Here is a 57,671-nt window from a genome sequence, read left to right on the forward strand (position 1 = left end):
GAACCGCCGTGTACGGACCCGTACGCACGGTGGTGTGGGAGGGGTCGGGTCGCGAGGCCTGCCCCTATCCCGATCCCGCGATTTTCGACCGCGGTGTTCACCCGCGGTGTTCGCCCGCGAATCGCAGCGTGTTCCCGTACCCCGCCAACCCCCCGCGTAAACCCGCCGACGCCTGAAAATTCTTGCGTACAATAATATGGAATACCATAATACCTTCAAGGCGCTGTCGCATGAGGCCATGGCGCATTTGCCTACGGAGAAAGTCTTATGAAGCTCGAGATTCGCAAGCTGGTCACCTATGTGGAAGACACCTTCATCGAGGGTGGTAAAGCGGCCTCGAAGCCGCTGAAGCTCTTCGCCGCTGCCGCCGTGCTGCGCAATCCCTGGGCGGGACGCGGTTTCGTCGAAGATCTGAAGCCGGAGATCCACGGGCTCGCGCCGCAACTGGGCGAAATCCTGACAGCCGAAATCCTGCGCATTGCCGGCTCCGGCGCGGCTGTCGAGGGCTACGGGAAAGCGGCGATCGTCGGCACCTCGGGCGAGGTCGAGCATGCGTCGGCGCTGATCCATACGCTGCGTTTCGGCAACAAATTCCGCGAGGCGGTTGGCGCGAAGAGCTATCTGAGCTTTACGAATCTGCGCGGCGGCCCGAATTGCCCGGTCACGATCCCGCTGATGCACAAGGGCGACGAAGGCATGCGCTCGCATTACCTGACCATCCAGTTCTCGATCGTCGATGCGCCCGCGCCCGACGAACTCGTGATCGCGCTGGGCGCGTCGATCGGCGGCCGGCCGCATCATCGCATTGGCGACCGTTATCAGGATCTGAAGGAGCTGGGATCCAATGAAGCCTGAGACCGTCATCGAGCGTGCGTCGACCAGCGGTACGTTCGACGGCACGGCATACAACGTGACAGGCGAGGGCGCGGCACTCGTGCTGATCCACGGCGTGGGGATGAACCGCAGCGTGTGGGCGCCGCAAGTGGCCGAGTTGCAGGCGCACTTTCAGGTGGTGTCTTACGACATGCTGGGACACGGAGCGAGCCGTCTGCCGGCGGCCGAGCCGACCCTCGCCGAATACGCCGCGCAACTGGCCGCGCTGCTCGACCATTTGCAGATCGGGTCAGCGCATGTGGTCGGTCATTCGATGGGGTCGCTGATCGCGCTGGAATTCGCGTTGCGTTATCCGGAGCGGGTGGCGAGTGTCGTCGCGCTCAATGCGGTCTATGACCGCACGCCGACGCAGCGGGCTGCGGTCATGCAGCGTGCGGCATCGCTTGAAACTGGCGGCATCGAACAGCCGAGCATCGACGCGACGATCGCGCGCTGGTTCGACGATCCGGTGCCTGGGCATCTCGCCGAAGTGGCGGAGCTGGTGCGTTCGTTGCTGGAGTCGGTCAATCCGGAGGGCTATGCGCGGACCTACCGGCTCTTTGCCAGTTCCGATCGGGCGCACGTCGGCCGTTTGCCGCAACTCGGCATGCCGGCGCTTTTCATGACTGGCGAATGCGATCCGAACTCGAGCCCGGCGATGTCGCAATCGATGGCGGCCGCCGCGCCCAACGCGCGCGCCGAGATCGTCGCGAATGAACGGCACATGATGAACGTGACGGCACCGGCGGTGGTGAATCAGCGGCTTCTGCGTTTTTTCAGCGAAGTCAAATGAAGCGAAGCGAGAAATGAAGTAAGTGATCCGGGCCCGGACCGGAGCTGTCTATCTTGAGGAGCAAGACCATGGGCGAATCCGTTTTCGATGTTGCTGAGTTCCGCCGGGCGCTGGGCGCCTTCGTGACCGGTGTGACCGTGGTGACGACCATTCAGCCGGACGGCTCGCCGCGCGGCTTTACTGCGAACTCGTTCACGTCGGTTTCGCTCGACCCTGCGTTGATCCTCGTGTGCATTGCCAGGACCGCGTCGAGCCATCCGGTGTTTTCGCAAACGCAGCGTTTCGCGGTGAGCGTGCTGGCCGAAGATCAGCGGCCTGTCTCGGGCGTGTTCGCGTCGAAGAGCGCGGACAAGTTCGCGCAGGTTGCCTGGCACGCGCGTCAGACTGGAAGCCCGTTGATAGACGGTGCGGCGGCGAGTTTCGATTGCGAGACCCATCAGGTGGTGGATGCGGGCGATCACATCATTCTGATTGGCCGCGTGGTGGAGTTTACGAATACGAGCGCGACGCCGCTGGGGTATTGCCGCGGGGCTTATGTCGATTTCAGGCTGTCGCAGGAGGCGCTTGCCGCGACTGCTCAGCGCGCCCAGGTTGGCGCGATTCTCGAGCATCCACGCGGACTCGTGCTGGTCGAAACAACGGCGGGGCTGCAGTTGCCGACCGGGACGCGGCTCGAGCCTGCCGCCGATAGTGGGAGTCTGCGCGGCGTGCTTGGCGGCTATCGCTTGAATGCGAATCTGGACTTCCTGTTCGCGGTCTTCGAGGCGAAAGGCGTCACGCATATCTATTATCGCGGCCGTATTGTCGATGAGGCGCCGGCTGTCGAGCTTGTCCGCTATGTTCCGCTCAACGAGATACCCTGGGGCGAGATCCGGGATCCAGCTGTGCAGTCGATGCTGCGGCGATATGTGAAGGAGCGCACGGAAGACGCGTTTGGGATCTACGTGGGGGATGTCGAGTCGGGGACTGTGAGGTCGCTTGTGGCGAGTGTGTAGGCAACTCGAGACCGGGATGCGGTGGCTTCCAGAACGAGGCCACCGCATGGAAGTCGATGAGGCTGATGAGCTCGACGAGCTTGACTAGCCCGACAGACGAAGTGTCATCGCCTCGCGCTTTCCGCGCCGACATGCGCTTCGATCTCGCCCACCGCCTCGAACAGATCGCCCACGAGCCCGATGTCCGCGACAGAAAAAATCGGCGCGTCCGGATCTTTGTTGATCGCGACGATGGTCTTCGAGTCCTTCATTCCGGCCAGATGCTGAATCGCGCCGGAGATGCCGAACGCAAGGTAGACCTCGGGCGCGACCATCTTGCCGGTTTGCCCGACCTGCGCGGTATTCGGCGCATAGCCGGCATCCACCGCGGCTCGCGATGCACCGAGCGCCGCGCCCATCTTGTCCGCCAGTTCGCCGAGCCGCTCCATATTCTCCTTCGACGCCAGTCCGCGCCCGCCCGCGACGACGATCCGCGCATCCGGCAACTCGCGGCCGGTCTGTGCCGAGGCCTGGCGTTCGACGAGCCTCGTCCTGCTGAAGCCCGCGACCGGTTCGAGCGTCACGCGCAGGCCGTTGCCGCCGCTGTCGGCAGCGGGCGCGAATGACGAGGCCCGAATCGTCGCGAACGTCACGGCGCTGGCCGTGTTCAAGTTGGCGACGACGCTGCCCGCGTAGAGGCTGCGGACATAAGAGCCTTCACCTTCTACAGCGATCACGTCCGGAATGAACGCGCCACCCACCAGCGCCGCCGCGCGCGGCAGGGCGCTGCGGCCGAGCGTCCGATGACTCGCGGCGATCAGCGAATACGGTTCATGAAGCGCGTGCAGTTGCGCGGCGAGCGTTTCAGGTACGACGTACTCGCTCGCAGCGCCTGCCATCACGAGAACGCGCTCAATCCCGGCGATCTTTTCGACCGTGGATGCCAGCGCGGCATCCGGCAAGAATACGTCGACCGGCAGGCCGCGCTGCCTGACCGCGGTGATGACGCGAAGCGTCGCGTCGGCCACTCGGCCGTTTTCGCTTTCAGCTACGACAAGGCTTCTCATGCTGGCACTCCCGCTTGATCGAACACGTGCCGATCCGCGAGCGCTGCAATGAGCGCGGCGCTATCGGCGACCTTGATGCCGGGCTGGCGAACCGGCGGATCGCTGAGCTTGACGATCTGGCTCCGGGGCGTCAGGTCGATTGCCAGCGTGGCGGCGTCGACGATTGCGAGCGGCTTCTGCTTCGCCTTGACGATGCTCGGCAAGGTCACACGGCGCGGGTCGGCGAGACGCAGATCGGCGCTGATGACAGCCGGACCTTCGAGCAGCCACGTCGCCGTGCCGGTGTCGTCGCCGCACGTGACGGACCAGCCTGTGCCATCCGCAGAGAGTGCGCCGGCGTTCAACGCCTGCGGCCAGTCGAGCAGGGCGGCGAGCATCGCGGCGACACCGCCGATGTCGCCGTCGATCGCCTGCTTGCCGCACAGCACGAGGCCGTATTCCCGACTCGCCATGTGAGCGTCCAGCAAACGCGCCACCGCCAGCGAATCGAGCGTGGAAGTCGCCATTGCGGTATCGATCAGCACGGCATCGTCCGCGCCCATTGCCAGCGCCGTGCGCAAGACGTCCTGGCTGGCTTGCGTGCCGCAGGTGATCACCGTCACTTTCGATGCGGCGCCGGCTTCCCTGAGTTGCAATGCCTTTTCGACCGCACACTCGTCGAACGGATTGAGCGACATCTTGAGGCCGGTGGTGTCGATCGAACCGTTCGCGGCGACCCGCACGCGCACGTTGGCGTCCACCACGCGTTTGACTGGAACCAGAATGTTGATTGTCATAACTGGAGCATCCATCGATCAGAAATCAGGAAACCGCGCCGGAACCGTATTTGCCCACCAGCAGCGCGCCGCTGGCGAACCGGTCGAGCGCATAGGGCGCGAGAGACACGTCGGTGGGCTGACCGAGCGCGTGCTGGGCGAGAATCTTGCCGATGCCCGGCGAGAGCTTGAAGCCGTGCCCCGAGAAGCCGAAGCCGACCACGAGTCCCTCGATATCGGCGACCTTGCCCAACACCGGATTCCAGTCGGGCGTCACGTCATAGACGCCGGTCCACGACGAAGCGAGCCCCGCGGCTTCATAAGCGGGGAAGCGTTCGGCGACCTGGGCGCCGACTTCGGCGACATAGTCGAGCGAGATCTCGCCCTGTTCCGTTTCCGGCGAGTTCAGCGTTTCGCCGACCACGCCCTCGGACACGAGCATCTGGCTGCCGCCGTAGCTGCGGTAATAGAGCATGCCGGCCGAGCCCAGGTCCTTGAACGCCGGCATCTTGAACGAGTATGCGGCGCCTTCGCATTCGAGTGCGAGCACGGTGTGACGCTCCGGCTTGACCGGCAGCGGCACACCGATCCAGCCGGCGAGTTCCGGCGTCCAGATGTTCTGCGTGCTGATGAGGGTGCCGCAGCCGAAGTTGCCGGCGCTCGTCTCGACGCCGGTGATCCGGCGTCCTTCGCGGATGAGGCCCGTCACCGTGACGCCTTCCATGATCTTGACGCCGCGCCGGCGCGCCGAACGGGCAAAGCCGGTGGCGACCAGATAGGCGTCGGCAAAACCCGCTTCCGGTTCGAAGCCGATCAGTGCGGCGTCGTCGAAGCTTGCGATCGGCAGGCGCTCGTGCGCCTCGCCCTGATCGAGCAACTGCACTTCGATGCCCATGTCCTGCTGCGCGGCGAGCGAAGCGCGCAGCGGCTCCAGCTTGTCGCCCTCGGGCGAACAGATCAGATAGCCGCATTTGACGAGGCCGCAGGACGCTTCTTCATCGCCGACGTATTCAGCGAAGTTATTGAACGCCCACCACGACGAGCGCGCGAGCTCCACATTCTGGCGTACCGAATAATGCGTGCGCAGCAGGCCGGACGACTGCGAGGTGGTGCCCGCGCCGATCGTGCCCTGCTCGATGACCAGCACGCTCTGCGCGCCTTGTGCGGCGAGATGATGGGCGACCGACGCGCCGATGACGCCAGCGCCGATCACGATGAAATCGTAGTGGCTCATGTGGACCTCTGTGGGGGCAATGAGGCGAATTCTAGGAAAACGCCGGGCGCGCCAATTTTGTATTAGGCAAACTTATGGCGACCCAATGCAATTCCTCATCCTGAACACCGGTCCTGCAAACCTCGGCACCATGCTTTCGTGCCGCACAGGATGACCGGCAAGTCACCAACGCGAGCGGAGCATGCCATGAGACGAACCCCGACCCCGATCGATCTGCGCGCGCTGCAGGCTTTCGTCGCCGTCTGCGACAGCGGCTCGATGACGGGTGCGGCGAAGCAGCTGGGCGTGAGCCAGAGCGCCGTCAGCCAGTCGATTGCCGCGTTGGAGCGCGACCAGGGCCTGACGCTGTTCGACCGCGAGAGCCGCCCGCCGCGGCCGAATGTGGCGGGGCGCGCGCTGCTCGAACTGGCGGGCCCGCTGATCGAGCATGCGCAGATGGTCAGCGCCCGCATCGGCGATGCGTCGCATACGGGCAAGATGCCGGTGCGGCTGGGTTGTGTCGATTCGTTCGCGGCGACCGTCGGCCCCGAACTGATTCGCGCGGTGTCGAATTCGGAGCGGCAGATTTCGATGTGGTCCGGCCTGACGCCGGGCCTGAGCAAGCAGTTGCACGACCGCGAACTGGATATGGCGATCTGCACGCAGACCACGCTGAACGACGCGCGGATCGTCGAAGTGCCGCTGTTTTCCGAAGCGTTCGTCGTGGTGGTTGCGCGCAGCCATATGAGCGGACGCCGCAATATCGACTGGCACACGCTCGCACTGGAAATGCCGCTGATCCGCTACACGGCGCGCTCGGTGATCGGCCAGCAGATCGAGCGTTTCGCGCGGCACCTGGGCATCAACAGTCCGCGGCGTTACGAGTTCGACGCGACCGATCCGCTGCTGAGTCTGGTGGCGGCGCGCGTGGGTTTTGCGATTTCGACGCCCTTGTGTTTGTGGCAGGCCCGTCACTACCTGGACGATATCGCGGTGATGCCGTTGCCGCCGAGCCGCCTCGGGCGGCGCGATTTCTTCCTGCTGCACCGGCAGGGCGAATGGGATCAGTTCGCCGGCGACATCGTCATGCTGACGCGCGGCGTGCTGGACAACGCGATCCAGCCGTCGCTGGCGCGCGCGCTGCCCGATCTGCCGGACGACGCGTTGCGCTGAAGTGGGGACGCTGCTTAACCGCGCACCTCGTTCTTGTGCAAAGTCGCACCAGCCGCAACGAAGATGTGCACCGCAGTCGAGCCAGCGAGCGCTTCAGCCTGAATGCCGACGAAGCCTTATTGCGCGCCAAGCGTTTATTGGTGGGAATTTTTGATTCACCTGGATAAACATGGCACAAACGTTGCATTGGTTTACGTATCGGTCGTGACCGGACGCAGCGAGCGATCAGTCAGCACTCGATTGCGGGTACACGAAGATCGACAGGAATTGAATGGGCGTCTTGATCAGGCGTTCAGGACCGTGCGGTATTTCACCCTGGAAGGTGAGGGTGTCGCCGGGATGCAGGATGTAGGTTTGCTGTCCGTGGCGGTATTCGATCACGCCCTTGAGCATGTGGATGAATTCGGTGCCCGGATGCTCGAACACGGGAAAGCGTTCGGCTTCGTCCTCCATCGTGATCAGGAAGGGTTCGAAGAGCTTGCGCGGACCCTGGTCGTAAGCGAGCAGATGATAGGTGTGACCGCTTTTGGTGCCTTTGCGGACCACCTCCATGCCGGCGCCCTTTTTGACGAGCTGTGCACCGCCTTGCGGCACGTCGAAATTGCGGAACAGCGTGGAGAGCGAAACGCCGAGCGCCTGGGCGATGCGGTTGAGCACCTCGAGGCCTGCGGAGGTCTGCGCGTTTTCGATCTTCGAGAGCATGCCGCGGCTGATGCCGGCCTGCGCGGAGACCTGGGCGATCGTCAGGCCGTGGCGCTGGCGTAGCTCGCGAATGGTGATACCGAGGTAGCGTTCGAGCGGCGTTTTGTTGTCTTCACCGGTTTGCATGTAGGCCTCACGGAAATGGGAAGCGTAGCAGATTGCAGCGCCAGGTCGCGCGCGAAGAGTTTCACTATGGGAATCTTAGTTGCTCGCCAATAAAGTTCCCGTCTGATTGAAGACAGGCTTGAAATGCGTCGCAACCGGCGTTCGAAAGCGTGTTGCATAGCCTGGTCACATGCGTTGCGTGTGGCTTTTCCAACCCACGAACAATGTTGTTGCAAGGAGTGGCGATGAACCTGAACGATGCGAGCAAGCTGCCGGTCAACGAACTCGGATGCGTGCCCCGCTTCGGCTCGGCGGAAGAGGCGCAAGCTTATCTGACGCAGCAGGGCGTGAAGTACGTGCTGGCGCAGTTTGTCGATATTCACGGCGTGGCCAAGGCGAAATCGGTGCCGGTCAGTCATCTGAATAGCGTGTTGAAAGCGGGCGCCGGTTTCGCGGGGTTTGCGATCTGGGGTGTCGGCATCGAGCCGAACGGTCCCGACTACATGGCCGTCGGCGATCTGGCGACGCTCACGCCGGTGCCGTGGCAGCCGGGTCTGGCACGGATCGTCTGCGACGGTCACGTGGATGGTGAGGCGTGGCAATACGATTCGCGTGTGACGCTGAAGAAGCAGGTTGCGCGCATGACCGAACGCGACTGGATCCTCTTCACGGGTCTGGAGCCGGAATTTTCGCTGCTGCGCCGTTCGGCGTCCGGCACGCTGGAGCCGTGCGATCCGAGCGATACGCTCGCCAAGCCGTGCTACGACTACAAGGGTCTCTCGCGTACGCGCGTCTTCCTGGAAAAGCTCACCGAATCGATGCGCGCGGTCGGCATCGACGTCTATCAGATCGATCACGAAGACGCCAACGGGCAGTTCGAAATCAACTACACGTACACCGATTGCCTGACCTCATGCGATCACTACGTGTTCTTCAAGATGGCGGCCTCCGAGATCGCCAATGAACTCGGCATGATCTGCTCGTTCATGCCGAAGCCGTTCGCGAACCGTCCGGGCAACGGCATGCATATGCATATGTCGATCGGCGACGGCGAACGCAATCTGTTCGCCGATCCGACGGACAAGCTCGGCATGGGGCTTTCGTCGCTCGGCTACCAGTTCACGGCCGGCCTGCTCGCGCACGCACCGGCGCTGACCGCGCTGTGCAATCCGACGGTGAACTCGTACAAGCGCCTCGTTGTTGGCCGCTCGCTGACAGGCGCAACGTGGGCGCCGGCCTACATCAGCTACGGCGACAACAACCGTTCGACGATGGTGCGCATGCCAGGCGAGCGTATCGAACTGAGGCTGCCGGATGGTGCCTGCAATCCCTATCTCGCGACGGCGGCGGTGATCGCTGCGGGACTCGACGGCATCGACCGCGGCATGTCGCCGGGCGAGCCGGCTAACGAAAACCTGTACGAGTGGTCGCCCGCGCAGCTCTCGGAACATGGCATCGGCGTGCTGCCGCAAAACCTCGAACAGGCGCTCGACGCGCTCGAAAGCGACCGCGTGATCTGCGACGCGCTCGGCCCGGTTGCCGACGAATTCCTCAAGCTCAAACGGATGGAGTGGCTCGAATACATGCGCCACGTGTCGGACTGGGAACTGAAGACCTACCTCGAATTTTTCTAAGGAGAACCACAATGTGCGGAATTGTAGGCTTGCTGGTGAAGACGCCGGCACTGCGCGAGCGGCTCGGCGAACTGATGGTGCCGATGCTGATCGGCATGACCGAGCGCGGACCGGACTCGGCGGGCCTCGCGGTGTTCGGCAAACCGGTCGAGGCGAGCCAGCGCAAGCTGAGCATCTATGCGGGCTTCACCGAAGAAGGCGCGGATTTCGCGTGGCAAGCGCTGCTGGATGCATTGAACGCGGCGATGGACGTGACCGCCCGCGTAGATGCGAAGGGCAATCATGCGGTGCTGACGGTGCAAGGCAACGTCGAGCGCGTGAAGACTTGGCTGCGCGAACGTTATCCGAAGCTGTATCTGCTCTCGAGCGGGCGCTCGATCGATCTGTACAAGGATATCGGCTCGCCGGCGCAAGTCGCCGGGCGTTATGACTTCGCGAATCTGAAGGGCTCGCATCTGGTAGGCCACACGCGCATGGCGACGGAATCGGCAGTGACGCCCGATCGCGCCCATCCGTTCACGGCCGGCGACGACTTCTGCCTCGTCCACAACGGTTCGCTGTCGAACGCGCATGGCGTGCGCCGCAAGCTCGAACCGCAAGGCATTCACTTCGATACCGACAACGACACCGAAGCCGCCTGCCGCTTTCTCGAATGGCGGCTGCGTGAAGGCGACACGCTGCCGGTCGCATTGCAGAAGGGTTTCGAAGAACTCGACGGCTTCTACACGTTCCTGATGGGCACCTCGACCGAACTCGCACTGATTCGCGACCCGTTCGCGTGCAAGCCGGCGGTGGTCGCGGAAAACGACGACTACGTCGCGATTGCTTCCGAGTTCCGTTCGCTCGCGCATCTGCCCGATATCAAGAACGCCAGGGTCTTCGAACCCGCACCTGAGGAGATGTATGTATGGAAAGCCTGACTTTCGATCTGGAGCGCACGACGGTCCGCGAGCTGAACCAGTTCTTGCACAAACCAGCGAGCGAACTGGAAGGCCAGGCGGTGACGGTCGTCGCGCCGAACGGAGCGCATAACCTCGCAGTCGGTGTGGATGCGCCGGTGCGGGTGACGATCGCCGGTCACGCCGGCTACTACGCGGGCGGCATGAACCAGCACGCGACGATCGAGATCGACGGCAGCGCGGGCACCGGCGTCGCGGAAAACATGATGAGCGGCAAGGTGCACGTGAAGGGTTTCGCGTCGAACGGCGCGGGCGCTTCGGCGCACGGCGGCCTGCTGGTGATCGACGGCGATGCGGGCCTGCGCTGCGGTATTTCGCTGAAGGGCGGCGATATCGTGGTGGGCGGTTCGGTCGGCAGCTTCTCGGCGTTCATGGCTCAGGCCGGGCGCATGGTGATCTGCGGCGACGCGGGCGACGCGCTCGGCGACTCGCTTTACGAAGCGGTGCTGTACGTGCGCGGCGAAGTGAAATCGCTCGGCGCGGACGCGCAATACGAACCGATGACACAAGCCGATCTCGACGCCGTACGCGCACTGCTCGCCGCCGCCGGCATGGACCACGACCCGGCGTCGTTCAAACGGATTGCCTCCGCTCGCACGCTCTATCACTGGAACGCCGACGCGAACCAGGAATACTGAACACACGCTCTCGAAGAAGGTCCCCATGGAAGCCAAACCCGTTCACTTCGCCCGCTTGCAGCAGGAAGAGTCGCAAGGCTACGACCGCAAGACGATCGACTATATCCACTCCGCCGCGCAGCGCGGCCTCTATGAAATCCGCGGTCTGGGCGCGAAACGCCGCGTGCCGCATTTCGACGATCTGCTGTTTCTCGGCGCCTCGCTGTCGCGCTATCCGCTCGAAGGGTATCGCGAGAAATGCGCGACGCAGACCGTGCTCGGCACGCGCTTCGCCAAACAGCCGGTAGTGCTCGACATTCCGATCACGATTGCCGGCATGAGCTTCGGCGCGCTGTCCGCGAACGTGAAAGAAGCGCTCGGCCAGGCCGCGACCGCGATGGGCACCTCGACCACCACCGGCGACGGCGGCATGACGCAGGAAGAACGCCGCTCGTCGAAGACGCTGGTCTATCAGTGCCTGCCGTCGCGCTATGGCTTCAACCCGGACGACGTGCGCCGCGCCGACGCGATCGAAATCGTGATCGGCCAGGGCGCGAAACCGGGCGGCGGCGGCATGCTGCTCGGGCAGAAGGTCAATCCGCGCGTCGCCTCGATGCGCACGTTGCCGGCCGGCGTCGATCAGCGCTCGGCGAGCCGTCATCCGGACTGGACCGGGCCGGACGATCTGGCGATCAAGATTCAGGAACTGCGCGAAATCACCGATTGGGAAAAACCGATCTATGTGAAGGTCGGCGCAACCCGCACGTTCAACGACGTCAAGCTCGCGGTGCATGCGGGCGCGGACGTGGTGGTGATCGACGGGATGCAGGGCGGCACGGCGGCGACGCAGACCTGCTTCATCGAGAACGTCGGCATTCCGACGCTGGCCGCGGTTCGCCAGGCGGTGGACGCGCTCGAAGACCTGAATATGAAAGGCCAGGTGCAGCTGATCGTCTCGGGCGGCATCCGCACCGGCGCTGACGTGGCGAAGGCATTGGCGCTCGGCGCGGACGCGGTGGCGATCGGGCAGGGCATGCTGATGGCGCTTGGCTGTAACAGCGATACGTACTTCCAGAACGGCGCGCTGCATTCGGCGGCGGCGGACTACGCGGCGCTGAACACGTCGCCGGGATTCTGCCATCACTGCCACACGGGCAAGTGCCCGGTCGGCGTGACCACGCAGGACACGGTGCTCGAACAACGTGTGCAGCCGGACGAAGGCTCGCGCCGCGTGCGCAACTACCTGAAGACGCTGAACATGGAACTGACGACGATCGCGCGTGCGTGCGGCAAGCAGAACGTGCATCACCTGGAGCCCGAGGATCTCGTCGCCCTGACCGTGGAAGCCGCGGCGATGGCGCGCATTCCGCTCGCGGGTACTTCGTGGATTCCCGGATGGACCAGATGAATTAAGTTGTTTCGAGATTTTTGGCTGTGGAAAAGTTGAGTGCATTCAGCTTTGATTCACCAATCTATCAGGAGCCCAACATGAGCACTCCGCAAAGCAGCACGCAAGCAGCGCCGGCAGCGCCGACATCATCCGGCGGCCTGCGTGCCGGGACTTTAGGTTTTGCCGAGGTGATCGGCCAATCCATCGCGAACCTTTCGCCGACCTTTACGCCGTCGATCAACGTGACCGCGATCGCGGCGCTGGCCGGCGCGGGGACCTGGTTGATTTATGGTCTTTCGACGCTCGGGCTGCTGCTGGTGAGCATGAGCATCATCGCGCTCTCGAGCCGGATCGCGACGGCGGGTTCGTTCTTCATCTATATCTCGCGCGCGCTTGGGCCAATGGCGGGCGGCATTGCCGGCTGGGGCCTGATCGCGGCTTACGTGGGCACGGCGATGGGGGTTGGCGCCGCGGGCGTGGTGTTCGTGCAGAACGCTTTTTCGGCCTGGGGCATCAATATCCCGTCGTGGGCGGTCTACACGATCTTTGTCGGCCTGGCCTGGTTCTTCTCGGCACGTGACGTGAAGCTCTCCTCGCGCCTGTCGCTGGCGATCGAAGCCGCTTCGGTGGTGATCGTGGGCGGTGTGCTGATCTATGTGCTCGCACTGCATCCGGACCATATCATCGACCATACGCAGCTGGGGCTGCAGGGCGTGAGCGGCAAGGGCATGGCGCAGGGCATGGTGCTCGGCATCTTCTCGTACGTGGGTTTCGAAAGCGCGGCCTCGCTCGGCCAGGAAACCAGGAACCCGCTGCGCGTGATTCCGCGCGCGGTGATCTGGAGCGTGATCCTGTCGGGCCTGTTCTTTATGTTTGTAGCCTATTCGATGACGATCGCCTACCACGGCGACACCGCCAAGCTCGGCGGCGATTCGGCCGTGCTCAGCACCTTGCTCACGAGCGTCGGCGCCTCGCCGCTCGGCCCGGTGTTTTATCTGATCGCCTCGGTCAGCGCGTTCTCGTGCGTGCTTGCGTGCATCAACTCGTCCAGCCGCCTGCTGTATTCGATGGGCCGCTACCAGTTCGTGCACCGCTCGATGGGGATGGTGCACCGCACGCACCAGACACCGTACCTGGCCGTTGCGTTTTCCTCGATCGTGACCTTCGTGGTGTGCATTGCGATGCTCGGCACGGGTCCGCTCAACACCTTCGGCTATACCAGTACGTTTGCGACCTTTGGCTTCCTGGTCGTGTATTTCCTGGTCGCAATCGCGGCGCCGGTTTATCTGAAGAAGCAGGGCGAGCTCAAGACGAGCAACGTCGTGTGGGGCGTGCTCGGCGCACTGGCGATGGTCGGCGCGGTGATCGGCAGCGTGTATCCGGTGCCCGATTATCCGTATAACATCCTGCCCTATCTGTTCGTTGCGTATATGCTGGTCGGCGCAATCTGGTTGATGATGCTCAAGAAGCGCGCGCCGCAGGTGCTCGAGAAGATCGAGCACGATCTGGAAACAAGCGACGTGATGACCCACGGCAAAAAGTAAATGAGTGAACCCTTCTCTCCGGATAGCTTGCCCGCACCGAACCCGGGCCGGATGCCAGACGATCCAGAGGGAAGGCCCGCCAGCCGTCGCGCAATGGGCGGCCAGGAAATCGACTTGCAGTTGCGGCCGGAGCGCGGCGAGTGCGCCGCCCTCGAGATCGGTTGTGTCTCCAGCCCAGCCCGCGGGCAGGATCACATCAACGAAGACTACGTCGGCGTGATGCTCGGCGATCTGGCGGCGCGCGCCGCGCGTGGCAGCGTGATCGCTCTCGCCGATGGCATGAGCGGCAGCAAGGGCGGGCGGGTCGCGGCCGAACTCTCGGTGCGGACCTTTATCGACGCCTATTACGGGCTTCCCGACACCTTGCAGCCCGGCGTGGCCGCTGCGCGCGCGCTCGAGGCAATACACGGCTGGCTGCATCAGATCGGCCGCGTCGATCCCGCACTGAAGCAGATGGCCGCGTCCTTTGCGGCGCTGATCGTGCGCCGCGCTACCGCGTATCTGGTGGCGGCCGGCGATGTGCGGCTCTATCTGCTGCGCGCTGGCCAACTGACCCAGCTCGGCGACGACGACGTGGTGCCGGTCGCCTTCGGTTCTTATGTGGCGCACGCGGTCGGCATGCACCCGGCGCTGGTGACGCGGATCGAAACCCTTGAGCTGCGTGAGGGCGACCGTCTGCTGATGTGCTCCGACGGGCTCTATCGCCGCGTGCCGATGCGCGAGCTGCAGACGGTGCTGGCGGCGCGCAACGGTGCGCTCGACACGGCGCGCCGGCTCGGCGCACTGGCGGTGACGCGCGGCTCGCAGGACGACGTGACGAGCGCGGTGCTCGATGTGGGCAGCCTGCCTTTGCTCGATGTCGGTTACCTGGAGCGGGTGGTCGGCGCCTTGCCGATTCCGGCCGTGCCGGACGCCGGCCATGTGGTCGATGGATATCTGCTCAAGAGCGTGTTGAGCGACGGCTTTTATTCGCGGATTTTCGCCGGCTACGATCTGGCTGATCCGAACACGCCGCTGGCGCTCAAGTTTCCCAAGCCGCGTGTCGAGCAGGACGAGAACGTGCGCCAGTCGATCGTGCGCGAGCGCTGGCTGGCAGGCAAGATCGGCGACGATGGCGTGCTCGCGCCGATGCCGGTCGATGCCGACCGGCAAACCCGGCTCTACGTGGTGATGCCGCTCGGCGCAGGCGTCACGCTCGAAAAACTGCTGGCGGCGCCTCAGCCCATGGCGCTGCCGCGTGCGTTCGAGATCGCGCGGCAGCTGGGCCGTTCGATCGACGCGCTGAATCGCCGCAATATCTTCCATCGCGATATCAAACCCGAGAACGTGCTGGTGATGCAGGGCGATAGCACGCGCCTGCTCGATCTCGGTTTCGGCTATATGCCGGGCATGCAGGTGCCGGGCCCCGACACCGCACCGGGCTCGCCCGCTTATATGGCGCCTGAGTTGATGAAGGGCGCACAGGGCGATGCGCGCTCCGAGGTGTTCGCGTATGGCGTGACCCTGTACCGGCTGTTCAGCGGCGGCAAGCTGCCCTATGGCTTTAATGGCCGCGTGCCGCTCTATCAGTACCGGCCCGACGCGCCGCAATGGCTCGACCTGGTGCTGGAGAAAGCCCTGCAGCCCGATCCGGCGCGCAGGTATCAGGACGTGCTCGAAGTCTGCGCTGATCTCGAACGTTTTTCGAGCAGCCGAGACGCGATGGCGCCGGTTCGACGCAAGCCCTTGCTCGAGAGCGATCCGGTGCTGTTCTGGCGATGGGTCGCGGTGCTGTTACTGGCGCTGCTGTTGTGGTCCTTGATGCGGCATTGAGCGGGGTGGGTGGCGCAGCTGCGCCGCACCACTCAGGGCCGTGAGCGAGGCCTCATCGCGTTCATCCCGGCAAACCTGCTAGCGCCGCGACAGATGAATTCCCGCGAGCATGCAACGCACGGACCCGCCAGCCTGTTCGATCGTGCCGACGCGCAACGGCAGCAGCCGCGCGGAGCGTTCGATGAGGGCGCGCTGCTGTCCCGTCAGGCATGCAAGCGCCCGTTCGGACAGCGCAAGAACGCGGCCGTCCTTGCCCGACAGTTCAAGTGCATTGCCCGCGAAGTTATCGATCTGCGAACGGTCCAGCGCGATGACGGCGCGGCCGCTCTCCAGCAGGCGTTCCTTCACCTGAGCGCGGCGGCGTTCATCCTGGATCAGGTCGAGACCGATCAGCGCAAATTCGGTCGCGACGCTCATCATCACGTTGGTGTGATACACCGGGCGGCCGGCGGCGTCGGCGGTATCGAAGCACATCGGTTCGAAATTGAAATGCGTGCAAAAACGTTCGAGCGCCACGGGGTCCGCGCGGCGTGAGCGCGCGGTGTAGGCAATGCGGGCGATGTGATCCAGCACCATGGCGCCCGTGCCTTCCAGAAACATGTCGTCGTGTTCCAGACCCGAGTAGTCGATGACGTCCTGCACGCGGTAGGTCGCCTTGAGCATATCGATTACATCGGTTCTGCGTTCGCGCCGCCGGTTGACCGAATGCATCGGATAGACCGCGACGTGGCCGCCGGGATGCGTCGAGAACCAGTTGTTGGGGAACACCGAATCCGGTGTCTGCTTTTCGCCTCTGTCGTCGAATACGTGCACGCGTACGCCTGCGGCCTCCAGCGTTTCGACGACGGCGCTGACTTCATCGCGCGCCGCCGCGGCAAGCGATGCCGCTCCGCTCCGGCTCCGGACCTCGCCTGAACGCTGGAATGCGTTGTCGGCCGCTGTTTCGGGGTTCGGATGAAAACAGTGCGGGCGGATCATCACGACGGCGGCCGGCGCCTGGATTGACAGGAGGCTCATGGAATTTCTGATAGTGGGCAGTGGGTACGTACGGGGCTGGAACGGCCCCGGGTCCGATCGGTTTATCGAGCGAATGCGAATGCGTCGGCCAGCGCCGGCGTTGCAGCTGCGGTTGCTGCAGGCGCGGGTACAGCCGTGGCCAGTGCGCCGAACAGGTCTCTCGGATCGGCCGGCGGCGGGATCAGCGCGACTTCGATGCCGGCGTCCTGCTCCTGCGCGAGCGCGTGGAGATAGCGGAGCGCGGAATAGTCTTCGAGCGCAAAGCCCACGGAGTCGAATACGGTGACCTGAGCGGCGCTCTCCCGGCCGGCTGTCTCGCCGCGCAGCACGCGCCACAGTTCGACGACGGGCGAGTCGGCGGGGAGCTGCTGAATGTCGCCTTCGATGCGGGTCTGCGGCTCGTATTCGACGATCACGCGGCTCATGCGCAGCACGTCCGCATGCAATTCGGTCTTGCCGGGGCAATCGCCGCCGACGGCGTTCAGGTGCATGCCGGGCTCGATCATGTCGGGTGTGATGATCGTCGCATAGGCTTTGTCGGCCGTCACGGTCGTGACGATATCGGCGCCTCGCACCGCGTCGGCGGTAGACGTTGCGCGAACGATCCGCAACGCCGGCCACGCGGCCAGGTTGCGCACCAGCTTATCGGTTGCGCGCGCATCGATATCGAACACGCGAATCTCATCGATGCCGAGGAGCGTGTGGAAGGCGATCGCCTGGAATTCGCTTTGCGCGCCGTTGCCGATCAGGGCCATTCGTCGCGAATCGGGGCGCGCAAGGTTTCGCGCAGCGAGCGCGGAAGTCGCCGCGGTGCGCAGGGCGGTGGTCAGCGTGAGTTCGGAGAGGAACAGCGGGTAGCCGGTATCGACCGAGGCGAGTGCACCGAAGGCCATCACCGTGTGAATGCCGCGCTCGGCGTTGACCGGATGCCCGTTCACATACTTGAAGGCGAACAGGTTCGCGTCGGCGATGGGCATCAATTCGATCACGCCCACCCGCGAGTGACAGGCGACGCGCGGCGACTTGTCGAAATCGCTCCAGCGAAGATAGTCCGCGCGGATGGCTTCGGCGAGCTCGCTCAGGAAGCGCGGCACGCCGATCCCGGCAACGAGTCGATACGTGGCGGGTACGTCGAGAAAACGGGTCATGGTCATGCCTCCAATGTTGAAATGGGCTCCGGCACGGGAGCGATGACGTCATTATTCCCGTGAGCCCAGCCAACAAAAAGATGGCAAACCTTGCAAAATTTCCTGTCTGAATAGCAAAATACTTCGGCAAAATAGCGGTTTGTACATCGCTCGCACGGGCAATCCGCGCGAGCGGCAAAAACGGGCAACGAAAATGATCAATCTCGATGACATCGACCGGCAGCTCATCGCGCTGCTGCGCGACAACGCGCGCATGCCGGTTGTAGCGCTGGCGAAGCAGCTGCGCGTCGCGCGGGCCACGGTGCAGAACCGGCTGACGCGTCTGGAGGCGAGCGGGGTGATCGTGGGCTACACGGTGCGGCTGAAGCCGGCGGCGGAGGCACACCGGATTCGCGCGCTGATGTCGATCGCGGTCGAAGGCAACCGCGCGGCCGACGTGGTGAAGGTGCTGCGCGGACACCCCAATGTCGCGACGATCCACAGCACCAACGGGCGCTGGGATCTCGTCGCGGAGCTGCGGGCGGATTCGCTGGAGAACTTCGATCGCGTGCTCGGCGCGATCCGCCTGATCGACGGGATCGCGAGCACCGAGACGAGCATTTTTCTTTCGACGCACAAGATGTGAGGCGGCGGGTCGGGGCATGCGCCGCGTTCACATTGGCCGCGCTCGCCGCTCTCTTGAAATTCAATGCTCCTGCGGCTTTCGCGCGATGCGTCACTGCATTGTCGTGTCGATACGTGTTCCCCGCTTGATGAACAGCGTAACCGGCGTTTTCTCGCAGATTTCGGCGAGGCGGGCCCGCTGCGCATCGTCGAGGGGCGCATCGACGGATACGGTGCGCTGGATGTATTGGCCGCCGTTATGGTCGCTGTGTAATTCGGCGCTGACTGCGATTCGGCCGTCCGGCCAGGCTTTCCTCTGCATGTACATCTTGAGCGTTGCCGTGGTGCAGGCGGCGAGGCCCGAGAGCACGAACTCGAAGGGCGCCGGGCCGCGGTTCTGCCCACCCTCGTGCGGCGCTTCATCGCCGACCAGACTGTGGGTGCCCGCTTCGAGTTTGACGAGATAGTCGGGCGCGTCTGCGTCCGATACGGCGGTTGCGGTTGCCAAGGTCATAAGAATCCTCACTTGCCGGTATGGATGGCGGCCTTCTGCGCCGCGAGTTCGTTGGCGATTGGCGAGCCTTAGACTGTGGCTCGATCGATCAATCCTTCCGCCGCCAAAGCGGTCTGAACGTGCGGCCGTTCGGCGACGCGCTTCTGGAATGCCGCCAGCGCGGTGAACTCGGAGAGGTCCAGATCTACATAGCTGGCCCAGTTAGTCACGGTGAACAAGTAAGCGTCCGCCGCCGTGAAGCGACCGCCCAGCAGCCACGGCTGCGTCACGAGATGCCGCTCCAACAACGCGTAATGCCTGCGCAAGGCATTTCTACGTTCCACCTGCACAGCCTCGGGTGTTGCGGGATTGAAAAGCGGTGAATAGCTCTTATGTAACTCGGAGTTGAGGTAGCCGAGCATCTCCTGCAAACGGTAGCGTGCCAGTGTGCCGTTTGTAGGCGCCAGTCCGCACTCGGGTTTCAGGTCGGCCAGGTACTGCACGATCGCCGGGCCTTCTGTCAGCACTTCGCCGTTGTCCAGCACGAGAGCGGGGACCGCACCCTTCGGGTTGATCTGGCAGAAATCCGCGCCGCTTTCCGTGCGCTTGACGTCGATGTCCACCTTTTCGAGTTGCAATGCGATACCCGCTTCTCGCGCCACGATATGCGGCGAGAGTGAGCAGGCCCCCGGAGAGTAATAGAGCTTCATCGAGTTTTCCTTGAATGACGTGAACGATCGCGCTGCGTTCCGAAACACATCTTGGCTCGCAGCGCGCGAATCGCATGGTAGCCGGGGGCATCGCTCGGTGGCTGCATAGCGTCGATATAATCCGGTAACTCCAAAGTTACCGACTGTTCCGGGAAGCAAAGACCATGGGCCTGCCTGTACGCAAAAGCAAGGCAAACTCGCCGCCTGCCTGCCAGGTCACCGACGCGCTTGGATTTCTGCGCGGCGCCTGGGCGCTCAACGTCATATGGCAATTACGTGATCAGGCTCGCCGTTTCGGTGAACTGCGTCACGACATCCCGCGGATTTCCGCGCGCGTACTCAGTGCACGCCTGCACGAACTCGAATCGCGTGGACTGATAAGACGGCGCGCGCTCGACAGTTCGCCGCCTTCCGCAGAATACGAACTGACGGATCTGGGCCGTGAGCTGCTGCCGGCCATCGACGTCTTTGCCTCGGTAGGCCAGAAATTGATTACGGCTTGGGGAACGCATCGCCCCGAGGCTTGACCGGAGTCTGCGCGTCAAGTGGCCATCGAACTACGCCGCCGTCCACTCGACGAGTTTGGCGACGGTGTTCATGTTGCGGGCGGTTCCGGTTTTCGCGGCCGGGATGTTCAGTTTGGAATGCGCCATGCCTTGCCCGTAGTACACGTAAATCTCGCGCGTTCCGAGCGCGATTTCTTCTGTCTGCTGGCCACTTACACGATCCAGGGTATCGGCAGGCGGCGGTGCATCGAGAAAAATTGCGACGGTTCGATTCGGTGCCGCCGACCTGAAGGGATTCCCGGCGAGAATCGCGGCGAGTTCAGCGCCCGTCCGGACGAGAACCCCTACGGGCTTGCCGGCATACGTCTCCAGGCAACGCTCGAGCGTCGCCTTCACAGAACGTTCAGGAAGCTTGCTTTCGAACACGACGTTACCGCTGGCGATATACGTACGCACGTTGGCAAAGCCGACGGATTCGCACATCGCGCGAAGTTCGGCCATGGGAAGTTTGCCGGTGCCGCCCACATTCACGGCCCGCAGGAAAGCGGCGTATGTTTTCATCCAGATATTCTATTGCCATTTCCGGCGATGCCGGACCGGATCACCGCTGCGTATTGTCAGTTAGCGGTCAGTTAGCGGTCAGTTGGCGCCCCGAGGCCGCCCATCGCCTCTACGCGGTCTGCTCATACGCGCCGTTGCGCTTGAATGAAGTCGCAAAGAAGAGCACCTGATACTGGATCGCATTGGCCCAGTACTTCCAGGTATGCCCGCCGGGACGCTCCGCGTAATCATGCGGCACGCCGAGCTCGACGAGCCGCTCGTGCAGCGTGCGATTCGATTTGACAAACGAGTCGTTGACGCCGCAATCGATGGTCAGCGCGATATGGGCATTTTCAAAACTGCGGGCGTTTTCGACGATGGCCTTGCTGTTCCAATAGGAAGCGTGTCGAGTAGGGTCGCCGAATACATCGCTGATGCCGGGCTCGTCATCGCATGCGCGCGGATCGACCGCGCCGCTGATGCTCCCCGCTGCACCGAAGGCGTCCGGCCGGTCCAGCGCGATGTGCAAGGCCCCGAAGCCGCCCATGCTCAACCCGGTGATCGCGCGTGCCTGTCTCGTGGCAATCGTGCGGAAATGCGCGTCGACATAAGCGACGACTTCCGCGCCCACATAAGTTTCGTAACGGCTGTGCGGATCGACGGGGCTGTCGATGTACCAGCTCTCGTGGCCGCCGTCCGGCATCACGAGGATCACGTGATAGCGGTCCGCGAGCTTGCCGATTTGCGAATTCGCGGCCCAGTCGGTGTAGTCGCCGCCGGAGCCATGCAGCAAGTAGACAACGGGGAAGCGGCGGGCCTCTTTGCCGCGCGCGTACTGGTCGGGCAGCACGACGGTCGCTTCGAGCGACTTATGCATCACGGCGCTGGGAATGGCCACAACCCTGGACTGAAACGCCCAGACCGGGTTCGTGAAAAGCAGCGTCAGAATGAGCCAGAATGCACGAGCTATATTCATGGGTTGTCGCTCCTGTCCTTTCTGCTTGCCCGCAAGAAAAACGTCCGGCATCCGGCGGCAAAAATCTTCGAAGACTGTAGCAACGGCGACTTACAACCAAATTTCAGCGAAACATACGGTCTCGTCAGCCTGGGGCGGCGCGCGAGAGGCCAAAAGTTGTCTGACGCCCAGACCTAAGTGCTCAACTGCGGCGAAACACGACGTGCGAAATCCTTTGCACAAGGAGCGCCGCCGCCAGCGACGCCACCGCGGTCAGCCAGACGCCGATATGAATCGACTGCACCAGCGCATCGCGTGCGGTGTCGATGAAGACCAACGGGTTCAGTCCAGACGGCTTCATATCGGCGACCAGCTTTGCTCTCAACGCTTCGTCGATGAGGATTCGCAAATCGGCAAAGCGCGGCAGCCACTGCGCGGCCACCGGTTCGCCAAGCACGCTCATGGTGTGCGTCACCACGTCGCGATAGTGATGCGAGACGACCGTGGCCACGATGCTCGTGCCGAGCATCCCGCCCACCATGCGGGTGGACTGCAATAGCGCTGTTGTGATACCGAAGCGTTCGCGTCCGGCAATTTCCTGCGCAAACACGTTCAGGTTGTTGAGGATAAATCCGAGTCCGATGCCTACCGCAGCCATCGGCAGCTCGATCCAGAGATGCCGGGTCGATGCATTGGCAAACGCCAGGCTGATGGAGGCGAACAGCAGCAGAGCAAACCCGGTCGACAGTATTTTCGTTGGCCGGCGCAGATAAATGACGATGCGCGTATTCACCAGGCTGCCGATCGCGATACACGCTGCAATCGGTGTGGCGAGCAGACCGGCTTGTTGCGGTGACAAGCCGAACCCGCCCTGCAATAGAAGCGGCGCGAAAAAAATCAGCGAAAACATCACGAAGCCGGACAGCAGCGACAGCGCGAATAGTGTGACCAGTTGCGCATCCTTGAACAGGTCGAGCGGAATGATCGGATGCGTGGCGCGCTTTTCGCAGACCAGCAGCGCAACCGCGGCGGCCGCCACGCACGTTGCCAGCACGAGGTTGCCGGTCGTCAAGCCATCCTTCGGCAGCGCCTCGATGAACGTCTGCAGGCCGCCCAGCGCGAGCGCGACAAGTCCGGCGCCGAGCCAGTCGATACGCACCTCGCCTTCGCGAGGACGATGAAAGTTCGGCAGATGCACCCAGATGAAATAGAACGCGGCGGCACCCACCGGCAGGTTGATCAGGAAGGTGGAGCGCCAACCCCAATGCTCGCTCATCCAGCCGCCCAGCGACGGTCCCGCCGCGGTGCCGATCCCGTACGCCGCCGCCATCACCACCTGCCATCGAACCCGCGCGCGGGGATCGGGAAAGAGGTCGGGGATCGAGGCGAATGCGGTGCCCACCATCATTCCGCCGCCGACGCCTTGCAGACCTCGCGCGATCGCGAGGAACAGCATGTTGCTGGCAAGGCCGCACAGCACGGATGCGGCGGTGAACGTGACGACCGCCGCGATGACGAAGCGCTTGCGGCCGAAATAGTCGCCGAGCCGGCCGAACACGGGCACCGTCACGACCGAGGCCAGCAGGTACGCGCTGGCAATCCATGCGTAGTACTCGAAGCCATGCAGTTCCGCGACGATCGACGGCAGCGCCGTGCTGACGACGGTCTGGTCGAGTGCGACCAGCATGTTGACGAGGCCGATGCCGAGCATCGCGAACAGGGCATTGCGGAAAGTGAGGGCAGGCGGGGTGAGGGTCACGGATAGGGATCGTACAGTCGGCGGGCGCGGCAGATTATACAAGCCGCGTTAGAGTCGATCGGGCATGCAGCTGCCGTCGCTCACTGCGATTAGTGTTTGGGGTCAGGAAGACAATCGATCGGGCGTTCGATTCCGGCATCGGCCCTGCCACCCGTCGCAACCCATCGCAACCCATCGCAACCCATCGCAACCCATCGCAACCCGTCGCAACCATTACGTGCGTGTGACAAATATGCGTTGTGGCAGTCAGGATACGGCTAGGGAAAACAACCATTTTTTTAAATATTCCCCTCACGTACCTTATTTTCCTGCTGAATCCCATATAGAGCGCACCAACCGGGCTTGTTCGGTCTCCTGTCTTCAGGACTGACGAATTAGCGCGCGAGGCGCCGCGATATTCATATTCGAGCGCGCAGGCCAAGGTGCCGTCTAGCGCGACTGTGGTTCTTGACCCACGCTCTTTCAGGGAAACGATGACCACCGGATCTCGTAAAAGCGGCTTTGCCGCGCTTGGCCCAATCTCCTGGGGCACCCATCTTTGTCATTTATACGAATCGCGTAGCGAACTACTCAGCGTCACGGCGGAATTCCTGCACGCGGGACTCGCCAATCGCGAAGCAGCCGTGTGGGTCGCGCCGGCGTTGCTCGGACCCGACAAAGCCCGCTATATGCTCACGCGGACAGCGCCCGCGCTCACCGAATACGTCGACTCCGGGCAGTTGCGGATTATCGATGGCGCGCAACGCTATGCGCGCCCTAAAAGCGGCTTCGACGGCGGCGCCACCGTCGGCTTGTGGTCGGCGGCGATCAACGAGGCGCTCGGGCGCGGCTTCGAAGGGCTGCGAGTCGCGGGCGACGCCGTCTGCAACGAAACCACCGATTGGGCGGCCTTGCTCGACTACGAAGCGGCCCTGAAGCAGCGGCTGGCCGCTCGCCCGATCATCGGTTTGTGCACGTACTGCGTGCAGCAGCTTCGCGCGGCGCAGACTCGCGAAATCGAACGCTTGCACGATGCGATGATCGAGCCGCCGCAAACCGAACCCGCGGAACGGCCGCGCGCACAAGGTGGCTCGCAGACCGCGGACGCGCCACGTCCCCGGATCGCGACCGCTCACGACCAGACTGACGACGAAGCGAAGCAACCCGCCATCGGGCCGATGATCGGCCATGAAATTCGCAACGCGCTCACGCCGCTCGGTCTGATCGCTCGTCTGCTGAACGCTCAGTACGGCCACGACGACCAGCTTGTGCGATACGCGCTTCTGCTATCGCGGCAAGCGAGCCTGCTGGGTCAATTGGCCCAGCAACTGATGGAACCGCCGGTCCACGCTCAGCGCGCGAGCCCGAATGAACCCGCTGTCGAGGCGCCGCCGTGTCCGTTGCCGGATACGCCGGATACGCCGGATACGCCGGATACGCCGGATACGCCGGATAGGCGAGCCGCGCATCCGGACCGCGTGGATATCGACGACCTGCTCGCGCATTGCATCCAGGTCGCCGAAGCTGGCGTTCCCGCGCACGCGCCGATTCGTCTGACGGAAAGCAGCATGCCGCTGCGGGTGCAGGGCGACTTCGGCAAGCTGACCCAGGTGTTCGTCAACCTGATGCTGAACGCGCTCAAATATTCCGCGGCCACGGATTCCGTGAAGGTGATGGCGGCCCGCACCGGCCGTTACTGCTACATCAGCGTACGCGACAATGGCGTCGGCATCGCGCCCGGCGAACTCGCGACGATCTTCAAGCGGTATGCACGCGGTCTCGCGGGCCGCGCGCTGGCTGCCAATGGTCTCGGGCTCGGCTTGTCGGTGGTCCGCGATATCGTCACGGACCATGGTGGCACAGTGGAAGCGTTCTCCGGCGGTCCGGGCACTGGCTCTGAATTCGTGGTTCGCTTGCCGCTCGCGAGCGTGGCCGCGAGCACGCAACCGGCGGCGGACACGCCGGAAACAGAGGCGGACCGCACGGTTTGCGCGGCGCCGGCCGGGCAGGGCGTGCCCGGGTAGCGCTCTTCGCATATCGTCCGTGCGGTCCGTGCAGTCCGTGCGCGTATGCCCGGCTGTACCGGTTGCGATCGGCGGAGCACAATGATCCGGCCGGAACTGGCGACGTGCGACGAGCCGGCAAAGGAGGATCGATGCGCTCGCAAGTGCGATCCGGCGTGCGCTTCAGACGCTACGCAATCACGGCTGTGGCCGTTATCGCCAGCCTGATTGTGATCGGACGGATCACGGGCATCGTGGTCGACGGACTGTGGTTTTCTTCGATCGGCTATCTCGACGTTTTCTGGACGGTCCTCTCCACCAAGGCGCTGCTGTTTGTGGCCGTGTTCGCTGTCTCGGCGGGCGCGATCGGGGTGTCGGGGTTCATTGCGCATCGTTACGCCAGGCGTCTCGGACCCTCCCTCGTGGTAGCAACCTATGCGCCGGATGCGCGCGACGTGATAAGCGAACTGACCGGCCACGCCACGCCGCGTGTTCCCTGGCGCGCCAGTATCGCCGGCGCCGCCGTCCTCGTTGGGCTGGTGATTGCCGCCAGCGAAATGTCGAACTGGGATATTGCACTTCGCTTCCTTCGTCAGGTGCCCTTCGGCGAGCGCGATCCGCTCTTCGGCAAGGACATCGGCTTCTATCTCTTCTCGCTGCCCGCTTATGCCGCGCTCAAGAGCTGGCTGCTGCGGGTGCTGTTCGCCAGCGCGGTTGTTGCCGGCCTCGTTTACGGCGTGCGCGGCGACATCGTGTTCGAACCGCCGCCGCGGGGACTTTCGCCCGTCGCGATCGCTCATGGCTCGGCCTTGCTCGGCGTGTTCTTTCTGCTGAAGGCCTGGTCCTATTGGCTCGATCGCTTTCTGCTGCTGTACGGCGATAACGGCGTCGTGGTCGGCGCCGGCTATACCGATGTCCACGTCGAACTGCCGGTCTTGTGGGTTCTCGTCGGGCTCGCTGCTGCCGCGGCCGTCGTCTTGTGGATCAATTTGCGCTGGCGCAGCTATCGAATTCCGGCTGCGTCGGCGGTGCTGGTGTTCGGCAGTTCGTTCGTATTCGCGGTGATCTACCCGGCGCTGTTCCAGCGCTTCTACGTCAAGCCGAGCGAGCTGCAGCTGGAGACGCGCTATATCGAGAACAATATCGCGCTGACCCGCCAGGCCTACGGTCTCGCGCGGATCGAAGTCAAACCGTTCGCGGCCGAGCAGGGGCTGAATCTTGCCTCGTTGCAGGCCAATCGCGCGACCATCGACAACATCCGTCTGTGGGATGTGCAGCCGCTGATGGATACCTACGCGCAGTTGCAGGAGATCAGGACTTACTACAAATTCTTCGCGGTGGACATCGACCGCTACCGGCTCGACACCGGTTATCGGCAGGTGATGCTATCGGCGCGCGAAGTGGAGCCGGCGATGCTCCCGGCCAACGCGCAGACCTGGGTGAACCTGCATCTTCTGTTCACTCACGGCAACGGGCTCGTGATGTCGCCGGTGACCGAGAAATCCACGGAAGGCTTGCCTTTTCTCTATCTGCAGGATATTCCGCCCGCCGCCAACGGCGGCCCGGCCATCCGCGAGCCGCGCCTCTATTTCGGCGAAGGCGGGCAGGACTACGTCATCGTGAACGGCAGCGTGCCCGAATTCGACTATCCCAAGGGAAAGGACAACGTCTACGCCGCTTACAGCGGGCGCGACGGCGTCGCTATCGGCAGCACGACGCGGCGCAGTCTGTTCGCCTGGCAGCTCGACGATCCGAACATCCTGCTGACCGGCTACATCACGGACGAGAGCCGGATCCTGCTGCACCGAAACATTCGGGACCGGGTGCGCACGATCGCCCCGTTCCTTAGCCTTGACCACGACCCGTATATCGTCGCGAGCAACGGGCGCCTGTTCTGGATGCAGGACGCCTATACCACCAGCCGCTGGTTCCCTTACGCCCAGCCCGGATTTGGCGACGGCGCCAATTACATCCGCAACGCGGTCAAGGTGGTGGTCGACGCGTACAACGGCACGGTCGACTTTTATGTCAGCGATCCTGACGATCCGATCCTTCGAACCTACCAGCGCATCTTCCCTGGGCTATTCAAGCCGCTGAAAGCGATGCCGCAGGACTTGCAGCAGCATATTCGCTATCCCGAAGATCTGTTCCTGATTCAGGCGCAGCTCTACCGCGCGTATCACATGGATGCGCCGGAGGTCTTCTACAACCGCGAGGATCTCTGGCAATTTCCGCGGGGATTGGGCGGCATCGACGGCGGCAATGCCCCTGCGCCGATGGCGCCTTACTACATGATCATGAGGCTGCCCGGCGAGCCGCGCGCCGAGTTCGTTCTCATGTTGCCGATGGTGCCCAGCCAGCGCGAGAATATGATCGCCTGGTTGGCGGCGCGTTGCGATCCACCCGCATACGGCAAACTTATCGTCTACGCTTTCCCCAAGGACAAGCTGGTCTATGGGCCGTTCCAGATCGAAGCACGCATCCAGCAGAATACGGAGATATCGCAGCAGATCTCGCTGTGGAACCAGATGGGATCGCGCGTCATCCGCGGCCATCTTCTGGTCGTGCCGATCGAGAACTCGATCCTCTACATTTCTCCGCTTTACTTGCGCGCGGCGTCCGGTCAGTTGCCCGAATTGAAGCGGGTAATCGCCGCCTATGGTGACCGTGTGGTGATGGAGGAGACCTTGGGCGAAGCCCTGGCGGCGCTCTTCAAGGAAAGCGCTCCGGCGGCGTCGCCGGCTCGGGGCACGGCGGACGCGCGCGCCGGCGAGGCGCTGACCCGTTATGACCGCGCGATCGAGAGACTGAAGGCGGGAGACTGGGCCGGCTTCGGCGCGGAACTCGACGCGCTTCGGCCTCTGCTGGAGGCGCTTGGGGCTGGCCATCCCGAGCGTCGGAAGTGAGCTACGATTTCGTTGCGAGAATGATGGAGGCAGATATGGGTACCTACGCTATCGATGGCATACGCATTAGTCCGACCACCGACCGTGTCACGCACGTGCGCTGGGCTCTCGTCAACCCGAAGACAAACGAATGGCTGTCTCCGCTCGAGGTCGTCGAGGTAACGCATGTCATTGGCGCAATTCATGCGGGCGAAGTCGTTTGGTCCCTGTTTACGCTGGGCGGAATGCGGTTTCTGGGGCCGAAAATCAAGGTGGTGCCGCATACCACCGGCGCTGACGGCATCGACACCGATGTTCCAGACGGACATATCGAAAAATGTATCGATGACCTGCCCGCCGTCTGAATGAATGAGCCAGATAAATAATAGAGATGACGGGCATGCACCCCGGGACGCGAGCGGACGCGCAGTCCGGGGTGCGGGCAAACAACTCGTTGCAGGCTATTCCATTGCCTAAAATCAAAGGTGCGCGCAGTACGGTTCCGGCGACACGGGTAGTGACATCTGCGCCGCCGCATGCGCGCTCGAGTCACGACACGTTTCTATCGTAATAGGAATCATCATGGCGACTTATGTGGTTCTTGCGCAATTCACCGATCAGGGAATTCGCACCATCAAGAACAGCCCGCAACGGGCTGGTCAAGTGGCGGAAATGGCCAAGGGTTTTGGCTGTGAAATGAAAGAGGTCTTCTGGACGCTGGGCCAATATGACATCGTCGCGATCGTCGACGCACCGGACGATCCGAGCTTCACCGCATTCGGCCTCGCGCTCGGCTCCGCAGGCAATGTCCGTACGCAGTCATTGCGCGCTTTCACAAAGAGTGAAATCGGCGGGATTATCGGCAAGTTGCCCTAAAGCAGGTATCTGACGCGCGAACCGTTTTCGTTGCGCGACTCTTTCTCAGGAGATCACCATGAAAGCGAACGATAGCGGCGCAGTGCGCGCTTTCGTACAAACGGCCGAGCAGTCCGGCGCCTATGTCTGGGTTATCACGCTAGTCGACTTCGGCGCACAGGAGATCAAACGCTCGCTCGTTTCAGACGAAACGTACGTCACGCGCCTCGCTGCGCAAGACGCCGGCGACGCTCATCTAAAAGCGCTGGCGGAAGACCGCTAGCGGCGCCGGAGCCGGACGAGGAGAACGCCAATGTCCAATACGCAAGAAGCTTCCGGGTTGCCTTTCGAGGTATCCGTCGAAGCAGGCAGCTACCGCGTCGCGCGACCGGCAAGCGCGAGCGATGTCATCGACCTGCTGCGGACCAACAATATCCAGATCGTCGATTTGAAGTTCACCGACTTGCCTGGGCTTTGGCAGCACTTCTCGATCACGCTTCCTGAAGTTCACACCGGCCTGTTCGACGCCGGAATCGGCTTCGACGGTTCGTCGATCCGCGGCTTTCAGGAGATCCATGAATCGGACATGCTGCTCAGACCCGATCCGGCGAGCGCCTTCGTCGATCCGGTTTGCGAGACGCCGACCCTGTCGATCATCTGCGACGTGGTCGATCCGGTATCGCAGCAACCGTATTCGCGCGACCCGCGCTTTGTGGCGAAAAAGGCCGAGAACTATTTGCGCCAGACCGGGATGGCGACGACCTGCTATTTCGGGCCTGAACTGGAGTTCTTCATCTTCGACTCGATCCGCTTCGGCCAGGACCAGCACTGCGGCTACTACTATGTCGAGTCGGCCGAGGGCGACTGGACCACAGGACGCGACGAGGGCGCGTACGGCGGCGGCAATCTCGGCTACAAACAGCGCTACAAGGAGGGCTATTTCCCGGTACCGCCCCACGACACGCTGCAGGATATCCGCTCGGAGATCGCGCTGACGTTGCAGATGGCTGGCGTGCAGATCGAAGTGCATCACCATGAAGTGGCGACCGCGGGCCAGAACGAAATCGACATGCGCTTTGCCACGCTCACGCGCATGGCCGACAACGTGATGATCTACAAGTACGTGTGCAAGAACATCGCGCGCCGCCACGGGAAAGTGGCCACTTTCATGCCGAAGCCGCTGTTTGCCGACAACGCGAGCGGCATGCACTGTCACCAGAGCCTGTGGAACGACGAACAGAATCTCTTTTACGACGCAAACGGTTGGGCGCTGACTTCCGACATGTGCCGCTGGTACATCGGCGGCTTGCTGCAACACGCCCCCGCGCTGATGGCGTTTTGCGCGCCAACCACCAATTCCTACAAGCGTCTGGTCCCAGGCTACGAGGCGCCCGTCAATCTGGCGATGTCGCAACGCAACCGCTCGGCGGCGGCGCGCATTCCGATGTATTCGGATTCGCCGAACGCGCGGCGCGTCGAGTTCCGTTGTCCGGACCCGTCGGCCAATGCGTACCTCGCTTTTGCGGCCATGCTGATGGCCGGCCTCGACGGCATCGAAAACAGGACCGATCCGGGCGAGCCGCTCGACCGCAACATCTACGACCTTCCGCCCGAAGAAACAAAGAACATACGGCAGGTGCCGGGCTCGCTCGACGCGGCGCTGGCGGCGCTCGAAATCGACAATGCCTTTCTGCGCAAAGGCGACGTTTTCACCGAAGACGTGATCGAGACCTGGATCGAATTCAAGCGCAAACGCGAAATCGACACGATCAAACTGCGGCCGCATCCATGGGAGTTTTATCTGTACTTCGACACTTGAGATGCGTGTCGAGATATTTCACGGCGCGTTCCCCGCGCTCGCAAACCCTCGCCTGGCGGGGCTGCGCCGCGGCGAAACCGCGTGACGCGATCAGACCGCGTAGTCAGACCGTATTCAGCTTGCGCCACAACGTCGTCTTGCTGATGCCGAGCGCCTTGCAGACCGCGTCGCGATCGCCGTCGCACGCAGCCAGCGCCGCCCGGATTTCGTCCGCTTCCACGTGACGGCTGCGCTCGCGCAAAGTCAATGCGGCCTTCCTGGTGCGCGCGGACGACTCGAGGATTTCAGGCGCAACCGTGCGCAGCTCGTCGCGCGTCAGGAGGATTTCTCCTGCCTCATCAGGATCCGTGTCGGCGAGTTCAACCGCGATCCGTTCGACCACGTTCTGCAATTCGCGCACATTGCCGGGCCATGCGTAACGCCGCAACGGCTCGCCGATGCCGTCCAGAGCGCGGGCCGCGGCCGCCGCGTCGGGCAGGCGAGCGGCAAGCCGCGGCTCGCGCGTCGCGGCCTGAAGCAGCAGCTCGACGGCGAGCGGCTGCAGGTCGCCTGGCCGCTCACGCAGCGGGGGCAGGGCAATGCTCAGGATGTTGAGGCGATAGTAGAGATCCGCGCGGAAGCGGCCCGCCTCGATGGCCTCGGTCAACGCGCGATGCGTCGCAGCGACGACGCGAATGTCGACTCGCGTCGGCTCCGTCGAGCCGAGCCGCACGACTTCGCGCTCCTGCAATACACGCAGCAGACGGCTCTGCAACGACAACGGCATTTCGGCGATTTCGTCGAGAAACAGCGTGCCGCGATGCGCCACTTCGATCAGCCCCGCCTTGCCGCCTTTGCGCGCGCCGGTGAACGCGCCTTCCTCGTAGCCGAACAGTTCGCTTTCGAGCAAGGCCTCGGGAAACGCGCCGCAATTGATCGCGACGAACGCAAAGTCGCGCCGCGCACTCAACTGATGCATGCTCTGCGCGACCATTTCTTTGCCGGTTCCGCTCTCGCCAAGAATCAGCACGGTGGCGTCCGATCTGGAATAGCGCTGCACGAGCGTACGCACCCGTTCGATCGACGCGCAGGCGCCGACGATATCGTCGAGCCGGTAACGCGCGGTGAACTGCTGCACGCGCTGCCGCGAGCGCAACGTGCGGTCGAGCCGTTCGACCGCACGCGATTCCTGAAACGTCAGCACGGTGCCGGCCGCCGCGCCGCTGCCCGCAAGCGGCCCGCGATGCACGACGTAGCTCACGCCGCGTACCGAGCTGAACGTGTCGCCGTCCGCGTCCGGCAGTGCGCCCGCGAGATCGGGGGCAATCTCGAGCAGGGAGCGGCCCACGGCGTTCGCCGCGTCGATGCCGAGCACGGCGGCGAGGCGCTGGTTCATCGCCTCGACTCGCCCTTGCGCGTCCAGCGCGACGACACCGTCGCGCAGATGTTGCAGCAGATTGTCGAGCCGCTGACGCCGAACGGTTTCGCGGCGGGTGGCCTGCGCGACTTCGAGCGCCGTGTCGAACGCGGCGCGCACCGACGCACGAGAGTAAAGAAACACCGCGCCCATGCCGGCGTGCGCGGCAAGATCGGTCACGAGTCCGGGGCCGACGACCACGTCGATCCCTCGATCGCGCAGATCGAGGACGACACTCTCCGCGTCCTGCGCGGACTGATACGAAGCGAACACGACGTCGATGCCGTAAGCGGCGGTGAAGCGCCGTACTTCGTCAGGCGTGTCGCCGTGCGTGACGAGTGCGACCGACGTGCCGTCGCGCCGTGCTCGCGCGAGCGCGTGCATCACGTCGAAACCGGTTGGGTTGATCAGCACGACCGGAACCGAGACGCGCGTTTTCAGGTACGCGCCGTTCGAGCCGCCGGCGATCACGACATCCGGACGTCCCGCGCCCACGGCGTCGATTTCGTGGACGGCGTCCTCGAAGCCGTGCGAGACGATGCGCAGGTCGGCGCGTTCGACGTACTCGCCGGCGATGTCGAAAAACAGATCGCGCAGGCGGCTGATGCTGACCGCCCAGATGCGGGGGCGCTGGGCGGGGTCAAAGGCTGGGGTGCTCACGGCGGGCGGCTCGGTAATGGGTTAGGGATTAGGAGTTAGGGGGGAGCGAGAGGTCGGGGACAGGTCGAGAAAGGTTCAGAAGTCTGCCTATTATGCGCGCAGCAGTTTCGAATTCGAAATCATGATTTCATTTATGAAATATTATGCGCTCGTGATCTGTGCGCGATTTTTAGTTAAATCAGGCACTTAGCTTGAACGGCAGCGCATGGCCCGTTCTTTGCGTTATAAGCACCCGTTTCACTGGACACCATGAGGCCGCGCGCCGGCCTGAACCCGATACCCTGGCTGTCACGCGTGCGAAAACAGGCTCGCCGCGCGTGGCAGGCCGCGAAAAGTCACCCCGCAGTTGGAGACAAGATCATGAGCGAAGCAGACAACAGCACGCCGAACGCCGGCGCATTCAAACCGAAGAAATCCGTCGCGCTGTCCGGCGTGACCGCGGGCAACACGGCGCTGTGCACGGTCGGCAAGACCGGCAACGACCTGCACTATCGCGGCTACGACATTCTCGACATCGCCGGCGCCTGCGAATTCGAAGAGATCGCATATCTGCTGGTCCACGAAAAGCTGCCGACGCAGGCCGAACTGACCGCCTACAAGACGAAGCTCAAGGCGCTGCGCGGGCTGCCCGCGAACGTGAAAGCCGCGCTCGAATGGATTCCGGCCGCCGCGCATCCGATGGACGTGATGCGCACCGGCGTGTCGGTGCTCGGCGCGGTGCTGCCCGAGAAGGACGACCACAACCTGGCGGGCGCGCGCGATATCGCCGACAAGCTGATGGCCTCGCTCGGTTCGATGCTGCTGTACTGGTACCACTACTCGCACAACGGCAAGCGCATCGAGGTCGAAACCGACGACGATTCGATCGGCGGCCACTTCCTGCATCTGCTGCACGGCGTGGAGCCGTCGAAGGCGTGGGTCGACGCGATGCACGTGTCGCTGAACCTGTACGCCGAGCATGAATTCAACGCCTCGACCTTCACCGGCCGCGTGATCGCGGGCACGGGTTCGGACATCTATTCGGCGATCACCGGCGCGATCGGCGCGCTGCGCGGTCCGAAACACGGCGGCGCCAACGAAGTCGCGTTCGAGACCCAGTCGCGCTACCAGACGCCGGATGAAGCCGAAGCCGACATCAGGAAGCGCGTCGGGAACAAGGAAGTGGTGATCGGTTTCGGCCACCCGGTGTACACGATTGCCGACCCGCGCAACAAGGTCATCAAGGAAGTCGCGAAGAAGCTTTCGAAGGAAGCGGGCAACATGAAGCTGTTCGATATCGCCGAGCGGCTGGAATCGGTGATGTGGGAAGCGAAGAAGATGTTCCCGAATCTCGACTGGTTCAGCGCGGTGTCGTATCACATGATGGGCGTGCCGACGGCGATGTTCACGCCGCTTTTCGTGATCGCCCGCACGGCTGGCTGGAGCGCGCACGTCATCGAGCAGCGGATCGACAACAAGATCATCCGGCCGAGCGCGAATTACACCGGCCCCGACGATCTGCCGTTCGTGCCGCTCGCCAAACGCGTGTGAAAGCGTTTCAAGGCGTCTTCAGGTGTCTTGAGGCGTCTTCAGGTGTCTCGAGGTGTGTTTTAAGGCGCCATGAACGCGTACGGGCAAAGCCGCAAGCGTTTCTCCTCCATTGCGTCTCGTGAGAGCGATGCAATGAAGTTGGGCGTTGGCTCGCTGGAACCCCGAGCCAAGGCTGTTTTTTGCGGCGCGTTTTGCAGCTTGTTCGCGAGACCGGCGGCAAGCCGGCGAGCTAAACTGAAGCCCGGCCGCCACACCGTCCCCAGATCATTACTGTTTTGTCCCCAGAGTTGTCCTCTAAGCCATGAATACTGCAAACCGCAAACGCCTTCCCGGCACCGAGCTGGATTTCTTCGACACGCGCGCCGCCGTCGATGCGATCAAGCCAGGCGCTTATGACAAGCTGCCGTACACGTCGCGCGTGCTGGCCGAAAACCTCGTGCGGCGCTGCGACCCGGCCACGCTGAACGCATCGCTCGAGCAGATCGTCGAACGCAAGCGCGAGCTGGATTTTCCGTGGTTCCCGGCGCGCGTGGTGTGTCATGACATTCTTGGCCAAACGGCGCTGGTCGATCTCGCGGGTCTGCGCGATGCGATTGCGGCTCAAGGCGGCGACCCGGCGATGGTCAACCCGGTCGTGCCGACGCAACTGGTGGTGGACCACTCGCTCGCCGTCGAGTGCGGCGGCTTCGATCCGGACGCGTTTGTGAAGAACCGTGCAATCGAGGACCGTCGCAACGAAGACCGCTTCGACTTCATCAACTGGACCAGGCTCGCGTTCAGGAACGTCGACGTCATTCCGCCGGGCAACGGCATCCTGCATCAGATCAACCTCGAGCGCATGAGCCCGGTGGTGCAGGTGAAAGACGGCGTGGCGTTCCCCGACACACTGGTGGGCACCGACTCGCATACGCCGATGGTGGACGCGCTGGGCGTGCTCGCGATCGGCGTGGGCGGCCTCGAAGCAGAAAGCGTCATGCTGGGCCGCGCTTCGTGGATGCGTCTGCCGGACATCATCGGCGTGGAGCTGACCGGCAAGCCGCAGCCGGGCATCACCGCGACGGATATCGTGCTGGCCTTGACCGAGTTCCTGCGTAAAGAGAAGGTGGTGTCCTCGTACCTGGAGTTCTACGGCGAAGGCGCTGCCCATTTGACGCTGGGCGACCGCGCAACCATTGCCAACATGGCGCCGGAGTTTGGCTCCACCGCCGCGATGTTCTACATCGACGAGCAGACCATCAAGTACCTGAAGCTCACCGGCCGCGACGACGAACTGGTCAAGCTGGTGGAAACCTATGCGAAGGAAACAGGCCTCTGGGGGGACAGCCTGAAGAACGCCGGGTACGAGCGGGTGATCCGCTTCGACTTGTCTTCGGTGGTGCGTAATATTGCCGGGCCGTCCAATCCTCACAAGCGCGTGCCGACTTCGGAGCTGGCCGCGCGCGGCATCAGCGGCAAGGTGGAGAACGAGCCTGGCCTGATGCCGGACGGCGCGGTGATCATCGCTGCGATCACCAGCTGTACGAACACCAACAACCCGCGCAACATGATCGCGGCGGGCCTCCTCGCCCGCAACGCGAACCGGCGCGGACTGATCCGCAAGCCGTGGGTGAAGAGCTCGCTGGCGCCGGGTTCGAAAGCGGTCACGCTGTATCTGGAAGAGGCCGGGCTGCTGCCGGAACTGGAACGGCTGGGCTTTGGCGTCGTCGCGTATGCCTGCACTTCGTGCAACGGCATGTCGGGCGCGCTGGATCCGGTGATCCAGAAGGAAATCGTCGAGCGCGATCTGTATGCCACCGCCGTACTGTCCGGCAACCGCAACTTCGACGGCCGCATCCATCCATACGCGAAGCAGGCCTTTCTCGCGTCGCCGCCGCTGGTGGTGGCTTACGCGATCGCCGGCACCATCCGCTTCGACATCGAGAAAGATGTGCTGGGGATCGACGCCGACGGCCGGCCCGTGACGCTGAAGGACATCTGGCCGTCCGATGAAGAGATCGACGCGATCTTCGCTGCCAGCGTGAAGCCGGAACAGTTCCGCAAGGTGTATGAGCCGATGTTCGCCGTCTCCGTCGATACCGGCGAGAAGGCCAACCCGCTGTACGACTGGCGTCCGATGAGCACCTACATTCGCCGCCCGCCGTATTGGGAAGGCGCGCTGGCCGGCGAGCGCACGCTCGAGAGCATGCGCCCGCTGGCCGTGCTGGGCGACAACATCACCACCGACCACCTGTCGCCGTCCAACGCGATCCTCGCCGACAGCGCTTCCGGCGAATATCTGGCGAAGATGGGCCTGCCGGAGGAGGACTTCAACTCCTATGCGACCCATCGCGGCGATCACCTCACCGCGCAGCGCGCCACCTTTGCGAACCCCACGCTGAAGAACGAGATGGTGCTGGAAAACGGCAAGGTGAAGGCCGGCTCGCTGGCCCGCATCGAGCCCGAAGGCAAGGTGACGCGCATGTGGGAAGCCATCGAAACCTACATGGAGCGCAAGCAGCCGCTGATCGTGATTGCCGGAGCCGACTACGGCCAGGGTTCGTCGCGTGACTGGGCGGCCAAGGGCGTGCGTCTCGCCGGCGCGGAAGCGATCGTCGCCGAAGGTTTCGAGCGTATTCACCGTACCAATCTGGTCGGCATGGGCGTGTTGCCGCTGGAGTTCAAACCCGGCGTGAACCGTCACACGCTCGGTATCGACGGCACCGAGACCTTCGACGTGATCGGCGAGCGCAAGCCGCGCACCGACCTCACGCTCGTGATCCATCGCAGGAACGGCGAGCGCGTGGAGGTGCCGGTGACCTGCCGGCTCGATACCGCGGAAGAAGTGTCCATCTACGAGGCCGGCGGCGTGTTGCAACGCTTTGCGCAGGATTTTCTGGAATCGTCGAAGGCGGCTGCTTAAGGACGTGCTTAAAGACGTACTTAAAGACGAAAGTAAAAGACAAGCCTGAAGACGGCATGTAAGAACGCGTTTCTCTCATCGCGTTCGGGCGGTACGGCGACGTGCCGCCCACTCACATCAGGACAACAATTTCATGGCTCACCAACCTCAGATCAAGATTCTGGCGACTTATATGCGCGGGGGCACCAGCAAAGGCGTGTTCTTCCGCTTGCAGGATTTGCCCGAAGCCGCGCAGGCGCCAGGCGCGGCGCGCGATGCGCTGCTGATGCGTGTGATCGGCAGCCCGGACCCGTACGGCAAGCAGATTGACGGCATGGGCGGCGCGACCTCGAGCACCAGCAAGACGGTCATCATCGCGAAGAGCAGCCGGCCCGATCACGATGTCGACTACCTGTTCGGCCAGGTCTCCATCGACAAGGCCTTTGTCGACTGGAGCGGCAACTGCGGCAATCTCTCCGCCGCCGTGGGTCCGTTTGCGATCAGCGCCGGCCTGGTCGACGCGAACCGCATTCCGCAAAACGGCGTGGCCACCGTGCGTATCTGGCAAGCCAACATCGGCAAGACCATCATCGGCCACGTGCCCATTACCGATGGCGCCGTGCAGGAAACCGGCGACTTCGAGCTTGACGGCGTGACGTTCCCCGCGGCGGAAGTGCAACTGGAGTTCATGGATCCGGCCGCCGAAGAAGAGGGCGCCGGCGGCGCGATGTTCCCGACCGGCAACGTGGTCGACGATCTCGAGGTGCCGGGCGTTGGCACGCTGAAGGCGACGATGATCAACGCCGGCATTCCGACCATCTTCGTGAACGCGCAAGCGCTCGGCTACACGGGTACCGAGTTGCAGGACGCCATCAATAGCGACGACAAAGCGCTCGCGAGGTTCGAGACCATTCGTGCGCATGGCGCGCTGCGCATGGGCCTCATCAGGCATCTCGACGAGATCGCGACGCGGCAGCACACGCCGAAGATCGCATTCGTCGCGAGGCCGGCCGATTACGTCGCGTCGAGCGGCAAGCGCATTGCCGCCGGCGATGTCGATCTGCTGGTGCGGGCGATGTCGATGGGCAAGCTGCATCACGCGATGATGGGGACGGCCGCGGTCGCGATCGGCACGGCCGCCGCGATCCCGGGCACGCTGGTGAATCTCGCGGCCGGTGGTGGCGAGCGCGACGCGGTGCGCTTCGGCCATCCGTCGGGAACCTTGCGCGTGGGTGCAGAAGCTCGCCGGAACGACGGCGAGTGGACCGTCACCAAGGCCGTCATGAGCCGCAGCGCTCGTGTGTTGATGGAAGGGTGGGTGCGCGTGCCTGGAGATGCTTCAGGCGTGAAGTGACGCTCGCGGCATTCCGTCGTGTCCCGTCGCGTCACATCATGCCGCCCATGCTTCCGGTACCCGCCCCGCTACCACTACTTCCGCCGCTTCCGCCCGTGCCGGAGGCTGGCGATGTCGCGATCGGATGCGCGGCTCCCGTCGTCGTCATGAGCGTGACGGCGGCAGGGTCTGGCTCGCCGTTAGCGTCGATTGCGCCGCTGGCGCGGAGTGCTTCGAGATCGCTGTCCACGCCTGGTTGACCGACGGCGAAAGAAGCGGTCAGGAAATTCGGAGCGGTCAGCGTCAAGCCATATCTTTGCTGCAGATTTTGTACAACAGCGTTCTCAGCAGTCAGCACATTGTTCTGATTCGCCAGTGATTGCTGAACTCGCGTGTTTGTCGCGATGCCGGCGACAAGTCCGCTTTCGGTCGTGCCCAGCTGCGCGGCCAGATACGACAGCAAAAGATCCGTTTCCGGCGTGACGTTGTAGGTGCCGCTGGCAAATGCCGTCGAAAGCAGCACGGTCGCACCCGACGTCGAGGTGATCAGGCAAGGTGGCACCGCGCCAAGCGTCGCGCGGTAGTTCCCGTTCGAATCAGCAGCCACGGACATCGAGCCTTGCACGCAATCGATCCTGATCGCAGCGTTCGCGAGCGCCTTGCCGGTTGCCGTCGTACCGGAAAACGCGATCGTCGTGGGCATGTTGTTCGCGCTACTAGTGCCGCCACCTCCGCCACAGGCAGCGAGCAACGCGGAGAAGGTCGCCAGCAGCACGCAGCCACTGGAGCGAATGATGTACTTCAGCCAGGTGTTCATCGAAATATGCCCCAGGTTCTGGTACGAGGTGTAAACGGCCAGATGCGGAGGACTATTCCATTTCTCGAGCGCGCTCGCTGTTGCGGCACAATCATCGTGGGATTGGCGTGCCAAGGCTCTCTCGGTGCGCTACCGTTCGCGAACACAATCAACGACTGTCTGCGCGGCGTCGGGGTGAGACAGGTCGAGGTCGATCTGTTTCGCCTCAGCCGCTTACCGCTGAGGCAGTGGAGCAGGCAGTGAATCAGCTCATTGCCGACGACGTGCCGCGCTACGGTGACCTTGTCATAGACCAGCGCCTCGATCAGTTCGTAGATGTCCCTGGCGTCGATGAAACGGCATGGCCAAGCGACAGGTAGCTCCGGTGCAATAGCGATTCGATGGTTGCCCAATCGGCGTCGGTGACGCTGCCGGCTTCTTCACGGGCGTCGCGAAGCAGCATCGCTTGCGCACGCAAGCGCCCGTGTTCGAGTGTCGAGTTCGCGGGCACCATGTACAGCGATGCGGCAGCTTCAGCACACGCGCTGGCCAACGCGCCGGGCGGATAGCGCTCACGCTGCCGGTGCACGATCCACCATTCCAGTTCGAGCGTGGCGGTGCGCCGGACATCGAAGTCGCGGTTCCCCGTATTGCGGATCAGGCTGAAATAGGTGTGCAGCGCCGGCAACGCTTTTTCGTAATCGCTGCGCTGCTGGCCTTCCTTGAAGGTGAAGGCGGCCGATGCGCCGTAGTAAGCGCCGACGTACGACCTTAGCCACGGAAAGCGATACTGCGTGCGCAGGGTCTGTGCCAGTTCAAGAAAGAGCTTCACGTGCTGGCGGTCATAGTAAGAGCGCCATATTTTTGTTTCGAGTGTCCCCGTCGCAATGGGATCAAAGCGGCTCAGGTCACGGTGCAACGGCCAGAAAAGATCGGCGGCGGCATAGCCGATCAGCGCGACAAGCATGGCCAGGATCGCTCGTCGCCAGCGTCCCGGCCCAGCTGCAAGGGTCAAGTGGTGCCGCAGGTCGTGGCTGCGGGCGCGCCCGGTGGTGTTCATGTCGAATAGCGTCGATGTCGAACATGCGTTGAACTACTTGACTACGCGCCCCAGCACTTCGCCCAGCTCGGCGTCGTCAAGCACCGGGGTGATTTCCAGCTCCATCAGATCGCTCCATTGATAGGCGAACTCGGTGAGCTTCTTCATATCATCTGTTTCGAGCAGATCGAACCCTGCGCCCAGATCGGCTCGCGTCCACCGGCCCACCAACCGGACGCCGTCAGGCGGGAGCCCGCCGGTTCGCTGAAAGCGCGCAATGGCTTCGGCACGCTGCTGGGTATCCGGTGCCCAGTGGAAGGTCATCATGAATTTCATGGCGGTGTCTCCTGACGGTGGCTCGCCCACCTGCTTCATTTATACGCTAGATGGCGGCATTCGGATGCAGTTGAGCGTGTGCCCTGCAACGCCCGTCGACACAGGAGGCAGATCGGGACGACGGCTTACCTCGCCCGGGGAAGCGGCAGTCATTCTGTTCGAGTTCGTTGGTGTCGAGGTTGCGCGCGCGCAGCGACGGCGCCTGCCGGAAGCGCCACCCTATCGCGAGTCACCTTACAATTATTCGAAATCGTATTGCGAATAATTATCGTTAACGTTACGATGCGTTCCCTTACAAAACGCAAGGGTTAACGATGATTCCGCCAAGAGGTAAGCAGCTCCGCACAACCCTTCGTCCCGTTGTGCTTGCAGTGGCCCTCGTAGCGATATCGAGCCGCGCAGTTGCCGCCACGGACGAATCTCCCGCACTGGCGGCATCGGACAACACCTTGCCGGCCGTGAACGTCAAAGCGGTCAGGCCGACGGCCGACGCGGACGCGGACGCGGACGCCGAACGAGGCTATCAGGCACGGCGCGCGTCCGTCGCTACCCGCACCGACACGCCGCTTATCGACATCCCGCAGGCCGTGAACGTCGTCACGCAGCAGTCTATTCAGGATCGCCAGCCGGACAGCCTCGCCGAAGCGCTCGAAACGGTTCCCGGCGTGCGCATGGGCAACACGCTGGGCGGTACGCTCGACGCCATCGTCAAGCGCGGTTTCGGCGATAACCGCGACAACTCCATTCTTCGCGACGGCATGCAGTCGGTGCAGCCGCGCAATTTCACGCCGACGACCGAGCGCATCGAAGTGCTCAAGGGACCCGCGTCGATGCTCTATGGCATTCAGGACCCCGGCGGCCTGATCAACGTGGTGACGAAGAAACCGGAACTGGAGGCCGCGCACTCGGTGTCCGGATTCACCAGCAGCTACGGCGGCGGTGGGGCGCAAGCTGACCTGACCGGTCCAATTGGTACGTCGGGGCTGGCTTACCGGTTTATCGCGGATCATCAGCGCACCGACTATTGGCGCAACTTCGGCTACAACCGGCAGGACACCATCGCGCCGTCGCTTGCGTGGTTCGGCCGCAGCACCACGGTCATGGTGCAGTACGAGCACATGAGCTATGCCGTGCCGATCGACCGGGGGACCATCATCGATACACGCACAGGAAATCCCGTTGCGGTGTCCAAGAAGGAGCGCTTCGACGAGGCCTATAACATCTCGGCCGGCCGTTCCGATGCGCTCAATGTGCGCGTCGATCAGAAGCTCGGCGCGGACTGGACGCTGCATGCGGGTTACGGCTGGAACCGAACCTACTATAACGACCAGCAAGCGCGCATCATCTCGCCGAATTTCACCACGGGCGTGCTGACGCGGCGGGTCGACTCGACCCAGAACGGCGTGCAATCCACGCACAACCTGACCTTGAACCTGGAAGGGAAGGTGACATGGTTCGGCATGCGCCACGACATCCTGACGGGCTTCGACTACATGCGGAACTATCGCGTGCTGGCGGATCTTTATCGGGGGAAGAACAACTCGCAGTTCAATATGTACGCGCCGGTCTACGGACAGTTGCCGGCTACGTATACGCTTTCTGCCGCCGACAGCAACCAGACCGACAAGCTCATCGATCGCGGTGCATTCGTCCAGGACGCCATTCATTTCGGTGACCGATGGATCCTGCTGGGCGGTGTCCGCTATGAAAGCTTCCAGGAGCTGACCGGCAAGGGCCGGCCGTTCGTTGTCGGCTCGACGCAAAGCGACAGCCGCTTCGTGCCGCACGCCGGGCTCGTCTACAAGATCACGCCGCAATGGTCGACCTACGGCAGCTATGGCGAGTCGTTCCGCCCGAACACGTCGATTGCGACGCCCATCGGCACGTTGCCGCCGGAGCGGGCCAAGGCGTTCGAGATCGGCACGAAGCTGGAAACCGACAGGCTTACCGGCACCATGGCGCTCTTCGATATCCGCAAGCAGAACATCCAGACCACCGAGACGATCAACGGCATCAACTACACGCGCAACGCCGGCCGAGCGCGCTCGCGTGGTCTTGAACTCGATGTCAACGGCCAGCTCACCGACCACTGGAGCATGATCGCCAGCTATGCGCTGACCGAGGCGCGTTATCAGGACGATCCGAAGCTCGCTGGCAATCCGCTGCCGAACACGCCGAAGCACCAGGGCGCGTTCTATCTCACCCGCGACTTCGGCAACGTGGAAGTGGGACCCGCGTCCGGTCGCGTGCGCGCAGGCGGCGGCGTGCGGGTGTTCAGCAGCATGGCCGTCGGCGACGGCACCGGCAAGGTCTATCACTTGCCCTACGGCCGTGTCTTCGATGCGTTCGTATCGTGGAATTCGCACATCTTCGGGCAGTACATCGACTGGCAGTTGAACGCGCGGAACCTGTTCAACACGACTTACTACACCGGAAGCTGCTGTACGGGCACGCCGTTTGTCAGTATCGGCGAGAGCCGCCAGGTCATGCTCTCCGCCAGGCTCGACTTCTGAAGATGATCGAAATGCCTATGCGATTCTTGCGCCGTGTCGCGCTGTTTGGTCTGCTGGCGCTGGGCGTAACACAAGCGTCAGGCGGCGCGGAAAATTCCGGTTATCTGATCGACGGTGCGATCCGCACTGCCGGTGCGGAGCACGGCGATTTCATCGTCGATGGATTTAATCGCCTCTACGTGCAGGCGAATCCGGGCGCCACGTTCGCCGCACCGTTGAGCGGGACGAGCAGCGCGATGCCATGGCTCACGTATGGAAAGGTCCTGCTCGCGCTGATGGGACGCACGGCGACCCGGCAGGAAACCGATGCTTATCAGGCCGCGAACGGCGCGCTGCCGCTTGAGATCCGCATCGCGCATACGTCGGACAACGCGACAGAAGACCTCTCATATTCGCTTGGCATTTATGTGAACCGCGCGAATCCGATCGAGAACCTGACGCCGGTTCAGGTCGCGAAGATGTTGTCCGTCGGCAATGCTGGCGGCGACTATTCGCGCTGGGGACAGCTCGGTCTCACAGGCGCCTGGGCGCCGCGCGCGATCCATCCTTACGGCACGCCGGAATGGACGGGCATGGGTGTTTACATGCAAACCACGCATGTGGATGGACGGCCGTTTTCCGCCGCCTACGAACAGCATGGGAGCACCGCGGACATCCTCGTGCGTCTCGCCGACGATCCCGCGGGCATCGCGTTCGCGGGCATCGGCCGTGGCAACGAGCGGTTGAAGCAAGTGGGCATCGTGCCGGTCGATGGCGGTACGCCGATGCGCGGCAGCCGCGACGAAGTCGCGTCCGGCCGCTACCCCTACGGCCGATATCTATACGTGTATGTACGCAAGGTCGCCGGTGAGCCGCTCGATCCGGTGGCGCTCGCGTATTTGCGTCTGGTGCTCTCGCCGGCGGGACAGGCGGTGATCGCTTCGCAGCCGGGCGGCTACATCCCGCTCACGGATCAGGAACGACATGACGAACTGGAGAAACTGAAATGATGCTTGAGGTCACTCGCAATTCGGTTGACCGGCCCACGGCGCGTGCGATGTTATCTTCTGCCGTGCTACACACCAGTTTACTCACCGCGTTGCTCACCGGTTGTGCTACCGGTACGAGCAGCACGACGTCTCTCCCGACGGTCGATGCCGCGCTCCCAACGTATCGGCCGACGCCGGTTCGCATCCCCGATAACGCCCGCTACGTAACGGATTCGGGCGCGATCCGGGTTGGCGGCGCAGAACATGTGCAGTTCATCGTGGAGCGTTTCAACGCGCTGTTCTCGCAAACCCACGCCGACATCCGCTTCGACAACCAGGCAAAGGGCACCACAAGCGCCATCCCGCTGGTCACGTACGGCGTGATTCCGTTCGGGCCGGTGGGACGCGGCATCAATCCCTCGGAAGAGCGGGCGTACAAGGAAGCCGTCGGCGGTGCGCCGATCGAAATTCGCGTGGCCCATGCATCGAACGATACGTCGAAGCATCTCGCCACTTCGCTCGCGGTGTACGTGAACCGCGCGAATCCGCTGGAGCGGCTGAGCGAGGAGCAGGTGAGCAAGATCCTGTCGATCGGCAATGCAAACGGCGACTATTCACGCTGGGGACAACTGGGGCTGGGCGGTGTGTGGGCATCCCGCGCGATCCATCCTTACGGCACACCGGAGCACACTGGCTTCGGCGACTATCTGCAAGCAAACCACTTGCAGCGGCGCAAGCTCGCGCCCGACTCCGAACAGTACGGCGACACGGGCGCGATCCTGCATCGTCTGGAGCAGGACCCTGCCGGCATCGCGGTGGCGGCTATCGGACGTGAAACGAAGAGCATCAAAGCCGTGCCGATTATCGGCAGGAATGGACACACGACAACCGGCACGCCCGCCGAGATCGTCAGCAATGCTTACCCGTATGGGCGCTTTCTCTATTTCTACTTGCGGCGCGTTCCAGATCAGCCGCTCGATCCGCTCGTGGCTGAATACATGCGCATGGTGCTGTCGCGGGAAGGGCAGCAGATCATCGCGTCCCAGGCGAACGGCTATATGCCGCTCTCGGCGGACGAGGCGAGAGCAGAACTCGCCAAGCTGAACTGAGTCGTGTCGATGGACAAACAGGGAACCGGAAAAGTCATGTTGAAGAAGCGCTCCAATTATTCTCGTCGCACCGCTGCGGTTATCGTCGTTTTGACGGGACTTACCACCTGCGCGATTGCCTCAGCGGCCAGCGACCTCGCGGTTCCAGCCCATGCTTCTTATCTGAATCCGGCGGGAGCGGTTGTTATCGCAGGCGACGACAACATGAGCGGACTTCTGCGACAACTCGATCAATTATTCGTGAGAAGTCACCCGCAGTTCAAATTCGATCTCGATCTGAAGGGCGCTTCGGCTGCATTACCCGCACTGACCGCCGATGTCAGCGCACTCGCGCCCATCACGCGCGACGCGTTCGGCGGCGAACGCGCCGCATTCAGGCAGGTTCATGGCCGCGATCCGGTGACGATCCGTATCGGCTACGCGGGATACGGAGTGGGTGAATCGATGCACAATCCCGCATCGGTTTTTGTCAACCAGCGCAATCCGCTGCCGGGTCTGACGCTCACTCAGCTTGCGCAAATTTTCACATCGGGCGCCGAACAGGGCGATATCAATCTCTGGTCGCAGATCGAAGGTGCGACGTTCCCGCCGGAATGCAGCAAGCGGCGCATTCACCTCTACGGTCGACGCGACGACGGCGGCGCGACGACATCCATGCGACAGGCGAAGCTGGGCAATCATCCGTTCGCCGCCACCTATGAAGCCTTCGACACTTCCGATGAGGTCCTGAATGCGGTTGCCGAGGATGTGTGCGGCATTGGTATTGTCGGGCCGAAAGATGCGCCGAAACCGCCGGCAAAAGTGAGAACGCTTGCCCTTGGAACGGAAGCGGGAAAGCTCTTCACACCCACCTACGATAACGTTGCGAAGGGCAAATATCCGCTCGCTTCGTTTGTCCAATTTTACGTGAATCGTGCGGATGGAAAACCGCTGGAACCGTGGATGAAGGCGTATCTGGATACTGCGCTTTCGGACGAGGGGCAGGCGTTGATTGCATCGCCAGTGCTGGTTAAGGGCGGTTTTGTGCCGTTATCGCCGAAGGATCTTCAACGTGAACGTGACAAGCTCAAGTCGATGTAGGACGGAAGGACCTTAACTTCAACAATGATTTCGCTTCATACGAGCAAAGTTAGCGTTGCCGATCAAACGTTCAAAACGAAGTTGTGTAGTTACAGACGCGCTTTTTTCCTCGACGACTCTCGATCAGCCTGATCTGTTCATCAGCTTTTGCAACCCGATTCCGGAGGACGTGTGAACGCGCGGATCCGGTCCGGGCTGCCGCTGGCCGTCCATCGTTGCAGGTTCGATACGTCAGACGCCTGTGCCGGATGCGCTGTTCGTGGTTGTCCGCAGGCGACCGATACGCCGCTCTTCAGTGTGTCCTGGCGCCGTCCGACGTCGCCGGCCGCGCCACCCCGCCCGCAGGACGGAATACGGGCGCTGGCATGCCGCTGACGCGTCCGGGCATGACTGGCGCCTGCATGCCAAGGCCGCGACCGGACGGTACGAAGCCTGGCGCGACGTGCGGCATCACCACAGCGGTTGGCCGCGGCATCGGGTGCGGCATCTGCGCTGGAGGCGCCCGCAGTACTTGAGGCGCCTGTACGTGGTGCACCTGCGGTGACAGAGGTTCCTGTGCGCGCGGCGCCCATACCTGAGGCATCTGCTCATGAGGAACCTGCGGCGTCGGTGGGACCTGCGCGCGGGGCGCCGTCCATACCTGAGGCGTCTGCGCGTGAGGAACCTGCGGTGGCTGAGGTACCTGTGCGCGCGGCGCCGTCCATACCTGAGGCATCTGCGCGTGAGGGACCTGTGGCGCCGGCGTCACCTCTGCGCGGGGCGCTGTCCACACCCGAGGCATCTGCGCATGAGGACCCTGCGGCGCCGGCACCGGAGCCGCCTGCGGATGCGCGCCCCCCGGCATCCCCGCGACGGCCGGCACGGTGCGCGATGAAGGAACGGCCAACGCTGCCGGATTTCCGCGCAAAGCCGGGCGCGCATCCGGCGACGCGGCGTTCGACACAAACCGGCTCTGCACGACCGGGTCGCGGTACGGAACGCCGTGCCGATGCCACGGATCGTGCGTCCACTCGACTCCCGACGGCCGATGGTGGCGGTTCAGATCGGCGAAGCGGTCGCGGTCGAGGTCGACGTGGTGCCGATGCCAGTCACAATGCTCCCAACCCCACAGCGGAACGACTATGGCTACGCTCACCCAGCCGAAGCCGAACGGACCGGGCACCGCGTCGTAGAAGTTATTTGGGAAATAGTAGGGCGGATAAGCGGGATAAGGCCAGGCGCCATAGGCGGTCGTCGGGTTGTAGACCGGAACGTAGACGGTGTCTGCGCTGGCGGGCTGAATCGTGATGTCCTGCCCGACCTGGTTGACCGCCTCCTCCGGTATCGACTGCAGCGTGCCTGCCGCCTGCGCACGCTGGCGAAGGCGCTGGATCGAATCCATGACCGCCGGCTGGCTGGCCAGAAAGGCGTCGCCAATGCGCTCGGTCCACTCGAGGTTGTCATCGAGCATCTTCAGCACCTGCGGAAACGGCACGAGCGACTTCACACTCGGATCCCAGGGCTGCTGCTCGAGCGCGTCAGTCAACTGCCCGCCCTGGAGCGCCGCGTTGCCCGGCTGCTGAACCCAGCGATCGGCTTCGACGACTTCCAGCGGATAGGTCGCCGCCATCAGGATCTGGGCGACCAGCGGATCAGGATAGAGCGCGATCGGCGCGAGCATTTGATCGAACTGCTCTGCCGTCAACGGCGCGGCGGCCTGCGGCGCCGGCTGGACCTCGCTCTCACCATGCACTCCCGATGATGCTCCGAGGATCAGGCTTGCCAGCATCCCGGCGAGAATCCGGAACATGGTGGACTTCATCTTCCCTCCTCGCAAGGCGCGATCCACGCAGATCGGCTGCGGATCGCCCTCGAACCAGACATCGCTGGTCTGTTGTACTTTTGACTCCGTTCGAACGTGCGAATTCGCGAACGCGGGGCTGCTGCCCGGTCGAAATCGTTACCGCTGTTACAGTTCCACGGAAAGAACGATCGGGACGGGTGGCAAATTCCAGCGCCGCCCGCGCGATCGGATTCCAACGCGGGGATTGCGCCGTCGTCAGGGCGATTGCATTGGGAAGTTGGGATGCGCGGTGCGCAGCGTCGAACGCTCGAGGTCGGACCGAATCGTGAGTGACGCCCGGCCTGCGGCGCCCTGCGCGCCGGGTGCCGAAACGAGAGGCGCGCGTCTAGCTACAACTGGTTGTATATGAATGGCACTTCCACGCCGAAAGGGGATCTCCGTTCGGCAAGACAGTGAACGGCGGGTCGATTACGGCCGACCGCATCGGGCAGTAGTCGGCCAATAAGTGGCGCCCGACTCAATCTCGAGGTCGTTTGCCATTAAGTGTGCGAATCGTATTTAAATCTGTCCATCCGTCATGCTTGCGCCGAAGCTCACGCTATTGCCAGTAGTTGCCGGGCCGATAGCTGCGCGCACGGGCAATCACAGTGCTTTTGAAACCGACTGCCCGAGCAGTAGTATTTCGTCAAACTGGGTTATTAATTCGAAACATAAGAGAAATGCCAACGTATAAGAGGGTCCGGGAAATCTGTGAATCCATCGCAAGATCGGTGCTGCAAAACGCGTTCTAACAGAGTCCCGAGTCATTACGTAGGTGATGATAATCCCGATCGCCACCCCCGCGAGTACGTCGGTCGGATAGTGCAAGCCGAGATAAACGCGCGGCAGGCATATAAAGATCGCGGTGTACAAAAGCGCGAGCACGCCGACGCGGCGCCAGACGAGAAAAATTCCTGTCGCGACTGACATCCACAGCATCGCGTGGTCGCTTGGAAAGGAACTCCAGGTGCGCAGTACCGCCTCTCGCAGACCGGCTGATGGAAAGTGCAGGTGCAGTTCGAGGTTATAGATCGGCCGCGCCCGAAATGGCAAGTAATGGGCGAGAAGCCTGCCGATTGCGAGCGCCAGGAGGCCACTCGCAATCGTCGCGATGACCATTTCACGCTCCCATTCACCACGCTGACTGGGTTTGAACCATATCCACCACAAAATGGGTACGAGCACGAAGCCCTTGAATGTATATAGGCCCGCGATAACCCTTATCGCGTGGTTAAGCATGATCGAGCTAAAAGCGATGTGCGTCAGGAAAGTCTGGATTGCTGTATCGAAACTGTTCATTTCGGCACCTCCTCTTAGACTTATAGCTATAAGAATGCCTAGCTTGCGCAAGCTGACGCCCATTTTAACTCAACCACAAGTGAGCCAAGTATGCCACCCTAAAAGTAAGGCAAAAAAATAAAAAACAGAAGCCGGAAAAGAAGTATTAACCATTATCAGAAGTGTGTGCGCTACTCGCCTCACGGTTGCACCGATATGCATCACGGCAGACAGCCAGCATCCGTTCGCGACGGAGGCCGAGGCGTTCATGGCAGGTACAGCTCCTGGGCAGCGGTTAGTCGACGACACGCTCGTCCCGTGAACGTACTCAAGGACTGTGATTTTGAAAGATCTGGGAGCAGCTTCAGAGGCGGGTCGGGTTATCTTGAATCAATGTCCGCTTCGTAGGAGCGGTGAACGTCGCCTTCAGGGTCGCAGCCGATCGCCTGATCATGAGTTTCGAGCTACGTATGCCCATCGCATAAGACAGCATCCGGGCCATGAAGAGATAATCTGCAACCACTCCCAAACGGCCGAAGTTCGACGGGAAGCTGCCGAGCGCACCGACCCCAAATTTTAATGTTGCGGCGCACCCAAAATCATCCTATAACCATCCATATGGATGGCAAGAGGATGGCTAAATGAAAAAAACGGCGTTACCCGACACGACGCGGTCCAAAGGTGGCGACTCGGAAAAAATCACGATCAACCTTGGCCCGGTTGATCTCGGGCAGATCGATCTTCTGGTCGAGGAAGGCTTTTATTCGAACCGGACCGACCTGATTCGCACGGCGATTCGAAACCAGCTCGCGCTGCATGCGCAGGTCGTCCGGGAAACGATTACGCGTCGTGCGCTCGTGCTCGGGCTGCAGCATTTCTCCAGGCAGGATCTCGAGGCGGTACGCGCCGCGCACGAGCGCCTCAACATTCAGGTGCTGGGACTGGCCAGCATTGCCGCCGACGTCTCACCTGAGCTCGCGCTCGCGACCATCGAGAGCGTCGTGGTGCTGGGAGCCTTTCACGCTTCGCCTGCCGTCAAGACGGTGCTCGCCGATAGAATCCTCTAGCCGCGCGACGCCCAACCCGATAACCGGACAAATGCGATGAACCTGAACGAAGGCTTCCTGCACTCAATGCGCGAAGCGATGACTTTGCTGCGTACCCGCGGCCCTGCCGAAGCGACAGCAGTGATACAACGCGCGCTGCGAGGCGAGACCGCTGGCGCGGCGCACGATACCGTGTCGCGTGAGAAGGCGCCGGAACCGGTCATCTTCCCGTTTGCCGAGGCAAAGGCGAAGGAAGCCGCCGCGCATACGGCGCGGGAAGTATGCATCGACGTGGAGGATCGCGGACATTTCAGCACGCTTGCGTATTCGAATGCCGCCGGGCGCCGTCGATATCGGCTGTATGTGCCGGCGGGGGACGCCGGCGAGCCGCTCCCGCTGATTGTGATGCTGCACGGCTGCACGCAGGATGCCGACGACTTCGCGGCAGGCACGCAGATGAATGCGCTTGCCGAGCGGCATCGATGTCTCGTGGCGTATCCGGTACAGCCACGGCAGGCCAATCCGTCGAAGTGCTGGAACTGGTTCAAGCCCGACGATCAGCATCGCGAGCGCGGCGAGCCGTCATTGATCGCAGGCATCACACGCGAGATCATCGCGGCCCACAACGTCGATCCTGCGCGCGTGTACGTCGCGGGCATGTCCGCCGGGGGCGCAATGGCGGCGATCATGATCGCCGCGTATCCCGAGTTGTATGCCGCAGCCGGCGTGCATTCCGGTCTCCCCGCGCGGTGCGCGCACGATTTACCCTCCGCGCTCGCGGCGATGAAAGGCGGCAAACGCCCCCGAGGGGCACGGTGCGCGAAGCGCGATACAGACTCACCGCAACGGCCCATGATCGTCTTTCATGGTGACGCCGATGCCACGGTTCACATAGCGAATGCCACGCGGATCGTGCACGGCTTCGACGCACGGCCGGACGCCGGCAGCGAAGGGCGTCGGGTCGACGCGGGCCGACGTGCCTGTACCGTCTCGCGGCTGGTTTCCAGCGACGGTGTCGATGCGGAGTTGTGGACCATTCATGGCGCGCCGCACGCGTGGGCGGGCGGCAATGCGCGAGGCAGTTACACGGACCCCACCGGTCCGGACGCAAGTGCCGAAATGCTGCGCTTCTTTCTTGATCATCCGCAACGGCAATAATGCGGTTCGCTTGCGTCTGCATACACGTGATTGCGACGGAGTGGCGTCCGTTTTGCATGCAGCAAAGACCTGCCCAGTATCCGCTTTGTCTATGGCGTCAATCGCGACAATGATCTTGTGGGCACGATCTCGGCGACTTCGCGCCACCACCGCTCACCGCGGTGCGGCGCGGCCAGATCCAGCCGCTCTCCCATGCGCGGCGTCGCGAGCGGAATGCCGTGTGCGGCGGCGAGCCCCATCACGCGCTCGAACGGTTCCTGCCAGCGATGCATCGCCAGATCGAATGTGCCGTTGTGAACCGGCGCCAGCCAGCAGCCGCGCAGATCGAGGTGCGCCTGTACGGTTTCGTCGGGCTGCATGTGGACGTAGGGCCATTGGGCGTCGTAGGCGCCCGTTTCGAGCAGCGTCACGTCGAATGGACCGAGCCGCTCGCCGATGGTCCTGAAACCGTCGAAGTAGCCCGTGTCGCCGCTGAAGAACACGCGCAGATCGCCGTCGACGATCACCCACGAGGCCCACAAAGTGCTGTTGCCGTCGAAGAGACTGCGGCCGGAGAAATGCTGGGCAGGTGTCGCGGTGAACGCCAGACCGTCGATCTCGACACCTTGCCACCAGTCGAACTGGCGGACCTTCGACGCATCGATACCCCACTCGATCAGCCGGTCGCCAACGCCCAGCGGCGTCAGAAATACGCTCGTCGTACGGGTGAGCGCGAGCACCGTCTCGCGGTCCAGGTGGTCGTAGTGGTCGTGCGACAGAATCACGCCGCGCAGCGGCGGCAAGTCGGCGAGCGCAATGGGTGGTGCATGAAAACGCTTTGGACCGAAGCGCCGGAACGGCGATGCACGTTCGGCGAAGACCGGGTCGGTCAGCCAGAACTGCCCGCGCAGTTTGAGCAGCATGGTCGAATGCCCGAGGCGATACAGACTGCGGTCAGGCGCCGCGTCAAGCTGTTCGCGCGTCAGCGCGTCGACCGGCAGGGTGCTTGCCGGCGCAGTGCCCTCCGGCTTCCTGAACAACAGATTCCACGCGATGCTCAAGGTCTTGCCGATTCCTTCGGCGGGACGCGGCTTGACGTTACGAAAGCGCTCGCCGTCATGCTGAACTGACGAGTCGAACAATTCACGCCCGCGTCGCGCTGTTGTCAAGCCCAAAGCGCGGCGGATAGAAGCGGTGAACGATGTCATATAAGGCGTCCCGAAACGGAAAGTAGACTGCTCAGTGTAGTTTATTATCGAAAAAAGTAAACTGCCTGGTGTAAAATTTAACGATGAATACCAGTGCCAGCCCGCTACGCCTGACCGACCGCAAGCGCGCCGCCGTGATCGGAGCGGCCATAGAGGAATTTCTCGCCGCCGGCTTCGACGCGACCAGCATGGACCGCATCGCCGCCCGCGCGGGCGTTTCGAAGCGCACCGTCTATAACCATTTTCCGAGCAAGGAAGCGCTATTCGCGGCGATCCTCCGGCAATTGTGGGACTCGAGCGACACCGGCAAGGCGCCCGCTTATTCCGACTCTCAGCCGTTGCGCGCGCAGTTGCTCCAGTTGCTGTTGAAAAAGCTGAGCCTTTTAAACGACGAGGCATTCCTGTCGCTCGCGCGCGTTGCGATCGCGGCAGGCATTCATTCACCGGAGCGCGCGCGCGACATGGTGGCCCGCATGGGCGAGCGCGAAGAAGACTTGACCGTGTGGATACGTGCAGCCGCTGCTGCTGGCCGCCTCAAGACATCGGACCCGACGTTCGCCTCGCAGCAGTTGCAGGGCCTCGTGAAAGCGTTCGCTTTCTGGCCGCAGGTGACGATGGGGCAGCGCCCCCTCAGCAAAGCTGAACAAAAGCAAGTCGCGGAATCCGCCGCCGATATGTTTCTCGCACGCTATGCGTGAGTGGCGTGTACGCAGTCGATGGGGTGGTCTCAGTTTTGCCGGCTTCGCGGCGTCAGTTCGAGCGGACACGGCGACCCGGCGCAACAGCGCCCCGCAAACAGGATTACACTTCAGCCGCATAACAGGGCCGCGGGCACAGCGGCCACAGGAGACAGCATGGACCTCTTCATGTCGATGGAAGCGTTCGTGCGGGCCGCGGAAGCGCAGAGCTTTGCCGGCGCCGCGCGCCAGTTGGGCGTCGCCAAATCGATGGTGACCTCGCGCGTCAAACAGCTCGAAGACCATTTCGGCGTGCCGCTGTTTCATCGTTCGACGCGGGCCGTGCGCCTGTCGGAACTCGGCGAGACTTATTACCGCGAGTGCGCCGAACTGGTCAACAAGGTTCACGAACTGTCCGGACGTTCGCGCGGCGATCCGCAAGCGCTGGCCGGCACGCTCAATGTGCACGTGCTGCCGGGCTTCGCACTCGGGCATTTTTCGCAGACGCTGATCGAATTCCGCGCCGCGTACCCACGCGTGGAATTCGTCGTGACCGTCAGCGACCGGGTCATCGATCCGGTTCAGGAAGGCTTCGATCTGGCGTTGCAAATCTATCCGCCGGCGTCGAACCTGCTGGTCGAGCGGCGTCTGTTTCCAGTACGCGGCGTGCTATGCGCAGCGCCTGGCTACCTGAAGGAAGAGCCGCTGATCGAAACACCGCTGGATTTGCTGCGGCACGACTTCGCCCGCTATTCGTACTACCCGTGGGGCGACAAGTGGCCGCTGATGCGCGGCAACGAGTGCTTCGAAATCGCGCTGAATCCGGTGCTGAAAACCAATAGCGTGCATCTGCTGCTGGAGTTCGCGCGAGCCGGCGCAGGCGTCGTTTATTTGCCGACCATGGTCGCCGCCGCCGATCTGTTGGAGCATCGTCTCGAACGGGTGCTGCCGGAGTACGCGGCGCCGCCGCTGTGGCTGTCGGCGGTGTATCCCGCCTCGCACCGCTCGACCACCAAGGTCAAGGCTTTCGTCGACTTCCTGCGCGCGCGCTATCTGCGCGAGCCGCAGTGGGACAAGGCGCTCGGCATTGCGCCGCCGGACGACGAGACCAAAAGCGTCGGCGAGGAACTGGCCGAAGACTGAGTTCAGCCGGACGCCCGTCCGGGTTCGCCACCAGGTAGTTTCCCTGGCGGGATTCTGATGCACCTAGGGTTCGCGTTTCCCGACCCTCGGAACATTGCTGTTGCGCCTGCCGCCACTTAATCTTCGATGCAAGCAACGCATTCGTAGATCAACTGGAGGCAGACATGCAACAGACCTGGTTCGGCAGCCTGGACAATTTTCGGAAGGGCTCCATCGAAATCATCAAGGGCAAACCGGAGCACTACGCCATGTCGAATGTGTTCGACGTGGCGAGCCGCGCTGAGCCCTATGAGAAAGTCGTCGTCGGCAAGAATCTCAAGTACGTGATCGAGACGCTGCGCGCGGAAGGTTCGTCGCCGTGGTTCGCCGCGTCGCATGACGAGTTCGCGGTCGTGCTCGACGGCGAGATCGACGTCTACTTCATCAAGCCGTCGGACGGTCCGCTGGTCGACACGCGGACCGAAGGCAGCGTGCGGCTCGAAGGCCAGCCGCCGGGCCAGGCGATGGGCTACGTGCGGCTACGCCGCGGCCACCAGGCGCTGCTGCCCGCGGGCGCCGCCTACCGCTTCGAAGCGGTGACGAAAGGCGTGCTGCTCGTGCAGACGATCCTCGGACGCTATTCGGTCGAGAAGTGGGCCGACATCTGCATCCACTGATTCCCGCTACACGATCGATCCTCTTCTGGAGCCCGTCATGGACAAAGCCAGCACCCTGCAAAACGTTACCGCGAGCGAGGCCGATCCGGTCACCGGCTATCGCGTGTTCCGCCTCGGCGATTTCGAATTCAGCCGCGACGCCTATTTCGCCACCGTCAGATGGCCCGCCAAAGGCCAGATCCGCTCGCACCAGATGCACGCCGACGACTTCCTGCGCGCGATGATGCGCGATGTGGCCTGGGGCTTCTTCTACGGCTGGGTCAACTTCGACGAAGTGATCGGCACGCGCAATCACTACGGCAAGGTCGACATGTACGCCGGCGCGTATAACGCGAACCTCAAGGAAGCGGGTGTCGACCACATGCAGCAGTTCGACACGCCGCTCATCATGGCGACCTTCAAGGCGATTCTGAAGGACTGGGTCAACGAAGGCTTCGATCCGTTCGCCGCGCCCGAAGAAACCGGCTCCGCGTTCGGCACGAAACACGGCGACAACATCGCGGCGATCGAGCGCACGCGGATCGCGACCAGGCGCATGCCGGGCCTCGAAGGCGACTCGCCGTTGCGCGACGACTTGCCGGTCAACCGCCAGTTCGCCGATGTGGTCCAGGATGAACCGGAGATTCACGCGGAGCCCGGCTTCGAGAACGCGCTGCATGCGTTCAGCCTCTTCAAGTATCTGTCGCGCTCGGACGTGACGTGGAATCCGTCGGTCACTTCCGTGTGTCAGCAAAGCCTGTTCTGTCCGACCACCGAGGAATTCGTGCTGCCGGTGTTTCATGGCAACGACCGCGTCGAGTGGTTCCTGCAACTGTCCGACCAGATCATCTGGGATGTCGCGGATAAGGACAGCGGCGAGCCGCGTGCGCGCATCACGATGAACGCGGGCGATATCGCCGCGATGCCGGCCGACATTCGCCATAAGGGCTACTCGCAGAAGCGTTCGATGCTGCTGGTGTGGGAGAACGCCACGCCCGATCTGCCGAAGCGCTACGAAAGCGGCGAACTGCCGCCGTATCCGATCCAGATGTAACTCGCCGGCATTCCCCCCGATCGCTGATCGAACGGCGCCGGACTGCCGGCGCCGCGGGGGATGTCAAGTCCAGGTTTTACTTGCGCGGGACTGATATGCAAACGCAACTCTTCATCGGCGGCCGCTTCGTGCCGGCTGCCAACGGCGAAACGCTCGCCTCCCTCAATCCGCACGACAACTCGGTGATCGCCGAAGTCGCGATGGCCGGACCCGCCGACGTCGACCGCGCTGTCGCAGCGGCGAAAGCGGCGTTTCCGAAGTGGAGCAATCTTGCCGCGATGGAGCGGGGGCGCCTGCTGCTCAAGCTCGCCGACGCGATCGAAGCGAACGCCGACGCGCTCGCACGCCTCGAATCGCTCGACACCGGCCACCCGATTCGCGACACGCGCAATCTCGACGTGCCGCGCACCGCGGCCACGTTCCGCTATTTCGGCGGTATGGCCGACAAGTTCGAAGGTTCGGTGATTCCGGTCGAGCAGGGTTTTCTGAACTACCTGACGCGCGAGCCGGTGGGTATCGTCGGGCAGGTGGTGCCGTGGAATTTTCCGCTGATGTTCACGAGCTGGAAAATGGCGCCCGCGCTCGCGGCGGGCAACTGCGTGATCATGAAGCCCGCCGAACTCACGCCGCTGTCGAGCCTCGCGATTGCCGAGCTGATGGCGGAAGTGGGCTTCCCGGACGGCGTCGTCAATATTCTGCCGGGTTTGGGGCAGGTGGCGGGCCAGTACATCGCCGAGCATCCGGAGATCAGCAAGGTCGCTTTCACCGGCTCCACAGCGGTGGGCCGCAAGATCGTGCAGGCGTCGAGCGGCAATCTGAAGAAGGTGCAGCTCGAACTCGGCGGCAAGGGCGCGAACATCGTATTCGGCGACGCCAATATCGACGCCGTCGTGCAAGGCTCGGCGTTCGCGATCTTCCACAACCAGGGGCAGGCGTGTATCGCCGGCTCGCGGATGATCGTGCATGAATCGATCGCCGACGAAGTGCTCGAGAAATTCGTTGCGCTCAGCCGCACGATCAAGATCGGCAATCCGCTCGATCCGTCGACGGAAATGGGCCCGCTCACGTCGCGCCAGCATCGCGACCGCGTGCTGTCGTTCGTCGATGTCGCGCGCGAGCAGGGCGGCCGCGTGCTGGCGGGCGGCAAGGC

General features: G+C 63.1%; 50 protein-coding genes (1 of these 50 running past the window's edge). 32 read left to right on the forward strand and 18 right to left on the reverse strand.

Going from position 1 to position 57,671, the window contains the following annotated elements; genetic code table 11:
* Positions 1-267 precede the first annotated feature (267 nt).
* From AC3WLT_RS17515 to AC3WLT_RS17525, 3 genes are all read left to right on the forward strand, one after another.
* Positions 268-855, forward strand: coding sequence for an amino acid synthesis family protein (locus tag AC3WLT_RS17515; protein WP_492592958.1), 588 nt, complete (start codon positions 268-270; stop codon positions 853-855).
* A complete protein-coding gene (locus tag AC3WLT_RS17520) occupies positions 845-1,666 on the forward strand; it encodes an alpha/beta fold hydrolase (protein WP_492592959.1) in 822 nt (273 codons plus the stop codon). Before AC3WLT_RS17515 ends, AC3WLT_RS17520 begins: the two co-directional genes overlap by 11 nt.
* Positions 1,667-1,734: 68 nt before the next feature.
* Positions 1,735-2,661 (forward strand): flavin reductase, encoded by a 927-nt coding sequence (locus AC3WLT_RS17525; protein ID WP_492592960.1) that lies wholly within the window; start codon positions 1,735-1,737, stop codon positions 2,659-2,661.
* Positions 2,662-2,765: 104 nt separating this feature from the next.
* Here AC3WLT_RS17525 and AC3WLT_RS17530 read toward each other — a convergent pair whose 3' ends face one another.
* From AC3WLT_RS17530 to AC3WLT_RS17540, 3 genes are read right to left on the reverse strand one after another with little or no spacing between them, the layout of a single operon-like run.
* Positions 2,766-3,707, reverse strand: coding sequence for an electron transfer flavoprotein subunit alpha/FixB family protein (locus tag AC3WLT_RS17530; protein WP_492592961.1), 942 nt, complete (start codon positions 3,705-3,707; stop codon positions 2,766-2,768).
* Entirely contained in the window at positions 3,704-4,477 is a 774-nt protein-coding gene (locus AC3WLT_RS17535) for an electron transfer flavoprotein subunit beta/FixA family protein (protein ID WP_492593059.1), read from the reverse strand. The genes AC3WLT_RS17530 and AC3WLT_RS17535 overlap by 4 nt, the downstream gene beginning before the upstream one ends.
* Positions 4,478-4,508: 31 nt before the next feature.
* A complete protein-coding gene (locus tag AC3WLT_RS17540; RefSeq protein ID WP_492592962.1) occupies positions 4,509-5,696 on the reverse strand; it encodes an NAD(P)/FAD-dependent oxidoreductase in 1,188 nt (395 codons plus the stop codon).
* A 186-nt stretch (positions 5,697-5,882) separates the two neighbouring features.
* Here AC3WLT_RS17540 and AC3WLT_RS17545 point away from each other — a divergent pair, with 186 nt between their 5' ends.
* Complete coding sequence (locus AC3WLT_RS17545) at positions 5,883-6,848, forward strand: LysR family transcriptional regulator (RefSeq protein ID WP_492592963.1); 966 nt, start codon at positions 5,883-5,885, stop codon at positions 6,846-6,848.
* Between the two features lie 225 nt (positions 6,849-7,073).
* On the opposite strand, the gene AC3WLT_RS17550 is transcribed toward AC3WLT_RS17545, so the two are convergent.
* Entirely contained in the window at positions 7,074-7,676 is a 603-nt protein-coding gene (locus AC3WLT_RS17550) for a helix-turn-helix domain-containing protein (RefSeq protein WP_492592964.1), read from the reverse strand.
* A gap of 224 nt (positions 7,677-7,900) precedes the next feature.
* Here AC3WLT_RS17550 and glnT point away from each other — a divergent pair, with 224 nt between their 5' ends.
* The 6 genes from glnT to AC3WLT_RS17580 all read left to right on the forward strand — a co-directional run bounded on the left by glnT (position 7,901) and on the right by AC3WLT_RS17580 (position 15,611).
* A complete protein-coding gene (gene glnT / locus AC3WLT_RS17555; RefSeq protein WP_492592965.1) occupies positions 7,901-9,289 on the forward strand; it encodes a type III glutamate--ammonia ligase in 1,389 nt (462 codons plus the stop codon).
* An 11-nt stretch (positions 9,290-9,300) separates the two neighbouring features.
* On the forward strand, positions 9,301-10,209 hold the full coding sequence (locus AC3WLT_RS17560; protein ID WP_492592966.1) for a class II glutamine amidotransferase: 909 nt from the start codon (positions 9,301-9,303) through the stop codon (positions 10,207-10,209).
* Positions 10,197-10,886: a protein glxC gene (locus tag AC3WLT_RS17565; RefSeq protein WP_492592967.1), complete on the forward strand. Its 690-nt coding sequence runs from the start codon at positions 10,197-10,199 to the stop codon at positions 10,884-10,886. Before AC3WLT_RS17560 ends, AC3WLT_RS17565 begins: the two co-directional genes overlap by 13 nt.
* Positions 10,887-10,911: 25 nt before the next feature.
* Positions 10,912-12,273, forward strand: coding sequence for an FMN-binding glutamate synthase family protein (locus tag AC3WLT_RS17570; RefSeq protein ID WP_492592968.1), 1,362 nt, complete (start codon positions 10,912-10,914; stop codon positions 12,271-12,273).
* Positions 12,274-12,353: 80 nt separating this feature from the next.
* A complete protein-coding gene (locus AC3WLT_RS17575) occupies positions 12,354-13,799 on the forward strand; it encodes an APC family permease (RefSeq protein WP_492592969.1) in 1,446 nt (481 codons plus the stop codon).
* Positions 13,800-15,611 carry a bifunctional protein-serine/threonine kinase/phosphatase gene (locus tag AC3WLT_RS17580; RefSeq protein WP_492592970.1) on the forward strand — a complete coding sequence of 604 codons (1,812 nt, stop codon included), beginning with the start codon at positions 13,800-13,802 and terminating at the stop codon, positions 15,609-15,611.
* A 78-nt stretch (positions 15,612-15,689) separates the two neighbouring features.
* Here AC3WLT_RS17580 and ctlX read toward each other — a convergent pair whose 3' ends face one another.
* Both ctlX and ocd read right to left on the reverse strand, forming a co-directional pair.
* The gene (gene ctlX / locus AC3WLT_RS17585; RefSeq protein WP_492592971.1) at positions 15,690-16,628 is read right to left on the reverse strand and encodes a citrulline utilization hydrolase CtlX; all 939 of its coding nucleotides are present in this window, start codon (positions 16,626-16,628) and stop codon (positions 15,690-15,692) included.
* Positions 16,629-16,690: 62 nt separating this feature from the next.
* Complete coding sequence (ocd, locus tag AC3WLT_RS17590; RefSeq protein WP_492592972.1) at positions 16,691-17,776, reverse strand: ornithine cyclodeaminase; 1,086 nt, start codon at positions 17,774-17,776, stop codon at positions 16,691-16,693.
* A gap of 193 nt (positions 17,777-17,969) precedes the next feature.
* On the opposite strand from ocd, the gene AC3WLT_RS17595 reads away from it, so the two are divergent.
* Entirely contained in the window at positions 17,970-18,401 is a 432-nt protein-coding gene (locus tag AC3WLT_RS17595; RefSeq protein ID WP_492592973.1) for an Lrp/AsnC family transcriptional regulator, read from the forward strand.
* Positions 18,402-18,491: 90 nt separating this feature from the next.
* On the opposite strand, the gene AC3WLT_RS17600 is transcribed toward AC3WLT_RS17595, so the two are convergent.
* The gene (locus AC3WLT_RS17600) at positions 18,492-18,893 is read right to left on the reverse strand and encodes an OsmC family protein (RefSeq protein ID WP_492592974.1); all 402 of its coding nucleotides are present in this window, start codon (positions 18,891-18,893) and stop codon (positions 18,492-18,494) included.
* A gap of 68 nt (positions 18,894-18,961) precedes the next feature.
* Positions 18,962-19,582 carry a glutathione transferase GstA gene (gene gstA, locus AC3WLT_RS17605; RefSeq protein WP_492592975.1) on the reverse strand — a complete coding sequence of 207 codons (621 nt, stop codon included), beginning with the start codon at positions 19,580-19,582 and terminating at the stop codon, positions 18,962-18,964.
* A gap of 164 nt (positions 19,583-19,746) precedes the next feature.
* Here gstA and AC3WLT_RS17610 point away from each other — a divergent pair, with 164 nt between their 5' ends.
* A complete protein-coding gene (locus AC3WLT_RS17610) occupies positions 19,747-20,109 on the forward strand; it encodes a winged helix-turn-helix transcriptional regulator (RefSeq protein ID WP_492592976.1) in 363 nt (120 codons plus the stop codon).
* A gap of 30 nt (positions 20,110-20,139) precedes the next feature.
* Here the strand turns inward: AC3WLT_RS17610 and AC3WLT_RS17615 are convergent, their stop codons facing one another.
* The 3 genes from AC3WLT_RS17615 to AC3WLT_RS17625 form a co-directional block, all read right to left on the reverse strand.
* Positions 20,140-20,649 (reverse strand): DUF1697 domain-containing protein, encoded by a 510-nt coding sequence (locus AC3WLT_RS17615; RefSeq protein WP_492592977.1) that lies wholly within the window; start codon positions 20,647-20,649, stop codon positions 20,140-20,142.
* A 109-nt stretch (positions 20,650-20,758) separates the two neighbouring features.
* The gene (locus AC3WLT_RS17620) at positions 20,759-21,604 is read right to left on the reverse strand and encodes an alpha/beta hydrolase (RefSeq protein ID WP_492592978.1); all 846 of its coding nucleotides are present in this window, start codon (positions 21,602-21,604) and stop codon (positions 20,759-20,761) included.
* A gap of 181 nt (positions 21,605-21,785) precedes the next feature.
* Positions 21,786-23,294 (reverse strand): MFS transporter, encoded by a 1,509-nt coding sequence (locus tag AC3WLT_RS17625; protein ID WP_492593060.1) that lies wholly within the window; start codon positions 23,292-23,294, stop codon positions 21,786-21,788.
* Positions 23,295-23,815: 521 nt separating this feature from the next.
* Here AC3WLT_RS17625 and AC3WLT_RS17630 point away from each other — a divergent pair.
* From AC3WLT_RS17630 to glnA, 6 genes are all read left to right on the forward strand, one after another.
* A complete protein-coding gene (locus AC3WLT_RS17630) occupies positions 23,816-25,345 on the forward strand; it encodes an MEDS domain-containing protein (RefSeq protein WP_492592979.1) in 1,530 nt (509 codons plus the stop codon).
* A gap of 131 nt (positions 25,346-25,476) precedes the next feature.
* Positions 25,477-28,230, forward strand: coding sequence for a UPF0182 family membrane protein (locus AC3WLT_RS17635; RefSeq protein WP_492592980.1), 2,754 nt, complete (start codon positions 25,477-25,479; stop codon positions 28,228-28,230).
* A gap of 35 nt (positions 28,231-28,265) precedes the next feature.
* The gene (locus AC3WLT_RS17640) at positions 28,266-28,574 is read left to right on the forward strand and encodes a hypothetical protein (protein WP_492592981.1); all 309 of its coding nucleotides are present in this window, start codon (positions 28,266-28,268) and stop codon (positions 28,572-28,574) included.
* Between the two features lie 217 nt (positions 28,575-28,791).
* The gene (locus AC3WLT_RS17645) at positions 28,792-29,085 is read left to right on the forward strand and encodes a GYD domain-containing protein (RefSeq protein WP_492592982.1); all 294 of its coding nucleotides are present in this window, start codon (positions 28,792-28,794) and stop codon (positions 29,083-29,085) included.
* Positions 29,086-29,143: 58 nt separating this feature from the next.
* Entirely contained in the window at positions 29,144-29,347 is a 204-nt protein-coding gene (locus tag AC3WLT_RS17650; RefSeq protein ID WP_492592983.1) for a hypothetical protein, read from the forward strand.
* 30 nt (positions 29,348-29,377) lie between these two features.
* Entirely contained in the window at positions 29,378-30,883 is a 1,506-nt protein-coding gene (gene glnA / locus AC3WLT_RS17655; protein WP_492592984.1) for a type I glutamate--ammonia ligase, read from the forward strand.
* Positions 30,884-30,986: 103 nt separating this feature from the next.
* Here the strand turns inward: glnA and prpR are convergent, their stop codons facing one another.
* Positions 30,987-32,939, reverse strand: a complete 1,953-nt coding sequence (gene prpR, locus AC3WLT_RS17660) for a propionate catabolism operon regulatory protein PrpR (protein WP_492592985.1) — start codon at positions 32,937-32,939, stop codon at positions 30,987-30,989.
* 360 nt (positions 32,940-33,299) lie between these two features.
* On the opposite strand from prpR, the gene prpC reads away from it, so the two are divergent.
* From prpC to prpF, 3 genes are all read left to right on the forward strand, one after another.
* Positions 33,300-34,469, forward strand: a complete 1,170-nt coding sequence (gene prpC, locus AC3WLT_RS17665; RefSeq protein WP_492592986.1) for a bifunctional 2-methylcitrate synthase/citrate synthase — start codon at positions 33,300-33,302, stop codon at positions 34,467-34,469.
* A 301-nt stretch (positions 34,470-34,770) separates the two neighbouring features.
* Positions 34,771-37,368 carry a Fe/S-dependent 2-methylisocitrate dehydratase AcnD gene (gene acnD / locus AC3WLT_RS17670; protein ID WP_492592987.1) on the forward strand — a complete coding sequence of 866 codons (2,598 nt, stop codon included), beginning with the start codon at positions 34,771-34,773 and terminating at the stop codon, positions 37,366-37,368.
* A 133-nt stretch (positions 37,369-37,501) separates the two neighbouring features.
* Positions 37,502-38,701 carry a 2-methylaconitate cis-trans isomerase PrpF gene (gene prpF / locus AC3WLT_RS17675; protein ID WP_492592988.1) on the forward strand — a complete coding sequence of 400 codons (1,200 nt, stop codon included), beginning with the start codon at positions 37,502-37,504 and terminating at the stop codon, positions 38,699-38,701.
* A gap of 31 nt (positions 38,702-38,732) precedes the next feature.
* Here prpF and AC3WLT_RS17680 read toward each other — a convergent pair whose 3' ends face one another.
* From AC3WLT_RS17680 to AC3WLT_RS17690, 3 genes are all read right to left on the reverse strand, one after another.
* The gene (locus tag AC3WLT_RS17680; protein WP_492592989.1) at positions 38,733-39,611 is read right to left on the reverse strand and encodes a hypothetical protein; all 879 of its coding nucleotides are present in this window, start codon (positions 39,609-39,611) and stop codon (positions 38,733-38,735) included.
* Between the two features lie 190 nt (positions 39,612-39,801).
* Positions 39,802-40,536 carry a hypothetical protein gene (locus AC3WLT_RS17685; RefSeq protein ID WP_492592990.1) on the reverse strand — a complete coding sequence of 245 codons (735 nt, stop codon included), beginning with the start codon at positions 40,534-40,536 and terminating at the stop codon, positions 39,802-39,804.
* A gap of 33 nt (positions 40,537-40,569) precedes the next feature.
* A complete protein-coding gene (locus AC3WLT_RS17690; RefSeq protein ID WP_492592991.1) occupies positions 40,570-40,851 on the reverse strand; it encodes a DUF3303 domain-containing protein in 282 nt (93 codons plus the stop codon).
* A 371-nt stretch (positions 40,852-41,222) separates the two neighbouring features.
* Here AC3WLT_RS17690 and AC3WLT_RS17695 point away from each other — a divergent pair, with 371 nt between their 5' ends.
* The 4 genes from AC3WLT_RS17695 to AC3WLT_RS17710 are packed head-to-tail and all read left to right on the forward strand — an operon-like array spanning position 41,223 to position 46,521.
* Positions 41,223-43,364 (forward strand): TonB-dependent siderophore receptor, encoded by a 2,142-nt coding sequence (locus AC3WLT_RS17695; RefSeq protein ID WP_492592992.1) that lies wholly within the window; start codon positions 41,223-41,225, stop codon positions 43,362-43,364.
* An 11-nt stretch (positions 43,365-43,375) separates the two neighbouring features.
* Entirely contained in the window at positions 43,376-44,353 is a 978-nt protein-coding gene (locus AC3WLT_RS17700) for a PstS family phosphate ABC transporter substrate-binding protein (RefSeq protein WP_492592993.1), read from the forward strand.
* A gap of 47 nt (positions 44,354-44,400) precedes the next feature.
* A complete protein-coding gene (locus tag AC3WLT_RS17705; RefSeq protein WP_492592994.1) occupies positions 44,401-45,441 on the forward strand; it encodes a PstS family phosphate ABC transporter substrate-binding protein in 1,041 nt (346 codons plus the stop codon).
* A 36-nt stretch (positions 45,442-45,477) separates the two neighbouring features.
* Positions 45,478-46,521: a PstS family phosphate ABC transporter substrate-binding protein gene (locus AC3WLT_RS17710; RefSeq protein WP_492592995.1), complete on the forward strand. Its 1,044-nt coding sequence runs from the start codon at positions 45,478-45,480 to the stop codon at positions 46,519-46,521.
* Between the two features lie 292 nt (positions 46,522-46,813).
* Here the strand turns inward: AC3WLT_RS17710 and AC3WLT_RS17715 are convergent, their stop codons facing one another.
* Both AC3WLT_RS17715 and AC3WLT_RS17720 read right to left on the reverse strand, forming a co-directional pair.
* On the reverse strand, positions 46,814-48,322 hold the full coding sequence (locus tag AC3WLT_RS17715; RefSeq protein ID WP_492592996.1) for a DUF3300 domain-containing protein: 1,509 nt from the start codon (positions 48,320-48,322) through the stop codon (positions 46,814-46,816).
* A 624-nt stretch (positions 48,323-48,946) separates the two neighbouring features.
* Entirely contained in the window at positions 48,947-49,642 is a 696-nt protein-coding gene (locus AC3WLT_RS17720) for a phosphatase PAP2 family protein (RefSeq protein WP_492592997.1), read from the reverse strand.
* A 620-nt stretch (positions 49,643-50,262) separates the two neighbouring features.
* Here AC3WLT_RS17720 and AC3WLT_RS17725 point away from each other — a divergent pair.
* Positions 50,263-50,688 carry a CopG family transcriptional regulator gene (locus tag AC3WLT_RS17725; RefSeq protein ID WP_492592998.1) on the forward strand — a complete coding sequence of 142 codons (426 nt, stop codon included), beginning with the start codon at positions 50,263-50,265 and terminating at the stop codon, positions 50,686-50,688.
* A 36-nt stretch (positions 50,689-50,724) separates the two neighbouring features.
* Entirely contained in the window at positions 50,725-51,825 is a 1,101-nt protein-coding gene (locus AC3WLT_RS17730) for an extracellular catalytic domain type 1 short-chain-length polyhydroxyalkanoate depolymerase (protein ID WP_492592999.1), read from the forward strand.
* Between the two features lie 89 nt (positions 51,826-51,914).
* Here AC3WLT_RS17730 and AC3WLT_RS17735 read toward each other — a convergent pair whose 3' ends face one another.
* Complete coding sequence (locus AC3WLT_RS17735; protein ID WP_492593000.1) at positions 51,915-53,012, reverse strand: MBL fold metallo-hydrolase; 1,098 nt, start codon at positions 53,010-53,012, stop codon at positions 51,915-51,917.
* A gap of 83 nt (positions 53,013-53,095) precedes the next feature.
* Here AC3WLT_RS17735 and AC3WLT_RS17740 point away from each other — a divergent pair, with 83 nt between their 5' ends.
* The 5 genes from AC3WLT_RS17740 to AC3WLT_RS17760 form a co-directional block, all read left to right on the forward strand.
* Positions 53,096-53,710: a TetR/AcrR family transcriptional regulator gene (locus AC3WLT_RS17740; RefSeq protein WP_492593001.1), complete on the forward strand. Its 615-nt coding sequence runs from the start codon at positions 53,096-53,098 to the stop codon at positions 53,708-53,710.
* Positions 53,711-53,866: 156 nt separating this feature from the next.
* Positions 53,867-54,832, forward strand: a complete 966-nt coding sequence (locus tag AC3WLT_RS17745; protein ID WP_492593002.1) for a LysR family transcriptional regulator — start codon at positions 53,867-53,869, stop codon at positions 54,830-54,832.
* A gap of 164 nt (positions 54,833-54,996) precedes the next feature.
* Positions 54,997-55,488 carry a cupin domain-containing protein gene (locus AC3WLT_RS17750; RefSeq protein WP_492593003.1) on the forward strand — a complete coding sequence of 164 codons (492 nt, stop codon included), beginning with the start codon at positions 54,997-54,999 and terminating at the stop codon, positions 55,486-55,488.
* Between the two features lie 37 nt (positions 55,489-55,525).
* Positions 55,526-56,521, forward strand: coding sequence for a hydroxyquinol 1,2-dioxygenase (locus AC3WLT_RS17755; protein ID WP_492593004.1), 996 nt, complete (start codon positions 55,526-55,528; stop codon positions 56,519-56,521).
* A gap of 95 nt (positions 56,522-56,616) precedes the next feature.
* On the forward strand, positions 56,617-57,671 hold the 5' portion of the coding sequence (locus tag AC3WLT_RS17760) for an aldehyde dehydrogenase family protein (RefSeq protein ID WP_492593005.1). Its footprint extends 409 nt past the window's final position; only the first 1,055 of its 1,464 coding nucleotides appear in the window; it begins with the start codon at positions 56,617-56,619; the stop codon falls past the right edge of the window.

The sequence above is a fragment of the Paraburkholderia sp. FW306-2-2C-D06C genome (assembly GCF_058781505.1).

Bases quoted from the DNA above. Each gene is read 5' to 3' on its own strand.
- AC3WLT_RS17645 (WP_492592982.1), top strand. From the start codon at position 28,792: ATGGCGACTTATGTGGTTCTTGCGCAATTCACCGATCAGGGAATTCGC.
- AC3WLT_RS17565 (WP_492592967.1), top strand. From the start codon at position 10,197: ATGGAAAGCCTGACTTTCGATCTGGAGCGCACGACGGTCCGCGAGCTG.
- AC3WLT_RS17710 (WP_492592995.1), top strand. From the start codon at position 45,478: ATGTTGAAGAAGCGCTCCAATTATTCTCGTCGCACCGCTGCGGTTATC.
- AC3WLT_RS17515 (WP_492592958.1), top strand. From the start codon at position 268: ATGAAGCTCGAGATTCGCAAGCTGGTCACCTATGTGGAAGACACCTTC.
- AC3WLT_RS17530 (WP_492592961.1), bottom strand. From the start codon at position 3,707: ATGAGAAGCCTTGTCGTAGCTGAAAGCGAAAACGGCCGAGTGGCCGAC.
- AC3WLT_RS17610 (WP_492592976.1), top strand. From the start codon at position 19,747: ATGGGCCTGCCTGTACGCAAAAGCAAGGCAAACTCGCCGCCTGCCTGC.
- AC3WLT_RS17745 (WP_492593002.1), top strand. From the start codon at position 53,867: ATGGACCTCTTCATGTCGATGGAAGCGTTCGTGCGGGCCGCGGAAGCG.
- AC3WLT_RS17560 (WP_492592966.1), top strand. From the start codon at position 9,301: ATGTGCGGAATTGTAGGCTTGCTGGTGAAGACGCCGGCACTGCGCGAG.
- AC3WLT_RS17720 (WP_492592997.1), bottom strand. From the start codon at position 49,642: ATGAACAGTTTCGATACAGCAATCCAGACTTTCCTGACGCACATCGCT.
- AC3WLT_RS17715 (WP_492592996.1), bottom strand. From the start codon at position 48,322: ATGAAGTCCACCATGTTCCGGATTCTCGCCGGGATGCTGGCAAGCCTG.
- glnA (WP_492592984.1), top strand. From the start codon at position 29,378: ATGTCCAATACGCAAGAAGCTTCCGGGTTGCCTTTCGAGGTATCCGTC.
- AC3WLT_RS17525 (WP_492592960.1), top strand. From the start codon at position 1,735: ATGGGCGAATCCGTTTTCGATGTTGCTGAGTTCCGCCGGGCGCTGGGC.
- AC3WLT_RS17635 (WP_492592980.1), top strand. From the start codon at position 25,477: ATGCGCTCGCAAGTGCGATCCGGCGTGCGCTTCAGACGCTACGCAATC.
- prpC (WP_492592986.1), top strand. From the start codon at position 33,300: ATGAGCGAAGCAGACAACAGCACGCCGAACGCCGGCGCATTCAAACCG.
- gstA (WP_492592975.1), bottom strand. From the start codon at position 19,582: ATGAAGCTCTATTACTCTCCGGGGGCCTGCTCACTCTCGCCGCATATC.
- AC3WLT_RS17755 (WP_492593004.1), top strand. From the start codon at position 55,526: ATGGACAAAGCCAGCACCCTGCAAAACGTTACCGCGAGCGAGGCCGAT.
- glnT (WP_492592965.1), top strand. From the start codon at position 7,901: ATGAACCTGAACGATGCGAGCAAGCTGCCGGTCAACGAACTCGGATGC.
- AC3WLT_RS17580 (WP_492592970.1), top strand. From the start codon at position 13,800: ATGAGTGAACCCTTCTCTCCGGATAGCTTGCCCGCACCGAACCCGGGC.
- AC3WLT_RS17575 (WP_492592969.1), top strand. From the start codon at position 12,354: ATGAGCACTCCGCAAAGCAGCACGCAAGCAGCGCCGGCAGCGCCGACA.
- acnD (WP_492592987.1), top strand. From the start codon at position 34,771: ATGAATACTGCAAACCGCAAACGCCTTCCCGGCACCGAGCTGGATTTC.
- AC3WLT_RS17550 (WP_492592964.1), bottom strand. From the start codon at position 7,676: ATGCAAACCGGTGAAGACAACAAAACGCCGCTCGAACGCTACCTCGGT.
- ocd (WP_492592972.1), bottom strand. From the start codon at position 17,776: ATGACCCGTTTTCTCGACGTACCCGCCACGTATCGACTCGTTGCCGGG.
- AC3WLT_RS17750 (WP_492593003.1), top strand. From the start codon at position 54,997: ATGCAACAGACCTGGTTCGGCAGCCTGGACAATTTTCGGAAGGGCTCC.
- AC3WLT_RS17520 (WP_492592959.1), top strand. From the start codon at position 845: ATGAAGCCTGAGACCGTCATCGAGCGTGCGTCGACCAGCGGTACGTTC.
- AC3WLT_RS17620 (WP_492592978.1), bottom strand. From the start codon at position 21,604: ATGAATATAGCTCGTGCATTCTGGCTCATTCTGACGCTGCTTTTCACG.
- AC3WLT_RS17625 (WP_492593060.1), bottom strand. From the start codon at position 23,294: ATGCTCGGCATCGGCCTCGTCAACATGCTGGTCGCACTCGACCAGACC.
- AC3WLT_RS17705 (WP_492592994.1), top strand. From the start codon at position 44,401: ATGTTATCTTCTGCCGTGCTACACACCAGTTTACTCACCGCGTTGCTC.
- AC3WLT_RS17730 (WP_492592999.1), top strand. From the start codon at position 50,725: ATGAACCTGAACGAAGGCTTCCTGCACTCAATGCGCGAAGCGATGACT.
- AC3WLT_RS17690 (WP_492592991.1), bottom strand. From the start codon at position 40,851: ATGAAATTCATGATGACCTTCCACTGGGCACCGGATACCCAGCAGCGT.
- AC3WLT_RS17600 (WP_492592974.1), bottom strand. From the start codon at position 18,893: ATGACCTTGGCAACCGCAACCGCCGTATCGGACGCAGACGCGCCCGAC.
- AC3WLT_RS17615 (WP_492592977.1), bottom strand. From the start codon at position 20,649: ATGAAAACATACGCCGCTTTCCTGCGGGCCGTGAATGTGGGCGGCACC.
- AC3WLT_RS17595 (WP_492592973.1), top strand. From the start codon at position 17,970: ATGATCAATCTCGATGACATCGACCGGCAGCTCATCGCGCTGCTGCGC.
- AC3WLT_RS17700 (WP_492592993.1), top strand. From the start codon at position 43,376: ATGCCTATGCGATTCTTGCGCCGTGTCGCGCTGTTTGGTCTGCTGGCG.
- AC3WLT_RS17735 (WP_492593000.1), bottom strand. From the start codon at position 53,012: ATGACATCGTTCACCGCTTCTATCCGCCGCGCTTTGGGCTTGACAACA.
- AC3WLT_RS17570 (WP_492592968.1), top strand. From the start codon at position 10,912: ATGGAAGCCAAACCCGTTCACTTCGCCCGCTTGCAGCAGGAAGAGTCG.
- AC3WLT_RS17740 (WP_492593001.1), top strand. From the start codon at position 53,096: ATGAATACCAGTGCCAGCCCGCTACGCCTGACCGACCGCAAGCGCGCC.
- AC3WLT_RS17685 (WP_492592990.1), bottom strand. From the start codon at position 40,536: ATGAACACCACCGGGCGCGCCCGCAGCCACGACCTGCGGCACCACTTG.
- AC3WLT_RS17725 (WP_492592998.1), top strand. From the start codon at position 50,263: ATGAAAAAAACGGCGTTACCCGACACGACGCGGTCCAAAGGTGGCGAC.
- AC3WLT_RS17540 (WP_492592962.1), bottom strand. From the start codon at position 5,696: ATGAGCCACTACGATTTCATCGTGATCGGCGCTGGCGTCATCGGCGCG.
- AC3WLT_RS17630 (WP_492592979.1), top strand. From the start codon at position 23,816: ATGACCACCGGATCTCGTAAAAGCGGCTTTGCCGCGCTTGGCCCAATC.
- AC3WLT_RS17640 (WP_492592981.1), top strand. From the start codon at position 28,266: ATGGGTACCTACGCTATCGATGGCATACGCATTAGTCCGACCACCGAC.
- prpF (WP_492592988.1), top strand. From the start codon at position 37,502: ATGGCTCACCAACCTCAGATCAAGATTCTGGCGACTTATATGCGCGGG.
- ctlX (WP_492592971.1), bottom strand. From the start codon at position 16,628: ATGAGCCTCCTGTCAATCCAGGCGCCGGCCGCCGTCGTGATGATCCGC.
- AC3WLT_RS17545 (WP_492592963.1), top strand. From the start codon at position 5,883: ATGAGACGAACCCCGACCCCGATCGATCTGCGCGCGCTGCAGGCTTTC.
- AC3WLT_RS17650 (WP_492592983.1), top strand. From the start codon at position 29,144: ATGAAAGCGAACGATAGCGGCGCAGTGCGCGCTTTCGTACAAACGGCC.